General features: G+C 59.7%; 55 protein-coding genes and 2 pseudogenes. 42 read left to right on the forward strand and 15 right to left on the reverse strand.

All coding sequences use genetic code 11. The features are described 5' to 3' along the window. The first annotated feature begins 453 nt into the window (after positions 1-453). The 8 genes from AKG12_RS25230 (at position 454) to AKG12_RS25275 (ending at position 11392) form a co-directional block, all read left to right on the forward strand. Entirely contained in the window at positions 454-1569 is a 1116-nt protein-coding gene (locus tag AKG12_RS25230; protein ID WP_350640848.1) for a DUF3991 and toprim domain-containing protein, read from the forward strand. A gap of 128 nt (positions 1570-1697) precedes the next feature. Next, positions 1698-2303, forward strand: coding sequence for a DUF1419 domain-containing protein (locus AKG12_RS25235; protein ID WP_046802253.1), 606 nt, complete (start codon positions 1698-1700; stop codon positions 2301-2303). 11 nt (positions 2304-2314) lie between these two features. After that, a complete protein-coding gene (locus AKG12_RS25240) occupies positions 2315-3343 on the forward strand; it encodes a DUF1419 domain-containing protein (RefSeq protein ID WP_052760285.1) in 1029 nt (342 codons plus the stop codon). A 95-nt stretch (positions 3344-3438) separates the two neighbouring features. After that, positions 3439-3858, forward strand: a complete 420-nt coding sequence (locus tag AKG12_RS25245; RefSeq protein WP_046802252.1) for a hypothetical protein — start codon at positions 3439-3441, stop codon at positions 3856-3858. Beyond that, positions 3852-4511 carry a hypothetical protein gene (locus AKG12_RS25250; RefSeq protein ID WP_046802251.1) on the forward strand — a complete coding sequence of 220 codons (660 nt, stop codon included), beginning with the start codon at positions 3852-3854 and terminating at the stop codon, positions 4509-4511. Before AKG12_RS25245 ends, AKG12_RS25250 begins: the two co-directional genes overlap by 7 nt. Continuing rightward, positions 4508-5146 (forward strand): hypothetical protein, encoded by a 639-nt coding sequence (locus tag AKG12_RS29745; protein WP_082129064.1) that lies wholly within the window; start codon positions 4508-4510, stop codon positions 5144-5146. The genes AKG12_RS25250 and AKG12_RS29745 overlap by 4 nt, the downstream gene beginning before the upstream one ends. Before the next feature lie 632 nt (positions 5147-5778). Next, positions 5779-6180, forward strand: a complete 402-nt coding sequence (locus AKG12_RS25270; protein ID WP_046802248.1) for a DUF3085 domain-containing protein — start codon at positions 5779-5781, stop codon at positions 6178-6180. Positions 6181-6283: 103 nt separating this feature from the next. Then, the gene (locus AKG12_RS25275) at positions 6284-11392 is read left to right on the forward strand and encodes a helicase-like domain-containing protein (RefSeq protein ID WP_052820906.1); all 5109 of its coding nucleotides are present in this window, start codon (positions 6284-6286) and stop codon (positions 11390-11392) included. Positions 11393-11556: 164 nt separating this feature from the next. Here the strand turns inward: AKG12_RS25275 and AKG12_RS25280 are convergent, their stop codons facing one another. Further along, positions 11557-12297, reverse strand: coding sequence for an NYN domain-containing protein (locus tag AKG12_RS25280; protein ID WP_046802246.1), 741 nt, complete (start codon positions 12295-12297; stop codon positions 11557-11559). A gap of 634 nt (positions 12298-12931) precedes the next feature. Here AKG12_RS25280 and AKG12_RS25285 point away from each other — a divergent pair. From AKG12_RS25285 to AKG12_RS25335, 12 genes and pseudogenes are all read left to right on the forward strand, one after another. Next, positions 12932-14722 (forward strand): ParB/RepB/Spo0J family partition protein, encoded by a 1791-nt coding sequence (locus AKG12_RS25285; RefSeq protein ID WP_046802245.1) that lies wholly within the window; start codon positions 12932-12934, stop codon positions 14720-14722. A gap of 96 nt (positions 14723-14818) precedes the next feature. Continuing rightward, positions 14819-15292, forward strand: coding sequence for a UCP036055 family protein (locus AKG12_RS25290; protein ID WP_046802244.1), 474 nt, complete (start codon positions 14819-14821; stop codon positions 15290-15292). Between the two features lie 96 nt (positions 15293-15388). Then, entirely contained in the window at positions 15389-15862 is a 474-nt protein-coding gene (locus tag AKG12_RS25295) for a UCP036055 family protein (protein ID WP_046802243.1), read from the forward strand. Continuing rightward, entirely contained in the window at positions 15859-16749 is an 891-nt protein-coding gene (locus AKG12_RS25300; protein ID WP_046802242.1) for a DUF7007 domain-containing protein, read from the forward strand. Before AKG12_RS25295 ends, AKG12_RS25300 begins: the two co-directional genes overlap by 4 nt. After that, positions 16746-17081 (forward strand): hypothetical protein, encoded by a 336-nt coding sequence (locus AKG12_RS25305; RefSeq protein WP_046802241.1) that lies wholly within the window; start codon positions 16746-16748, stop codon positions 17079-17081. The genes AKG12_RS25300 and AKG12_RS25305 overlap by 4 nt, the downstream gene beginning before the upstream one ends. 409 nt (positions 17082-17490) lie before the next feature. Then, a complete protein-coding gene (locus tag AKG12_RS25310; protein WP_046802240.1) occupies positions 17491-18090 on the forward strand; it encodes a hypothetical protein in 600 nt (199 codons plus the stop codon). A 72-nt stretch (positions 18091-18162) separates the two neighbouring features. After that, positions 18163-18663: a ProQ/FINO family protein gene (locus AKG12_RS25315; protein WP_285277907.1), complete on the forward strand. Its 501-nt coding sequence runs from the start codon at positions 18163-18165 to the stop codon at positions 18661-18663. A 301-nt stretch (positions 18664-18964) separates the two neighbouring features. After that, a complete protein-coding gene (locus AKG12_RS25320) occupies positions 18965-19894 on the forward strand; it encodes an ArdC family protein (RefSeq protein ID WP_046802238.1) in 930 nt (309 codons plus the stop codon). Continuing rightward, entirely contained in the window at positions 19894-20421 is a 528-nt protein-coding gene (locus AKG12_RS30420) for a hypothetical protein (protein WP_097142062.1), read from the forward strand. The genes AKG12_RS25320 and AKG12_RS30420 overlap by 1 nt, the downstream gene beginning before the upstream one ends. Continuing rightward, positions 20402-21004: pseudogene (locus AKG12_RS25330) on the forward strand (hypothetical protein); the annotation flags it as partial. The gene AKG12_RS30420 and the pseudogene AKG12_RS25330, both read left to right, overlap by 20 nt. Further along, complete coding sequence (locus AKG12_RS29755; protein ID WP_197283354.1) at positions 20997-21338, forward strand: hypothetical protein; 342 nt, start codon at positions 20997-20999, stop codon at positions 21336-21338. The pseudogene AKG12_RS25330 and the gene AKG12_RS29755, both read left to right, overlap by 8 nt. A 561-nt stretch (positions 21339-21899) precedes the next feature. Further along, positions 21900-22214 (forward strand): DUF736 domain-containing protein, encoded by a 315-nt coding sequence (locus AKG12_RS25335; RefSeq protein ID WP_035226669.1) that lies wholly within the window; start codon positions 21900-21902, stop codon positions 22212-22214. Between the two features lie 109 nt (positions 22215-22323). Here the strand turns inward: AKG12_RS25335 and AKG12_RS25340 are convergent, their stop codons facing one another. Then, a complete protein-coding gene (locus AKG12_RS25340) occupies positions 22324-22602 on the reverse strand; it encodes an HU family DNA-binding protein (protein ID WP_046802236.1) in 279 nt (92 codons plus the stop codon). A 473-nt stretch (positions 22603-23075) separates the two neighbouring features. On the opposite strand from AKG12_RS25340, the gene AKG12_RS30815 reads away from it, so the two are divergent. Continuing rightward, a complete protein-coding gene (locus AKG12_RS30815; protein ID WP_011982966.1) occupies positions 23076-23246 on the forward strand; it encodes a hypothetical protein in 171 nt (56 codons plus the stop codon). 636 nt (positions 23247-23882) lie between these two features. On the opposite strand, the pseudogene AKG12_RS31125 reads toward AKG12_RS30815, so the two are convergent. Together AKG12_RS31125 and AKG12_RS29760 are read right to left on the reverse strand one after the other, a co-directional pair. Further along, positions 23883-24143 (reverse strand): annotated as a pseudogene (locus AKG12_RS31125) (WGR domain-containing protein); the annotation flags it as partial. A 9-nt stretch (positions 24144-24152) separates the two neighbouring features. Further along, positions 24153-24608 carry a thermonuclease family protein gene (locus tag AKG12_RS29760; RefSeq protein WP_170979867.1) on the reverse strand — a complete coding sequence of 152 codons (456 nt, stop codon included), beginning with the start codon at positions 24606-24608 and terminating at the stop codon, positions 24153-24155. 555 nt (positions 24609-25163) lie between these two features. Here AKG12_RS29760 and AKG12_RS25355 point away from each other — a divergent pair. From AKG12_RS25355 to AKG12_RS30425, 3 genes are all read left to right on the forward strand, one after another. Continuing rightward, on the forward strand, positions 25164-25598 hold the full coding sequence (locus AKG12_RS25355; RefSeq protein WP_052760284.1) for a DUF3846 domain-containing protein: 435 nt from the start codon (positions 25164-25166) through the stop codon (positions 25596-25598). 395 nt (positions 25599-25993) lie between these two features. Next, positions 25994-26317 carry a hypothetical protein gene (locus AKG12_RS25360; protein ID WP_046802235.1) on the forward strand — a complete coding sequence of 108 codons (324 nt, stop codon included), beginning with the start codon at positions 25994-25996 and terminating at the stop codon, positions 26315-26317. Positions 26318-27314: 997 nt separating this feature from the next. After that, positions 27315-27470, forward strand: a complete 156-nt coding sequence (locus AKG12_RS30425; protein WP_156316089.1) for a hypothetical protein — start codon at positions 27315-27317, stop codon at positions 27468-27470. 188 nt (positions 27471-27658) lie between these two features. On the opposite strand, the gene AKG12_RS25365 is transcribed toward AKG12_RS30425, so the two are convergent. Further along, positions 27659-28072, reverse strand: coding sequence for a winged helix-turn-helix transcriptional regulator (locus tag AKG12_RS25365; RefSeq protein WP_052820907.1), 414 nt, complete (start codon positions 28070-28072; stop codon positions 27659-27661). A 90-nt stretch (positions 28073-28162) separates the two neighbouring features. Here AKG12_RS25365 and AKG12_RS25370 point away from each other — a divergent pair, with 90 nt between their 5' ends. Continuing rightward, on the forward strand, positions 28163-28513 hold the full coding sequence (locus tag AKG12_RS25370; RefSeq protein WP_082179043.1) for an NmrA family NAD(P)-binding protein: 351 nt from the start codon (positions 28163-28165) through the stop codon (positions 28511-28513). Positions 28514-28531: 18 nt separating this feature from the next. Here the strand turns inward: AKG12_RS25370 and tnpC are convergent, their stop codons facing one another. The 3 genes from tnpC to AKG12_RS25385 all read right to left on the reverse strand — a co-directional run bounded on the left by tnpC (position 28532) and on the right by AKG12_RS25385 (position 30889). Next, positions 28532-30124 carry an IS66 family transposase gene (tnpC, locus tag AKG12_RS25375; RefSeq protein ID WP_052820909.1) on the reverse strand — a complete coding sequence of 531 codons (1593 nt, stop codon included), beginning with the start codon at positions 30122-30124 and terminating at the stop codon, positions 28532-28534. Positions 30125-30197: 73 nt separating this feature from the next. Further along, positions 30198-30542 (reverse strand): IS66 family insertion sequence element accessory protein TnpB, encoded by a 345-nt coding sequence (gene tnpB, locus AKG12_RS25380; protein ID WP_052820910.1) that lies wholly within the window; start codon positions 30540-30542, stop codon positions 30198-30200. Further along, the gene (locus AKG12_RS25385; protein ID WP_176526848.1) at positions 30539-30889 is read right to left on the reverse strand and encodes a transposase; all 351 of its coding nucleotides are present in this window, start codon (positions 30887-30889) and stop codon (positions 30539-30541) included. Before AKG12_RS25385 ends, tnpB begins: the two co-directional genes overlap by 4 nt. On the opposite strand from AKG12_RS25385, the gene AKG12_RS25390 reads away from it, so the two are divergent. Further along, positions 30797-31558: an NmrA family NAD(P)-binding protein gene (locus AKG12_RS25390; protein ID WP_237681279.1), complete on the forward strand. Its 762-nt coding sequence runs from the start codon at positions 30797-30799 to the stop codon at positions 31556-31558. The genes AKG12_RS25385 and AKG12_RS25390 overlap by 93 nt on opposite strands. A 182-nt stretch (positions 31559-31740) precedes the next feature. On the opposite strand, the gene AKG12_RS25395 is transcribed toward AKG12_RS25390, so the two are convergent. The 6 genes from AKG12_RS25395 to AKG12_RS25420 form a co-directional block, all read right to left on the reverse strand. Continuing rightward, positions 31741-32655, reverse strand: a complete 915-nt coding sequence (locus tag AKG12_RS25395; RefSeq protein ID WP_234905345.1) for a nucleotidyl transferase AbiEii/AbiGii toxin family protein — start codon at positions 32653-32655, stop codon at positions 31741-31743. Continuing rightward, positions 32645-33055, reverse strand: a complete 411-nt coding sequence (locus tag AKG12_RS25400) for a DUF6088 family protein (RefSeq protein ID WP_052820911.1) — start codon at positions 33053-33055, stop codon at positions 32645-32647. The genes AKG12_RS25395 and AKG12_RS25400 overlap by 11 nt, the downstream gene beginning before the upstream one ends. 404 nt (positions 33056-33459) lie before the next feature. Continuing rightward, complete coding sequence (locus tag AKG12_RS25405) at positions 33460-34581, reverse strand: SAVED domain-containing protein (protein ID WP_141402094.1); 1122 nt, start codon at positions 34579-34581, stop codon at positions 33460-33462. 11 nt (positions 34582-34592) lie between these two features. After that, positions 34593-35054 carry a Mov34/MPN/PAD-1 family protein gene (locus tag AKG12_RS25410; protein WP_197283355.1) on the reverse strand — a complete coding sequence of 154 codons (462 nt, stop codon included), beginning with the start codon at positions 35052-35054 and terminating at the stop codon, positions 34593-34595. Next, entirely contained in the window at positions 35051-36760 is a 1710-nt protein-coding gene (locus AKG12_RS25415) for a ThiF family adenylyltransferase (RefSeq protein WP_052820913.1), read from the reverse strand. The genes AKG12_RS25410 and AKG12_RS25415 overlap by 4 nt, the downstream gene beginning before the upstream one ends. Continuing rightward, positions 36757-37977, reverse strand: coding sequence for a nucleotidyltransferase domain-containing protein (locus tag AKG12_RS25420; RefSeq protein WP_052820949.1), 1221 nt, complete (start codon positions 37975-37977; stop codon positions 36757-36759). Before AKG12_RS25420 ends, AKG12_RS25415 begins: the two co-directional genes overlap by 4 nt. Before the next feature lie 205 nt (positions 37978-38182). Between AKG12_RS25420 and AKG12_RS25425 the strand changes: the two genes are divergently transcribed. The 16 genes from AKG12_RS25425 (at position 38183) to AKG12_RS25500 (ending at position 55910) form a co-directional block, all read left to right on the forward strand. Then, positions 38183-39247 carry a helix-turn-helix domain-containing protein gene (locus tag AKG12_RS25425; RefSeq protein WP_052820950.1) on the forward strand — a complete coding sequence of 355 codons (1065 nt, stop codon included), beginning with the start codon at positions 38183-38185 and terminating at the stop codon, positions 39245-39247. Between the two features lie 373 nt (positions 39248-39620). Continuing rightward, positions 39621-40493 (forward strand): hypothetical protein, encoded by an 873-nt coding sequence (locus AKG12_RS25430; protein WP_237681278.1) that lies wholly within the window; start codon positions 39621-39623, stop codon positions 40491-40493. 10 nt (positions 40494-40503) lie between these two features. Continuing rightward, the gene (locus AKG12_RS30430; protein ID WP_141402095.1) at positions 40504-40965 is read left to right on the forward strand and encodes a hypothetical protein; all 462 of its coding nucleotides are present in this window, start codon (positions 40504-40506) and stop codon (positions 40963-40965) included. Between the two features lie 135 nt (positions 40966-41100). Then, positions 41101-42240, forward strand: coding sequence for a lytic transglycosylase domain-containing protein (locus tag AKG12_RS25435; protein WP_052820952.1), 1140 nt, complete (start codon positions 41101-41103; stop codon positions 42238-42240). Then, positions 42237-42596, forward strand: coding sequence for a TrbC/VirB2 family protein (locus AKG12_RS25440; protein ID WP_052820914.1), 360 nt, complete (start codon positions 42237-42239; stop codon positions 42594-42596). Before AKG12_RS25435 ends, AKG12_RS25440 begins: the two co-directional genes overlap by 4 nt. 2 nt (positions 42597-42598) lie before the next feature. Beyond that, positions 42599-42925: a VirB3 family type IV secretion system protein gene (locus AKG12_RS25445; RefSeq protein ID WP_052820915.1), complete on the forward strand. Its 327-nt coding sequence runs from the start codon at positions 42599-42601 to the stop codon at positions 42923-42925. A gap of 3 nt (positions 42926-42928) precedes the next feature. Further along, positions 42929-45448, forward strand: coding sequence for a VirB4 family type IV secretion/conjugal transfer ATPase (locus tag AKG12_RS25450; protein WP_052820916.1), 2520 nt, complete (start codon positions 42929-42931; stop codon positions 45446-45448). Continuing rightward, positions 45426-46598 (forward strand): lytic transglycosylase domain-containing protein, encoded by a 1173-nt coding sequence (locus AKG12_RS25455; RefSeq protein WP_052820917.1) that lies wholly within the window; start codon positions 45426-45428, stop codon positions 46596-46598. Before AKG12_RS25450 ends, AKG12_RS25455 begins: the two co-directional genes overlap by 23 nt. Positions 46599-46623: 25 nt before the next feature. Then, positions 46624-47415: a hypothetical protein gene (locus AKG12_RS25460; RefSeq protein WP_052820918.1), complete on the forward strand. Its 792-nt coding sequence runs from the start codon at positions 46624-46626 to the stop codon at positions 47413-47415. Positions 47416-47626: 211 nt separating this feature from the next. Next, positions 47627-48703, forward strand: a complete 1077-nt coding sequence (locus AKG12_RS25470; RefSeq protein WP_285277932.1) for a TrbL/VirB6 family protein — start codon at positions 47627-47629, stop codon at positions 48701-48703. Between the two features lie 106 nt (positions 48704-48809). Continuing rightward, positions 48810-49544 carry a VirB8 family type IV secretion system protein gene (locus AKG12_RS25475; RefSeq protein WP_052820921.1) on the forward strand — a complete coding sequence of 245 codons (735 nt, stop codon included), beginning with the start codon at positions 48810-48812 and terminating at the stop codon, positions 49542-49544. Positions 49545-49561: 17 nt separating this feature from the next. Further along, positions 49562-50374 (forward strand): TrbG/VirB9 family P-type conjugative transfer protein, encoded by an 813-nt coding sequence (locus AKG12_RS25480; RefSeq protein ID WP_234905337.1) that lies wholly within the window; start codon positions 49562-49564, stop codon positions 50372-50374. 9 nt (positions 50375-50383) lie between these two features. Further along, entirely contained in the window at positions 50384-51718 is a 1335-nt protein-coding gene (virB10, locus tag AKG12_RS25485; protein ID WP_052820923.1) for a type IV secretion system protein VirB10, read from the forward strand. Further along, positions 51715-52764, forward strand: coding sequence for a P-type DNA transfer ATPase VirB11 (gene virB11 / locus AKG12_RS25490; protein ID WP_052820924.1), 1050 nt, complete (start codon positions 51715-51717; stop codon positions 52762-52764). Before virB10 ends, virB11 begins: the two co-directional genes overlap by 4 nt. Next, positions 52733-55495, forward strand: coding sequence for a type IV secretory system conjugative DNA transfer family protein (locus tag AKG12_RS25495; protein ID WP_052820925.1), 2763 nt, complete (start codon positions 52733-52735; stop codon positions 55493-55495). The genes virB11 and AKG12_RS25495 overlap by 32 nt, the downstream gene beginning before the upstream one ends. Positions 55496-55577: 82 nt before the next feature. Next, on the forward strand, positions 55578-55910 hold the full coding sequence (locus AKG12_RS25500) for a hypothetical protein (protein WP_052820926.1): 333 nt from the start codon (positions 55578-55580) through the stop codon (positions 55908-55910). A gap of 275 nt (positions 55911-56185) precedes the next feature. Here AKG12_RS25500 and AKG12_RS25505 read toward each other — a convergent pair whose 3' ends face one another. Then, the gene (locus AKG12_RS25505) at positions 56186-57532 is read right to left on the reverse strand and encodes a DUF8535 domain-containing protein (protein ID WP_052820927.1); all 1347 of its coding nucleotides are present in this window, start codon (positions 57530-57532) and stop codon (positions 56186-56188) included. Positions 57533-57671: the final 139 nt, after the last annotated feature.

Below are 57671 nucleotides of genomic sequence, written 5' to 3' on the forward strand. Positions count from 1 at the left end.
CAGTCGCAGCGATGGAATCAGAATTCGGCGACCAAGGGAATCCTCAACGCGATTCCGCGTTCAATGGACGTGCTCTAGCACCGAAGCGTGAGGGGAGGGGAGGCGACTAAGGACATGTAGCTGAGCCATGGGCTGTATTCACCTCAGCTTAGACGATCGGGCCACGAAAACTACACCATGCGGGATCAATCACCGCGCCCAGAACCAGGCAGTCCATTGTAGAGACCCTCGCCAAACTGCGTTGGATCGAGAACCAGGACTGACTTGGACTACAGATATTTTGGGCGGCTTTGACCGAGCTCCGGGCGCCTTGATCTTTCAACCCCTTTCCGCTGCGCGATCAAGCTTGCTCGTAGACGAATGAGGCCGGCTTAAGAGCCGGCCTGCCCCTTTGGGTGCCGCTTGCGAGCCGGCGGCGGCAAGGGAAGCTTCGCCGCGGCGGACAGGCGGCGCTTGTGGCTCACGATTTCCCAGCAACTGCCTCCGCGCCCTTGCCTCCGCATGCTCTTCGCGGTCGCTAGATGGGGTCCCGCGAAATGTACGGGAAGGTATTTCGAGTGGAAAAGAGGGCGGCTGGAAAAGGCCGGAAAAAGAATGGAAAAGAAAGAAATCGAGGAACTGCGCAACCGTGTGCCATGCTCTGCCGTGCTGGAAAAGGCGGGCTTTTCCATTGATCTGAAGGAAAGCACCAGACGAGCGGTAAAATATCGCCGTGGCAGCGAAATCATCATCACGATTCACGACGGCCATGGTTGGTTCGACCCGCTTTCCGAAGCCAAGGGTGATGTATTCTCGCTCGTCGCCCATCTGGATGGTGGAGGGTTCAAGGCAGCACGCGATCGCGTTGCCGAGCTGATCGGCTATGTCCCGCAAGAAGCCGCCAGACGCACGCTTAGTCGCGCCCGAGGACCAAACCTTGCAATTGCCGAACGATGGGACCGCCAACGCAGACCGTGGCCGGGCTCGCAGACATGGGACTATCTCGCGAGGAACAGATTGCTGCCTCCCCATACACTCACAGCTGCCATATCGCAGAACCTTCTTCGGGAAGGCCCCTTTGGCAGTATGTGGGCGGCCCACACGAATGATGTTGGCGTCATTGCCGGTTGGGAGGAGCGCGGCCCGCAATGGAGAGGATTTTCGACCGGCGGGACCAAAATCCTGTTTCGCCTCGGCGGGTCTGCGGCTTCCAGGCTCTGTGTCACTGAAGCGGCGATCGATGCCATGAGCCTTGCTGCCTTCGAGGGTCTGCGTGATGGTACCCTCTATCTCAGTACCGGCGGGGGGTGGTCTCCGGCAACAGATGCGGCGCTGCGCGTACTTACCGGTTCTTCCGGCGTCCAGTTGGTCGCGGCAACTGACAATGACACGCAGGGCGACACGTTCGCCGATCGGCTTCGAACCCTTGCCGAAGAAGCGGGCTGCGGCTGGCAGCGATTGCGGCCTCCTGCAGACGACTGGAACGAGGCTCTGCAAGAGGGGGAGGCGGAACGAAGAAAAAGAAGGGGGGAAAGGGAAGGCGTGCGGCATACGCGCCGGCCACATCAAGGGAAGCTTCGCCCGGCCTGAAGCCGGCCCTTGACCCTGCCGATCGCGATGCCGGCGGCTGGGGAGGGGTGGTGAAGGACTGAAGAGGATGGTGAGGTCGAGAGGACAGCGCCGCGCATCGGTCCGGAACAACTCACAGGGAGCCGAAAATGAATACCTCACCCGCAATCCGCAAGGTCTATCAGGGGGTCGCCGACCGCCACCAGATGTTCCGCATGTTCGACCGCCACGCCCAGCGACCTGATCGTTGGAATGGCGATGCAACATCGCTCTACAGCGGAGAATGGTTCGAGATCCGCGAGAACGAACACGATTACATGTTCGAGATCCTGCCACCCCTGTGGATCTGCGGGTCGATGTTCGCCATGCGCGAGTTTCTGACCGGATCGATCACCAGTGTCTTCTTCGCGCTGCGCATAGACGGAGCCATCCGCCACTTCCACGGCTATTGCGATCTCTCTGATACCTCTTCAGTCGAGAACATGCGGCTTGCCATCACCGAGCGCGAAACCCGGCCGGTGCGTGCCATGACCCGGGATGAGCGCCTGAACCATATCTGGAGTAGCACGGCCGATGATTATCGCGGCTATGCCGGCGACCGTTGGCCATATGCCTTACGCGGCAAGAAAACGATCATCCTCTATGGTGGCGCGGCAGGCACCACGCTCAAGCTGCTGGAAGACCTGACCGACGACGAGATCGCCGCGAAACTGCCCGTGCATCTGCGCCACCTTCCCGTTTTCATCGCAGCGTGAGGGGGCGTGACATGGCAGACTACCGCACCGAGACTGTCGTGACGCCGGACATCCCGGCAAGCGACATGACACCGCTCGAGCGTCTGATGCTCTCTCTTGTTTTCGATGAAGAGGCGTGGAGCGACGGGACCTTCTTCAGCACCTGGAACAGTCCTAACGAACTGATCTCGCCACGCGAAGACGAACTGCGCGTGGCGCTTGAAGGCTCTCCTGGATCGGAAAGCCGGTTCAACGAGTATATCGCCAACCTGCTTGCGGCATTCGATGCCAAAGACGAGGCCGAGCGTGGCTTCTATATCGAGATCGACCTGACCACCAGCCAGGGTGGTTGGCCCGAGATCCTGCAGGATATTGTGCGGCGCTCCAATACCATCGAGGAAATCGTGGTCTGGGCGGCGTTTACCTGCTCGAAGATGTGCGCAGACGGCTTTGGCGGCAGTGTCATGCGCATTACCGGCACGGCAATCCAGTATTCCTCGACGACGGACCGGATCCACACGGGGACGGCGTCTGCAACTGAAGTTCGAGCGCTGCTGTCGAGGCACGATACAGCACCCATGTCCCTGCGACGATTCACCGGTATCCTGCACGCTGGTGAGTGGTTCGAGCTGCAGGAGCCCGCGGCGCGCGCGATGGCCGGTTTGTTTCTCGCCAGTCTACGGCCCGGAGGTCTGACTGTTCTCCCCGGACGCCGTCCCGAACAGATCCGGTCCGTCCTCTTCAGCCTCGTGACCGGTGATGGCGAACGCTGGTTCCACGGTTTCGTCAGCGTCACCGATCCCGCCGTGACGCCTGAAACCATGCGGGCGGCGATTGTTGCGCGCGAATCCGGCAAACCTGTCCTCGACATCCGCCAGGAAAAGCTCGAACGCATCTGGAATGCTGCGGGTGCAGACCGCGGCTATGCCGACGAGATCTGGCCGCCCGGCAATGAAGGCTTCAGGACCATCGTTATTCGCAGGCCCGGCTTCCGGCCTGTTCTCAAATTGCTCGCGCATCTTTGTGCCGAGGAGGTGCAGCAGCTGTTGCCCGAGGACTGACTGACACCAGCAACGCGGCGGTCAACAAACTTCATTTCGATCAGCTGGCCCGGAGCATCGCTTCGGGCCTGTCCGTTTCCAAAAAGGAGAGTTCCATGGGCGACCTAGAAACCACCATTGTCATCGACCCGGCGATCCCACTTACCGATATCACCGAACTTGAACGGCTGGTTCTCTCCAGCGTGTTCGATGCAGGTGAGGTGGACAACGCGCTGTTGCTCTATACCGACAGTGGCGCTGCCCTGACGTTCAGCCTGGCCGCGGGCGATCTATCGGTGGCCTATGAAACGTCTCGCCGCTCACCGAAGAGCGAGCTGAACCGGATCGTTGCCGAATGCTGGCGCGACCAGATCGATGGTCGGGACCGGATCGAAATCGATCTGCGACCAAGCTCCTGGGAGTTCATTCTACAGGACATTGTCGCACGCTCCGAAACGCTTTCGGAAGTCCGCGTACTCGAATGGTCCCGCATCCATCGCAGAGACCCGACAGTTTCGCTGCCTGCATCATGCTGATCACCGCAACGGAATGCGCAGGCCGTTCCAGCGGTGATCTCTTCGAGGAACTGCGCGCAGCAAACGAGATACAAAGGCCGGCCGAGGGCCTGAGATACCTGCCCGGCATGCCTGATCTCTCAAAAGCCGATCCGGTTCTTGAGCGAATGCGCAGTGCGATCGACCGCCAGATGACAGGGCGTTTGCCGCACGACCAGTTCCTGCTCGATGCGGGCGGTCGCAACTCGCTGACCACGATCCGCCGGTTCATCGAGTCCTTCGCCACGCCTGCGCCGGCCATGGCCGACATCCATAGCCGACAACTCGATGCCGCCCTGTGCTGCTGGGAGGCCATGCAGGACTACCGTATCCTCTTCGAACACGACAAGCCGCTGGTGCGGAACATTCACGCTCTGATGTTGCTCTGGACTCATCTCGGTTCGATCGAACTGCGGCGCTGGGCGCGGCCGGCTGCCATCTGCGCGCTCCAGATCCATGACCATCTTGGACGGGAGCTGATCGATCGCCATGCACCGTTCGACTATGGATTTATCCCGGCGGTTCTCGAAGTGCTTGAATGGACAGAGAATGGTCCTGACTTCGCAACACCGCTCGAGGATGCCGCCGCCCGCGTGCTGAAGAAGCTGGAAATGCATGAGGGAGGACGTCGATGAGCGAGAATGCACCATCTTCCATCCCGCCGGCAATTGCAAAGGTTTCTGCCGATCCCGCGTGCAGCAAGCATTTCGTGCATGTCTATACCGTGGTCCGGGTGAAGGTTGAAGTCGATGCCACAAACCACCGGGCCGCTATGACCGCGGCCGACGAACGTCTGTTCGGTAACGGATTTGCCGTCAGCCTCAATCCCCGCGGTATCGGCGTGATCGAGGCCGGCTATGCCGAGGAAGTGGTCGGTTATCTCGTCGATGAAGCGGACGACCCGGACTATGAGAAAACCCGGAGCTACAGTCCAGACCACGAGCCGCAAATATTGGATGACGGACATCGGCGTCCGCCCTTCGTCTCGCTGGAAGACCGGCGCGTGACACTGACATTCGTGCCCCAGATCTGGCGCCATGATCAGGCGATCGAGGTTGATGTCTCTGAACCAAAAGACTGGACCGTGGCGCTGTCACTGCTCCTCGAACGATTTCCGACAGAGGCAGAGTGGGATGCCAATGCGCAGATCAGGGATGATCTGCGTCACGAAGGTGATGCTCCACAATGGATCCGGGACTGGCCCGGCCCCTTTGAAGTTCGACTGGACGACGACGTTGCGGACGTCTGGAGTGGCTCCGATGAACTATGAGCGTCTTCTGCGGCGCCTCAGGGGCAACCCTGATCTGTTTGGCGATGATGACGAACGGTCGCGCCGTGTGACACGCCTTATCATACGCTGCAAGGCGCGGCTGATGCCCGAATGGGGAGGCGCGCGCCAAGCGAGTACAGCTGGAGGCCGACCGTCGCTTCTGGTTCCGGACCCTGTGAAGGGGAAAGGAAGGGGAAGAAAAGAAGACCCCTGCCGCATGTGGCTCCAGCCCGTCAAGGGCGGGCTTCGCCGCTAAAGCGGCCCTTGACCGGCCATCGCCAATGCAGCGGTGAAAAGCTGGATTGGAAAGTCTGAAGAGGCGAGGACAGCGCCGAAATTTTCCAGTCCAAATCCCGAAACTGCGAATGCCATGCTCCGACGGATCGAGATCCGGCGGCATGGTCGTTCGTCCCAACCAATGGTGAAAGACATGCCCATGAAGTTCTTCCCCCCTTCATCGCGCCGACCGATTGCAGGACGGCCTGGCGGATCGGAAAGCCGCCTCATTCCGTCGGCCGCCAATGATGACGATCCGGATCCGACGCCGCCGTCACCTGCGGCAGTAGCCAAACCTGTGGCGGTGGCGAATGAGATTCCGCCGCTTCCCATCGCGGTTTGACGGAGGATTGACCATGTTGACCTTCCCGGTCCAATCCGTCCTCGACGTCATCGCACGTGGTCGCGCCGACGCCGAGGCCAATGGCGGCTTCCGCGATCCCTATTATGGCCTCGAACCCGGAAAGGGTGAAAAGCCCGGCCTCTGGCTCGTTGGAGATCATGGGGTGTATTTGATGTCCAACGGAAAGTTGCCCGAAAACGGCAAGCCATTGGTCGTCTATGCCGAAGAATGCCACCCCGAGCAAAACGACGACTGGTTCGAGGTCAAACGCCAGACCTTCGGGGGCGATGATGGTGTCGATTTCATCGATGCCGAGAGCCTCGAAGCAATGATCGCCGCCAGCGCTGGCGGAACGCATCTCTCTTTCACCTTCGAGGAAGCCGCGATGCAGATCTCGGTCATCCAACGCGGCTGACGCATCATCGTCCGCTGCAACCACAACTTTCCCCCCTTCCACGCGAGCGCCACGCCGGTTCATCCGGTCGATGACGCTCGCCTTTTTCAGGAGCATTCACCAGATGTCCAACGATCCCTTTTCCCTCGACATGTTCGGCAATACCGCGCTCTCCTCCGGGCTTGGTTTTGGCCTTGGCACGACTGAACAATTTGCCCCCGAACCGGCAGCGCATGAAAACATAGCTACCGCGCCTGAAGCGCATGTCGTCCCGTTACCGGTTGTTGAGGCCAAACCACCCTTGCCAGGCAAGATGGGCGATCGTTTCAACTTCTATCTTGATGACGATGATCGCGACCTTCCGAAAAGCTGGAACGAGCGCGCCAGGATCAATGTCGCCGCCATCCTCTCCGCCAACGAGATCGAGAAGCTCGACGTTCCGGTGACGCGCGAACACCAGAAGCGCTTGATCCGTTTTACCGGTTTCGGAGCCTCCGAACTGGCGAGCGGCATGTTCCGTCGCCCCGGCGAGGTCGAATTCAGGGATGGTTGGGACGATCTTGGCGGTTCGCTGGAAGGCGCGGTCTCCGAAACGGATTACGCCTCGCTGGCGCGTTGCACGCAGTATGCCCACTTCACACCGGAGTTCATCATCCGTGCGATGTGGGCGGGTCTTCAACGTCTGGGATGGCGCGGCGGCCGCGTTCTTGAACCCGGCATCGGTACTGGTCTTTTCCCTGCATTGATGCCGCAGGCCTTCCGCGCATCCAGCTATGTCACCGGCATCGAGCTTGATCCGGTCACCGCCCGGATTGTCCGTCTCCTCCAGCCGAAGGCTCGGATAATCAATGGTGATTTTGCGCGTACCGATCTCGGGGTGATCTATGATCTCGCCATCGGAACCCCGCCGTTCTCTGATCGAACTGTCCGCTCCGATCGTAACTATCGCGGTCTCGGTCTCAGATTGCATGACTATTTCATCGCAAGGTCGATCGATCTGCTGAAGCCAGGCGCTCTCGCCGCTTTCGTCACCTCCCACGGCACGATGGACAAGGCCGATACGTCGGCCCGTGAGCATATTGCGAAATCGGCCAACCTTGTCGCTGCCATTCGCCTGCCGGAACGCGCGTTCCGCGCCGCCGCTGGTACCGATGTCGTGGTCGACATCCTGTTCTTCCGCAAACGCAAGGCCGGTGAGCCCGAAGGCGATGTCACCTGGCTCGACGTTGACGAAATCCGGCCAGCCACCGCCGATGAAGGCGCGATCCGTGTCAATCGCTGGTTCGCCAGACATCCCGTCTTCGTACTCGGCGATCATGCCCTTACCTCTGGGCCGTTTGGCGAAACCTATACCTGCCAGCCCCGTCCCGGCGAAGACCTAGAGGGTCTGCTGAAGGCCGCCATCTCTCTGCTTCCCGAACATCTCTATGATGGCGAGCCGAGCATCATCGATCTCGATCTGGAAGAAGAGCTCGCCGAGATCGTCGACCTGAAGCCCGATAACGCTAAAGTCCGTGAAGGCAGCTTTTTCCTCGACGGCGAGCATAACCTCATGCAGTTGATTGACGGCTCGCCCGTGCCGATCGGCATACGCAAGGGTCGCAGCAGCGACGGTATTCCCGAAAAGCATGCCCGGATCATTCGCAAGCTCCTGCCGATCCGCGATTCCGTTCGCGAGGTGCTGAAGGCCCAGGAGCAAGATCGACCGTGGCGGGATCTTCAGGTCCGGCTGCGCATCGCCTGGGGTGCCTTTGTTCGGGAGTTCGGGCCGATCAATCATACCACTGTCTCAATTAGCGACGACGAACAGACCGGTGAGGTGCGTGAGAGCCATCGACAGCCGAACCTCGCGCCGTTCAGGGACGATCCCGATTGCTGGTTGGTCGCGTCAATTGAGGACTACGACCTCGACACCGACACGGCAAAGCCCGGTCCGATCTTCTCTGAACGGGTGATTGCGCCACCGGTCGCACCTGTGATCTCCAGTGCCGGCGATGCGTTGGCGGTTATTCTAAACGAGCGCGGCCGTGTCGATCTCGAACACATCGCCGAACTGCTGCACATGTCCGCCGAGGAGGTGATTGAAGAGCTCGGCTATGCAGTCTTCCAGAATCCCGCCGACGGCTCCTGGCAGACGTCCGACGCTTATCTCTCTGGTCCGGTTCGTACCAGACTGACAGAAGCGGAAGCCGCCGCGGCACTCGATCCAGCCTTCGAGCGCAATGTCCGTGCCTTGCAGGCGGTCCAGCCGGCCGATCTTCGGCCTTCCGACATTACCGCGCGCCTCGGCGCGCCCTGGATCCCCGCAGCCGACGTCGTGGATTTCGTGAAAGAGATGATGGGCGCTGAAATCCGGATTCACCATATGCCGGAGCTCGGGAGCTGGACTGTCGAGGCGCGTCAGCTTGGATATAGTGCGGCGGGCACGTCCGAATGGGGCACCAGCCGGCGCGATGCCGGCGAACTGCTGGCAGACGCATTGAACTCCCGTGTGCCGCAGATCTTCGATACTATCAAGGACGTCGGCGGCGAGCGTCGTATCCTGAATGTCGTCGACACTGAAGCAGCGCGCGACAAGCTGCAGAAGATCAAGGAAGCCTTCCAGAAATGGGTCTGGACCGATCCGGATCGCACCGACCGGTTAGCCAGAATCTATAACGACCGCTTCAACAACATCGCGCCCCGGATCTTTAACGGATCGCATCTGAAACTGCCCGGCGCCAGCGCGGCCTTCCATCTCTATTCGCACCAGAAGCGCGGCATATGGCGCATCATCGCCGCCGGCTCCACCTATCTTGCTCATGCCGTCGGTGCAGGAAAAACCATGACGATGGCCGCGGCCATCATGGAGCAGAAACGTCTCGGGCTGATCGCCAAGGCGATGCAGGTCGTGCCGGGCCATTGCCTTGCACAGGCCGCACGTGAGTTTCTGGCGCTCTATCCATCCGCAAACATCCTTGTTGCGGACGAGACGAACTTCACCAAGGACAAGCGGGCGAGGTTTCTCTCCCGTGCTGCAACCGCGACCTGGGATGCGATCATTATCACCCATTCGGCCTTCAAGTTCATCGGTGTTCCCTCGGCCTTCGAACAACAGATGATCCATGACGAGCTGGAACTTTATGAGGAGCTGCTGACCAGGGTGGATGACGAGGACCGCGTCTCGCGCAAGCGGTTGGAACGGTTGAAGGAGGGATTGCAGGAACGCCTGGAGGCGCTTTCGACACGCAAGGACGACCTCTTGACGATTTCCGAGATCGGCGTCGACCAGATCGTGGTTGATGAAGCCCAGGAATTCAGGAAACTTTCCTTCGCGACCAACATGTCGACGTTGAAAGGCATCGATCCGAACGGATCGCAACGCGCCTGGGATCTCTATGTGAAATCCCGTTACATCGAAACACGAAATCCGGGTCGAGCCCTCGTTCTGGCATCGGGGACGCCTATTACGAATACACTAGGAGAGATGTTCTCGATCCAGCGGCTGCTTGGACATGAGGCGCTTGCCGAACGTGGCCTGCATGAATTCGATGCCTGGGCGAGTTGCTTCGGCGATACGTCAACGGAACTGGAGATCCAGCCGTCCGGCAAGTACCGCCCTGTCAGCCGCTTTGCGAGCTTCGTGAATGTCCCGGAACTGATCGCGATGTTCCGGGCCTTCGCCGACGTGGTGATGCCCGACGATCTTCGTGAATATGTCAGGGTGCCGGCAATTTCCACCGGTCGCCGTCAGATCGTCACCGCCAAGCCGACGCCTGCTTTCAAGATGTACCAGCAGATCCTGGAAGCGCGCATCAAGGCGATCGAGTTGCGTGAAGGACCGGCGCAGCCTGGTGACGACATTCTCCTGTCGGTGATCACGGATGGTCGCCATGCGGCGATCGATCTTCGTCTGGTCATGCCGGCGAATGACAACGAGGAGCACAACAAACTCAACATGCTTGTGCGCAACGCTTTCCGGATCTGGCAGGAGACAGGTGAAAGCATTTATAGCCGCCCGGATGGCAAGGACTACGATCTGCCGGGCGGCGCCCAGATGATCTTTTCCGATCTGGGGACCATAAATGTCGAGAAGACACGCGGCTTCTCGGCCTACCGCTGGATACGTGATGAACTTATCCGGCTCGGCGTGCCGGCTTCCGAGATCGCCTATATGCAAGACTATAAGAAGTCGGAGGCCAAGCAACGGTTGTTTGGCGACGTGCGCGCCGGCCGCATCCGCTTCCTCCTCGGATCCTCCGAGACAATGGGAACAGGTGTCAATGCGCAGTTGCGTCTTAAAGCCTTGCATCATCTCGACGTGCCGTGGCTGCCCTCTCAGATCGAACAACGCGAGGGGCGGATCGTGCGTCAGGGCAATCAGCATGATGAGGTCGATATTTTCGCCTACGCGACGGAAGGCAGTCTCGATGTCTCGATGTGGCAGAACAATGAGCGCAAGGCGAGGTTCATCGCTGCCGCGTTGAGCGGCGATACCTCGATCCGCAGGCTTGAAGATCTCGGCGAAGGCCAGGCGAACCACTTTGCAATGGCCAAAGCGATCGCCAGCGGTGACGAGAGGCTGATGCAAAAGGCAGGTTTGGAGGCCGATATCGCACGGCTTGAACGATTGCGCGCCGCGCACGACGACGATCAATATGCTGTTCGACGCCAGATCCGTGACGCCGAGCGTGACATCGAAACCGCGACCCGCCGGATTGGTGAGATCGGTGAGGACTTGAAGCGGTTTATTCCGACCGCAGCGGATTCCTTCACCATGACAGTTCTCGGCGAGGTCCACGATGAACGCAAGAAGGCTGGTCGGGCTCTGATGCAAGAAATCCTGACGCTCGTACAGCTTCGCCAGCATGGGGAGGTTCATCTCGCATCGATCGGCGGGGTCGATCTGCTCTATGACGGCGAACGGTTTGGCAAGGCGGACGGTTATCGCTATGCGACGCTGCTGCAACGTACCGGTGCTGACTACGAGATCGACCTGGCCGTCACGGTAACGCCGCTTGGAGCCATTTCCCGCCTCGAACACGCACTCGACGGGTTCGAGGAGGAGCGCGATCGTTATCGCCATCGTCTTGAAACCGGACGTCGCCTGCTCGCGTCATATCGCACCCGTGAGGGGGGAAGCTTCGCCTTCGCCGATGAACTTGCGCAAAAACGCCGTCAGTTGGCGGATGTGGATGAGGCGTTGGCAGCGTCAATGCGTGAGGAAGCTGGAAGCGTGGACAAAGCGGCGTGATCGCCGCCACCATCTATCGTTCCCTGCTGACTTGCGGGGGACGATACATCTGTCAGGCCTACAGTATGGTGGACCAGGGAGAGGACGACCCTGTGGCGCCATAAACGTTGATTTCCCCGAAACTGTTCATCGTCTTTTGACCGACCCGTGCGCGCCGCGTGCCCTCAGCTCTTTTTCCCGGATGACTTCTGCTTGACCCGGATACGGAGCGGGCGGCCCTCTGCAAGGTCAATATCGAAGGCATTCGTTTTCCGGACGAGATCGCTCAGCTTCCGAAACCCATAGGTTCGCGGATCGAAATCGGACGCCAGATTTGCAAGTTGATTGCCGACCGCGCCGAGCGGCACCCATCCATCTTCGCTTTCCATCTGGGCGATGACCTTCCTGATGATGGGCGTGGCGGCGCTCGGAGGTTGAAGAGAAGCTGTCGCCTGCGTCGCATCGGCTCCGTTCGCCGGGGCTGCGGGCAACAGATTTTCGGTATAGATGAAACGCCGGCATGCCTGCCGGAAACTCTCAGGCGTCTTCTGTTCGCCGAAACCGAAAACGTCGACGCCTTGCTCTCGGATGCGCGAGGCAAGTCGGGTAAAATCGCTGTCCGACGACACAAGGCAAAAACCGTCGAAGCGGCCGCTGTGCAGGAGATCCATCGCGTCGATGACAAGCGTGATGTCGGAAGCGTTCTTGCCGGTCGTGTAGGCGAACTGTTGCTGGGGAATGATCGCGTGTCTCGCGAGAACGTCGATCCACGCCTTTGAACGGGCACTCGCGAAGTCGCCATAGATGCGTCGAACGCTCGCTTTGCCGACCTTGGCAATCTCTTCGAACAACCCGTCGACGATTTTCGCGGACGCGTTGTCAGCGTCGATGAGCACCGCAAGCCGCGGCGATCTGGGTTCTGCCATGCTTCAGGATCCTGATTGACCGGGAGCCAGCATCACCGAGCCGGTGTTGTCTTGCAACCGTCTTGTTCGTGATGCCTAACTGCGCCGATATCGCATCGGCCGTGGAAAGCTGGACAGGCAGCGCAGCATTTGCATGGCTGCATTGCACAATAATTGGTTTTCTTGTGGTTAAAAAATAGTCATATAGCGCATAGCTGATGCATTTGACGGTTACCTCCCAGTTCCGTCGCAGCAGCTGTTCCCCTCTGGAGGTTCAATATCTCCACACTTCATGGGCCTCGGTTTTCGACGGCCCATTTTTTTTGTCCTCATTACAGAGCTGCGAGCACTCCTGCCACAAGCACTGTGGGCGATGGCGTCTTCGCGTCAAATGAATGGGAAGGAAGAAAAGGGGGGAGAAGAAACCGGTCGCAGATCGGTCCTCCCGCCGACGCTCACGCTCAACCGCCGCCTGCCGCATCCCGGCAACTCGTTCTTCGCAGGGCCTTCGGTCCCGCTCATCCTTCGCTGCAGGGACGCTCGGCCGCAGTTGCGCCGGTCCGGCCGCCCCGCGGTCCGGAAGATGTCTTCGGAAAAAAGAAGACACGAACAGGAGTGGCAAAGGGCCACTCCGTATCCGGTCAAGGAGAAACCCATGTATCTTGTCACGCTCGATCCACGCGCGCTGAAAGACAATCCCGACAAGACCCGTCAGTCGAAATCTTCGCCACAGGCAGATGCCCTGCTTTTGGCTACCATCAAGGCCGTCGGGATCATCCAGCCGCCTGTCGTCGAACCAGAACAGGGCGGCGGTAACGGCTATATCATCGATATCGGTCATCGCCGCGTGCGCCAGGCGATCGCCGCTGGGCTTGAGGAGATTCAGGTTCTCGTCGCCGACGCGGCAAACGACAATGGCGCCATGCGCTCCATGGTGGAAAACATCGCGCGCGAGCCGCTCAATCCGGTTGATCAATGGCGCGGCATCGAACGGCTCGTGGCTCTCGGCTGGACAGAGGAAGCCATCGCTCTTGCCCTCACATTGCATGTGCGGCAGGTTCGCAAGCTCAGGCTTCTCGCCAATGTGTTGCCTGCGATGCTCGATCAGATGGCGCTTGGCGACATGCCGTCCGAGCAGCAGTTGCGGACCATCGCGTCCGCCAGCGTCGAAGAACAGAAGCAGGTGTGGAAGGCCAACAAGCCGAAGAAGGGCGAGCGGGCATCCTGGCACCAGATTGCCAGCGCGCTTACGAAGAAGCGCCTGTATGCCAAGGATGCCAGCTTCGGTGATGATCTCGCAACGGCTTACGGCATCGAATGGGTCGAAGACCTGTTCGCACCAGCTGACGAGGATACGCGCTACACGACCAATGTCGAAGGCTTCCTCGGTGCGCAGCACGAATGGATGACCGCCAACCTGCCCAAGCGCGGTGCCATCGTCGAGGTCAATTCCTGGGGACAGCCCGAGCTGCCCAGGAAGGCCGATCGCGTCTACGGCAAGCCGCAGAAATCGGACCATGCCGGCATGTATCTTGATCGCGACGGTAAAGTGCAGACGGTCCACTATCGTCTTCCCGAAGTGAAGAAGCCGAAGGCCGCCAGTGGTGCGACGGCGGGTGGTGCCGGCGATGTCGACGACGATACGATCGTCAGTGCAAAGCCACGTCCCGATGTCACGCAAAAGGGCCTCGACATGGTCGGGGACTTTCGCACGGACGCCCTGCATGAGGCACTCGGCCGCGCACCGATTGAGGACGACACTTTGCTGGCGTTGCTCGTCCTTGCCTTCGCAGGCACCAACGTTCGCGTCGATTCCGGCGCCGGGGACACTGTCTTTGGCCAGAAACGCTTTGCCCGCCATGTTGTCCGCCTGATCGATGAGAACGGCAAACTGTCCTTCGATCTCGACACCCTGCGGGTGGTTGCCCGCTCGACGCTTGTCGAGGTGCTGTCATGCCGGCGCGGCATGTCGAACAGCGGGGTCATTTCCCGGATCGCCGGCGATGCCATCGGGGCAGACGGCTATCTGCCGAACATGGGCACCGAAGACTTCCTGCTTTGCTTGTCGCGTCAGGCGCTGGAGGCATCCTGCAAGGAGGCTTCGGTTCTTCCGCGCCAGAAGGTGCGGGAAACCCGCGCTGCGCTGGTTGACCACTATCAGGACGGGCATTTCGTGCACCCGTCGGCTCTCTTCGCACCGGAAGCCGGCGACGTCGCAGACCTGATCAAGCGCGGCGAGGTCATCGACATCGATGATGACGGTCCGGGCAGCGACGAGGAGGAGTTTGAAGTCTCTGATGATGCCGAAACTGGCACTGAGGCTGCCGACGGTGAGCCGTCCGAAGCCAGCGATGATGAACCGGATCAGGGTCCGGCTGATACTGACGGATCGGACGCTGCCACGCCTGACGATGACGACAGCGCCTACGGCATCGCCGCCGAGTAGCCGCTTCACCTCACCCAGTTCCAGACCAACTTCCGCCGCCGGCTTATCACCGGCGGCGGTTTCGTTTCCAGCCTCTCAAACCACAGGAGAAATCGAATGTCTGCGTCTCTCGTTTTCAAACTCGTCCCCATCGGTTCCGTTGTTTCCTGGTCCGATGGCACACCACGTCCGCCGGAGCGTCACAAGAAAAAGCTTGCCGCGTGGAAGACCAGAAACAGCTCCGGCCGACTGATCCGCAAGCAGCCCACCCAGACCCGCGGTAGCTATACCGCGCCCGATTGCTTCACCATCCATGAAGGTGACCACGGCAGCAACGGCACCATCGTGCTTCGCGTCTATCGTACCTTCGACGTCGGAGCGTGCTCCCTGAGTTTTTCAGTGGTCGAACGTCCCGCGATCGGCTCGGTGCGGATCTTCGATCGTGCCGGCGAGGGCGCGGAGCTCGTTCATGTCGCTGCCAATCGCTCCGCAGCTGAAGAATGGCTCACCCGCCACCGGCATCCGCACGCCGTCCTGGAAGACGTCGAACGCACCCAAGAGAGCCCTTCTGCGGAGCAGGCTGCCGCGTAAGCTGCCCATCCTTCCCGCCTCGAAGAGGCCTTCCGCCGTCGGACCTTGTCCGGCGGCGCTCCTGTTTCGACCCTTGCAATGAAAAGGAGGACATTGATGTCCGCACTCATGATCTTCGACCGCGTGCCGGTCGGTTCCACTATCTGCTGGACGGATGGCAAGCCGCGTCCGCCGGAGAACCACATCCGCGCGCTTGCCGGATGGAAACGCGACAATGCCGAGGGACGGCTGGTGCGCAAACGCAGCCATTCTGTCATGGGTCAGTCACTCGTCCCGGCGAGCTTCAAGGTCGCCACGGACGGTATCGACGATCTCGGCGCCGTTATCGGCCCCGACTTCAGGACGTTTCCTGTCGACAGCACCTTCCACTTTATGATTGTCGATCGCCCCGCGGTCGGTTCCTTCCGCATTTTCGACGGCGCCGGTGCAGATGCCGAACTCCTCCATCTCGCCTCGAGCCGCGAACATGCCGACGTCTGGGTAAAGAACTGTGGTTTCGCCGTCACGACAATCGTCGAGGTGACCGCGGACGAAATCGCCGCCGATCGGATCGAAGGGAGGGCAGCATGAACGACCCCGTCACCACCGATCCCGCAATAATCCCAGAAGATTCAGGGGTAGAGTTCGCGCGCAGCGCGGAGGACTTTCCGGTCGCCCGTATCGGCGACATTACGCTTGCCATGCTGCCGTTCCCCAAGGGCGACGGCTTCCTCGCCAGTGCCTGGCGGATATCCAGGCCGCTTACCGAGATGAGGCGAGAGGACTTTTACGGGCATGAAGGCCGGTTGGCCGACGAGAACGCATTCCGTGACCGGGTGTTTGAGACGGCCCAGCATCGTCGCGAGCTTTCGACCCTCAACCGTGTGCAGACACGAATGGCCCGCAGCACGCCATGGGGCGCCTCGCAAATGGCGACGGTTTATGCCGAGGGCGTGACGTCGCACATGACGGCAGGCCACGGCGGCTTCCATCTGTCGGTGGAACGGAATGACCTGATCCACCCGGCGCTGCGTAAAGAAAGCCGGTGGTACGAAGAAGATGCCGAATGGGCGATCGTCGCACTGACGTTCCCGGATCTGTTCACCACCTATGAACGCCGTATCGCCGGCGATACGATCCGCAATACATGGCCTGACGCGTGGGAAACGATCCACGGCTGCATCCTTGACCCTGCCGAGTCCTGGGCCAAGGCGCGCAGGCTTTTCGACGAGGGGCATGCAGATGACTGGGTCGTGATTTCAGCGATCCTCTCCAGCCACCATGCCGGCATGACCGAAGTGATCGCCACACTCGGCGGCAGGCGAGACCTCGATGCCTTGGAGCGCCGGTATCTCGTGCCCAGTCCCGAATATGCGACGAGAAGTCCGTTCGGCTTCGTCATCGATATGGACCGACATCAGCCCTATGACGGCCCCTCCAGCTTCATCGGCTGGGACCCGGGGAGGACGGCCGCATGAAACCCATCAGCCCTCGCATGTTGTTGACCCGCATGGAGGCAGCACATCGCGAGACCCGGCATCATCTCGATCGCGTTCACCGGCAGATCGCCGGCCGCGCCGAACGCATCGCGATCACGCAGAAGGCGAAAGCCAGACACCTCGCCCGCAAACGGACAGGGTCACGAAGGAGCCGCAACGACGAGACGGTGTTCCGTGCGCATCTCGATCGCCTGCAATTCGAAAGGCGTCTGGAACTCGATGGCCTCACAGGCAAACTGGCTCGCCAGGAGCAGGCCATCGACACGCTGCGACGAAAACTCGGCGAAGAGGCCGGCCGCAGGGTTGCGTGAGCGGCTCACAGGGACGGTCTTGCGAAGGGGACGCGGGGTGCTGACTCGGTGATCGCCAACTGTGGTGAGGGCGCGTCATTGTCAGGCGGGTATCCCACCACGCCTTTCCGATGATGCCTTCGGCCCCTTGCCGCTCCGCCCCTCGGTTGTGTTGCGGCCTAATCCGGCGGCCGTTTGCTTCAAGGCCGCTATCGCGCCGCGGGGCGGCCGGAACAGCCTGCCTCTCATCACCAGCCCGCGTCCCGCGCAGGGCTACACCCCGCTTGGCCGCAGGCCGATGACGCTCGCCATGGCCGCCCCGGACCCTGAAGCAACCGTCATTCCGCCGGCTTTTCCAGACCGCACCCGAGGGACGGAGCGGCAAGGGGTCGCTTCGGGTCCCCGGAGGAAACCCGAGAAGGAAACCCTCATGGCCAAGTCCGCAACCCCCTCCCGTCAGTCCCCCCGCCCGTCGGCGCGCGTCGTCCAGCTCCGCAAGGGTGCAACCCTCGAAATGGTTCGGCTCACTTGCCCCGATACCGCGCAGGCGCTACTGATCGCCGAAAGCTTCGGGACCGCCGTCGTCGATAGCGACGGCATCCGCGACCTGCATGAGCGGCTGATCATCGAAACCGCAGACAGCCTTTCTGAGGGCCTGGGCGAGCGGGCGATGCAGATCCATCTCCAGCGTGTCGTCGGCGCCTATGTCGGGTCCGCTCATGGTGCGGGACAGTTTTACAGCCGCGCCGTCACCGAAGCTCGCGATGCGACGGCCAAGGCGGCCAATGACGCCCGCGATGAGGACCTCGATGGTCCGGTTGGTTACGACAGCGCCGCCCAGCGCAAACGCGAGTTTGCCGCGGACATGGCCATACAGTCCCACGCGCTGCGGATGGCGGCCGAAGGTGCCGTCGCAGCCTATGAACAGGTGGTCGGTGAAAGCTGGAAGCCGTTCGACCGCCCGGTCGAAAATCCCGGACAAAATCTCGACCGCAAGGCTGCGGCCGCGCAGTTGGCGGCTTTCGACTGATCCGCTTGATGGCGGGGCTTCGGCCCCGCTTTTTTTGTGCCTATAGCGGTGCCCGCCTCGGCCAGTTTCGCCGTGCAGCCGTTTAACCGTCGCAGTTTGTCACTATATCCCCTGGACGGCGTTATCGATGGGGATGACATGAATAACGAACAGGCGTCCGAAGTGAAACCCTGGACCACCTCGCAAGGCCCGGTTACTGCCAGTGCCAATGATCTCAAAAAAGCTGCTGCCATCAACGAATTGCTGATCGACGTTGCGGCGATCCTTCCGCGAAAGGAAACTGATCCGGTTTTGCCATTCGAGATCGGCATCTTCGAGCAATTCAGTGCCCGACTTCAGCCTGGAATCGCCAGGATCCGTCTTCGCCGCGCTGTCGCCGCCTACGCGGCGGCAAAAAATTACCTGCTGGCCTGCGCCCAGCCGGATGCCATGCGCCACGATATTGCCGGGCGCCCGACATCGCCGGTCAGTGCCGACGACAGAATGGCGGCGCAACGGCGCGTGACGGAAATCCGCCGCCAAAGAAAATTGCAAGCCGATATTGCCGGCATCAGCGGTACCCAACAGGGTTGAACCCATCCACCGCCGTCACGCTGACAGTGCTCGACCCTATTGTGGTCTTCGGTTGAAGGCAGTCGTGGGTGGCGCCGCCGCCGTGAACGCATCGATGAACAACAGGCTTTGAAAGGTCGCTGCAATGCGGCCCCGTCCTTGCTGTCGGTCCTGCAGGAGCCGGCGGCAAGCCGCAACGGCTGCGCCGTCCTCCACTGCGTTGCGGCCGTTCCGGTGCGGCCCGCCCCCTGACAGCTCCTGCCACGGTCCCTCCGCGACGGGGCCGCAATGGCGCGGCCTCCTGAATGGAGGGCAAAGAAAAATGAACAGGAAAGAAGAACACAGCGATCGAAGCGATATCTATTCCCGGATCACCAACCGGATCGTTGCCGATCTGGAAAAGGGCGTCCGGCCGTGGATGAAACCCTGGAGTTCCGCCAACGCGGCTGGTCGGGTTACCCGGCCGCTGCGCCATAACGGACAGCCCTATTCCGGCATGAACGTCCTCCTGTTGTGGTCGGAGGGTATCGCGCGAGGCTTTTCCTCGCAGACCTGGATGACGTTCAAACAGGCCTTGCAGCTTGACGCTGCGGTGCGCAAGGGCGAGGCCGGTTCCACCGTCGTCTTCGCCAGCCGCTTCACGAAGTCCGAGGACGATGGAAAAGGCGGCGAGGTCGATCGGGAAATCCCGTTCCTGAAGGCCTACCGTGTATTCAACGTCGAACAAATCGACGGTCTGCCCGAGCATTATTACCACCGCCCGGTCGCGCAGATCGACCCCGTCGAGCGCCTCGAACAGGCTGACCGGTTCTTTCGCCACACCGGTGCCCTTATCCGGCATGGCGGCAACCAGGCCTATTATTCGCCGGTCATGGACTACATCCAGATGCCACCCTTCGAGACGTTCAAGGATGCGGCCAGCTACTATGCAACCCTGAGTCATGAGGCAACCCATTGGACTGCAAGTCCGGAGAGGGTCGGACGCGACCTCAGCCGCTATGCCAAGGACAGATCGGAGCGCAGCCGCGAAGAGCTGATTGCCGAGCTGGGAAGCGTTTTCCTAGCCGCAGACCTGGGAATCTCCCCCGAGCTCGAACCACGGCCCGATCATGCAAGTTACCTCCACTCATGGTTGAAGGTGCTGGGCGAAGACAAGCGTGCAATCTTCCAGGCGGCGGCCCACGCGCAAGGCGCCACCGCCTATCTGCATGGCTTGCAGCCGAACGGCGCTGAACACAGGGAGGCTGCGTGATGGCCATCCCTTACATGAGATTGCCCATCCTCGCGTGCTCGGCGACCAAACGAGACGGTCCTCGATACATGCCGACCATCGACCGCTACGATGGCCCGCTCTGGCCGACGCTGCGCACGGTCGATCCGCGAAGGCAGAAGGCGCAAGTCGCAGTTCTTTCCGCCCATCTCGGCTTCGGGGCCGCAGAAATGCCGATCGAGATCTACGATGCCCGTATGACCGAAACGATGGTCGCTGCGATGAAGAGCGGCGATCTCGGAACACGCTGGTCGCGTCCCACTTCTCATGTCCGCGTCATGCCCTCCGGCGAACATCCGGGAATGCACATCGCCTCGTTCACCGAGCATCGGAAATTTGCCTTTTGCGATGTCGGGCTCACCGGCGGGTATCACTATCTCGACGTCATGCGGCACCTTGTCGATCTGTTTAGCAAAGCGGGCTATGTCACAGGCGATGCCCGGATCACGGAGATCAATCGATCCATCGGCTTGATGCGACGCGACCTGCGCCGCTGTGCCGATCCTTGATGAAGATGAGGACGGTGAAATCGTCACAGTCGCCACCCGTCAGACCAGGAGCGAGACAATCTCGATCGGCATGATCCGACGCCAATGCACCTCCGACTACAAGATCGTTCCGATCCGCAGGAAGGTACCCGAGCTTGCAGGGCTCACACGCCGGAGGTCTCCCGGCGAACCGGTTGTGGAACAATGGATCGGCATCTCGACAGATGAAGTCATCAGGATGAAACCAAGCCGGGAGGCATGGCAAGCCAATCGCTGGCCACTGATTGAACAGCGCATGAGCCGACGCGACTGCCTTGCGTGGCTGCGCCGCCATGACTATCCCGAGCCCCCGAAATCCGCCTGCATCGGGTGCCCCTTCCATGACGATGCACGCTGGCGCTTCATGCGCGATCACGACACCGATGCCTGGATCGATGCGGTCGACGTCGACCGCGCCATTCGCAGCGGATTGCGCGGCATTCGCGGCAAGGTCTTTCTCCATCGCTCCGCCGTGCCACTTGAAGAGGCGGACCTGTCGACGGCCGCAGACCACGGCCAGCTCGATCTGTGGCCGAATGAATGCGAGGGTATGTGCGGTGTCTGATCGATCCTCCAGCGCCGAAGTGCGCAACCCTCTTCTGAGACTGCCCGCGGCGCAAAAAATGCGATCCCTGTCACCGGAAGCGCGTGCGGTTCTGGCAGAGCTTCTGCGGGAGCTGTCGTTCGACGCGCGAGAGCGCGCCGAACGGAGCTGGCGACAGAACAAGGCGCCGATGGCGGTCTACTGGAAAGCCGTTGCCGTCTATGCCGGGCATCTCTATCGGATCGCGCGTCTGACAGGAGCCCGGTGCGAGCGGGCGAGCGCGACCCGTGCCTCAGAGGCAGAAGTCGGCGATGGCGCCCCCGGACATGACACCCCGCGTTCTGATCCGCGGTGAACCGGACAAGGCGGTCTTCATCCCTTTCGGCAGGGTTGCCGACGGCAGATATCCGGTGCCGCCGCTGACGCGTCACATGGATGAGGTGAGCTGTGCCGTGAGTCGGTGAAGTCCACCCGTGCGCTGCCTCAAACGCAGCGGGAGGGGCAGGCGGGAAATCCGACGTCCCGGAAAAAGTCGTCGCCAGACGAAAGCGCCAGCATGCGGCCGATCCCGAAAGTCCGTGCCACCGAAAGAGTCCGTTCGAAGCCGGGGACCGCCGAGACCCCGCGCCCTGCCAGGTTCCTACGCCCTTGACACCGGTGCACCCACGCAGACCTCGATGGAACTGGTGTGACCGCAAGGCGCCTGCGGCTCGATCGGCCGACCGCAACGACCGGTCCGGACTATTTTCCGCCGCCCGGCGAGCCGGGCTTTGCATCGCGAAACAAAATAGCCCGCTCCAGCCGCCCTCCACTGCGTTCCGGCCCCTGAAGGGGTGCAGTGCCGATCGCTCCCGGTCCTTACACCGTCATCGAGGCAGCGATGGGCGCAGCCCGATCACACGAAAGGAACCAAGTCATGGCAGTCATCGGCGAATTCACCACCAACGGCAACACCATCGTCGGCAACGTTCGCACTCTAACCGTCGCAATGAAGGCCCGCCTCAATCCCATCGAGCGCGTCTCCCGCGACGCCCCGGATTTCCGCGTCACCTCTGGCGCCGCCGAAGTGGGAGCCGGCTGGAACTCGGTTTCGGCCAACGGCGAGCCCTACATCTCCTTGAAGCTCGACGATCCGAGCTTCAACGCCCCGATCAACGCCGCCCTGTGGCCGGCCGAAAAAGAAGGCGACTACGTCCTCGTCTGGTCCCGCCCGAACCGCGAGGCCGCATGACGGGGTCCACAAATGGCCCCGCCGCGAGGCGGGGTCGTTCGCAAGACGCGACAAAGCCGGATCCGGGCAGTGCGCAGGGATCCGGCTTTGCCATTGTCATGGGGATGCCTCAGGCGTTGAGTGCGTCCTTCACGGCCTTGCCCGGCGTAAACGTCAGCTTCTTCGCGGCAGCGATCTTGATCGTTGCGCCGGTTGCCGGGTTGCGGCCCTCGCGCTCCGGCGTTTCCTTCAGCTTGAATTTGCCAAAGCTCGGAATGGACGTCTCCGCACCGGCCAGCGCCGCCTCGGAAATCTGCCGGAAGACGCTCTCCACAATCGCCTTGGCCTGCGCCTTGCTCAGGTTCTGCTCGGACGCGATCTTGTCTGCAATTTCGTTGGTCGTGGTCATAATATAATGGCTCCTCGTGTTTCACACCTTCCGGTATGAAGTTGAAGATTTGGCAACGATAGGGGCGATATATCCGCATTCGCCCGAAAAGACGCGAAAACCACAGGAATTATGCGTCTTCGGGCGTCCCTGAGGCCCGGTGGGCCATCTACCCCCGTCCAATGGTACAAGGCCGACGAACAGGTTCGGTCTCTCCCGATACGATGAAGATGCAGGCGGGTATCGAACCCACTTGCTTCTTTCCAGTGCCATACGGAGAGGTGGGGTCTGCTCAGATCGTCCCATTGTGCCGTTCGGAAATGACGGCCTCAAGGACGCATGGTTCCCCCAATTTTCAGCCCCGTCCCGAAGGGCCGGGTCAGAAAATCGGCTCCCCCATACGCCGGCTCCGCCGGTCGCGTGCCGCGATCCTTGACCCCGCCATCCCCTCACGCCGCGGGTCCTCGTCTTTCACAAACGTCAAGGAGACGACGATGACCTATGCCCTCGAAATCCAGGTTGAAGAGTTGCGCGCCGAGATGCGGGCCGTAGTCGATGCCGCAGAGCGCCGTCAGATCAAGGCCGAGCTCGAACTCGCTCAGGCCGAACTGGCCGCCGCGCTTGCCGAACAGGACGGCAGCCATTCCTCGGAGCCTCCGTTTTGACGGAGGCTTTCTGCCGCAGTTGCCGGCCCAGCCCGCCGGATCGACCGGCGGCCAGGGCCCGACGCTTCGCTTCGCCACCGACCACACCAACACCGCAGCCTGCATCCCACCGGAAGAGATCGGGGACGTAGCCGCGTCCTTCCTTTCGATCCCCTGTCATCGGCATCGGGGATGTTGCAGCCCGGTGGTCGTACCGCAACCTGCCGCCAACAGAATTTTCCTTAGCCTGCGGCTCCTCGCGCCGCAAAATTCCGTCGCCGGCAGGTCCTCCGCATGCGCTGTGGCCCTTTCGGGTGCAGCACGCCTTTCCGGGCCGCGGCCTATCCCCGCAATGACACGTTATCGAAAGGAGTAAACATCATGCGCCAACTCGCCCAATTCCTCACCGCCACCGGTCGCCGGCTGCGCGCACTCGGCAAAGTCGCCGGCCATTTCTTCCGCAAAGGCAAACTCGGCCTCAAGCTCGCAATCAAGATCCCGTTCTTCGTCGAGATCGAGATCGCCTTCGAGACGGACTGGGACCGGCGCCGATAAGGCGCCTGTCGAGGCCCGCTCGCGCGGGCCTCGTTCCACCTGTCGTCCCGCCGGGCGATAGCCGCGTGTCCGCTTCTGGCGAGCGAGATCGAGAAACAGCAGCACCGCCTCCTCTTCACGCTGGAAGATATGCGCTTTTGACTGGCCGCGCGCGCCGATGCGTCCCCAGCGGCGCGTCAGCCGGGTCTCTCCAAACAGGGTTTCCGAGATATCCATGGCATAGTAACGCGCCATGTTCATCGAGGCGTCCTTGCGTTCGATATAAAGCTGATAGGGCTGCGCAATCATGACGACAGAATCGTCGATTGCCGATTCCGCGTCCAACCAGAGATTTGAATCGGTCAGGCCCGACCGATTCATCATGGTGATGGATCAACCGCACCAGGGATGGCGCGCGCCGTCCCAACGCCGCGCTAGACCTTCCGAAATGAGGATCTCGCCGATGGACTGCCCATCGCGGACAACCCTGCGCAACTTCCGGCCATACCTGTCCTCGTCCCGATCACCCGCCTCAAGCGAAAATGCTCCGCCATTGAGAAGGTCGAGCAAACGTATCTTCGCCGTCTCGCCCTTGATCCTTTCCGCCTCGCACCGCGGCGGGCTGAGCTCCGGTGTGTCGATATCCGCAATCCTGATCTTCTGATCACCAAGCCAGAACGTGTCGCCGTCGACCACGCAGTCGCGGTGAAGCCCATCCGGACAGATGCCGAAGCGAACCAAAATCGAACCGCTTGCCCGTGCGGTTATCGGCGGTCCGAGATCAGCGGTGATGTCCTGCGTCGCAACAAGATATCCACCAAGCGCCACCAAAGCGATGATGGTCGCCAATACAATGCTGCTGGGTCGGATACGGCTGGGTTTCCACCTCGGCCGTTTCGGCGGTCTCCTTTCAGCCGTGGCGGCTGGTTTCCGCTTTTCAGTTCGTTTGCTTCGCTCTTCATCGAGCTTGACGATTTTGTTCAATGCCTGCCGGTCCTCGCAATCTGTTTTCGTTTCCCGCCTTATCCAAATATCAACGGAATGAAAGGGCATTCAGGGCGACCCGCTTCGCGGACGGCTCTATTCGCTGCGCGAACGGAGCCCGCAGGCGGTCTCCGCCGATCCCGGTGACGATCCTCTCGCTCGGCTGCGCCGATGGAAATCGCCTCTGGCGATTCATCCCGGTCTGGTCGGGAAAAGAGGGCGCCGCCCTCTCTCCCCAGCAAGGTCCAAGCGCCGGTCTCCCCGTCCTTCCGCGCCTGCTTGTGCAGGACGGGTGATCCCCCTCCGGCGCCTGCGCCTTGCCCCCCTCTCACCCGCCGCTCCGCGCGCGCTCGGGAAGCAGGAGCGGGGCCTGCTTCCTGACCAAAGGCCCATCGCTTCGCGAACCGAAGGAGCTTCAAAATGACCCTCAATGCCTATCTTGTCGAAGTCGAAACCCGCAGCATCCGCATGGTGGCGATCGATCCGGCAAACAGCCTTGCCGACATTCGCCGTCATATCGGATGCAACCTCATCGACATGGTGAGGATCGACCGGAACCATTGCATCATCGTTGACGACAACGGACTGATGGACGAGATCCCATGCTTCACCGAGGTTGCCGATTATGCAAGTCCACTGGCCGGGAAGCTCCTGATCATCGGCACCGACCAGTTTGGCGAAACCGTATCACCGAAACGGCCTATCGAGGATTTTGCCGCCATCCTGACAATCCGGTTCCCGGTTCTATCACCGACTTTCGAAGCAATCAGCGGACCGCACGTCTTCGGCAGCCGCGTCAGCGGTTTTACCGCCACGTTGAAGGCCGCCAATCCGGACGTGATCGCCACGGCGTGACGGCGGCAGAAGGGGGCGGGCAATCCCGTCCCCGTTCACTCTATCCTAGGCGCCATGGAGCTTCGGGTGTTGCGGCCCTGTCGTCGCAGCTTCGCCGGGTGGTCGGGATCGACCGGCCCGCCCGACGGAAAGAGGGCCTGGCCCTCTCACACTCTCCCTCCACACGGACACGGCGCCTTCGGCGCCATGGGCTCTTCTTCTCTGACTTCCCATTTTGCACCCGCCACTCCGGCGTCAAGGACTGCGCGGTTCCCCCAATTTTCAGCCGTCGTCTATGGCGCCATCAGAAAATCGGCTCCCCCGCTTGCCGCCTCCGGCGGTCGCGTGCCGCGATCCCTGACCCCTCGCGGCTATCGTGCGGCCTCCTTCCGTCAGAAAACGAAAGGAGACTTCTTATGACACAGCGCAAGATCAAATACAACGATGGTGGAAGCCCGGAATACTGGCGGCAGCGTACCGAGGGGTTCCGTCTCATCCGCGCGGCTGAACGGGCACTGGTCCGTGTCAAAAACGCGCCGCAATACATCGCCGGCGGCTGGGACGAAGACTATGGCGACTATGAGCCGGTCGAAAATCTCGGCCCCTATGACGATATGGATGAGGCAATCCGAGCCATCGAGGCCAATGAGACGGCCGTCGATATCCTCGTTGCCCAACGCCGGACCCATTTCGGCGACTGGCCTGTCGCCGCCGTGATCCGCGAACTGGGGACCGACTGACATGCAGACGAGAGGCGGCACGGTCGCCTCTCGTCTTTTCCGCGTAGTCCTGACCGCTTGCCGGCATCGAGCCTGCGCGCGGTCTTGAGGGGAGAGACTTGCCGCCTCTCCCCCCAAACACCCCTCTCCCTGTGGCGCGGGGCAAGCCCCGCCCGGCCTTTCGGGCCGGTAAACGGACGCTGCCGCGACTTCCCCAAACAATACGGAGAGGATGATCGTCCTGCGCTGCGCCCTCATGCTTCGGGCATCCGCTCCAGACGATCATCCTCTCCTGCGGTGTGCTCGCCGCCCCATCGTTCGCATGTCATCGATGTCCGTTCCCCTTCGGTCACGGGCATCCCGACTGCTCCCGAGGGCGGCTCGCTTCAGCATCTCACCATCATGTCCGGCCCTCGCGCTGTTCCTCCTCCGCGGATCACAGGCGATACACCTGTGATCGCTGTTGCATCGTCTGACGACTCGCAACAGCATTGGCGGGTCGGGCACGTGGGCCGGACATGATGGTGAGAGATGGCAGGATAGGCTAACGGTATACCGCTAGCCGTTTCGCCCGAGGGGCGATGGTCGCCAGGGCGACCGGGCGTCTCCGTGATCTGCAAACTTTTGCCAGAATTGGACAAGAACGACGGGTGTGAGCGATCGATGTACGTCCGGAAGTGAGGAGGGCGGTTGCGCCTGTTTTGAGGGGTTCCCGGAGCCTTCATCCGGCTGGAGATATCCCGGTGATCGGCGATTGTGCGGTTAAGTGAATAAGCGAATAAGTGGGCAGGTGGTTCAGCGAATCCGCGGCTGAGCGATGGTGTGAATGAGTGCTTTGCCGAGTGAGTGCATCGGCAAATAAGCGATTGAGTGGCTCGGTGCTTGGCTGAATAGGTAAATCAGCAGATCGGCAAAGAAGCGTATCGGCGAAATGACGCAACGCCTATTCGCCGAATAGGTAAAGCAGTGAACCGGTGTATGCGCGACCAGGCGAATCCGTGATTGGGCAAGTCGGTGAATGAGCGAATCGGTGTTTACGCCAACCGGAGAATCGGTCGATCAGCAAAGAAGAGAAGCGGTGAAACACCGGTTGCGCGAAGAGGTGAAACCGTCAACAGGTTGTTCTGTCATTGAGCAAACCGGCGAAAGCTCCAATCGGCAAATAGGTCAATGAGCGAACTGTCGTTTTGATACGACAGGCCCAAACATCCCCGTCGGCACGATCAACAACAACAGATCACAAAATAGGGCTTGCGACCTTGAATGCAGCCGTTGAACGAGGAACCGATAACGCGGAAAGCGGGCGTGGCGAAACGGTTACCTGGAGCGATCTCTTCACCTCAGCTCTTTTCGGGGGCTGATCTATGACTCTGCCCGGTCGTAAGCGCGCCGGCGCGCCTTGATGGAGTCCAGATTGTCGTGGACCCAGAAGTTAAATCCCTCGAGGGCGCGCAAAGCTCCATGGGCGATCTCTGTCAGTTCGTATTCGACGCGTGGTGGCACTTCGGGAAAATAGTGACGCACAACAAAGCCGTCGCGCTCGAGATTGCGCAGCGTGAGCGTCAGCATGCGCTGGGTGATCTCACCGACCTCTTTTCTCAAGGTCGAAAAGCGAAGCCGATGACCTTCCGCGAGAGAAAGACGCCAAAGAACCGGCACAGTCCATTTGTCGCTCAGCAGGCTGCAGACCCCGTTTGACGGGATCGGCCTGAACTGTCTGTCGTTTTCTGATCCGCGCGATGGGCCGGCATCGATCTGTTCTTCCAAGGGTGTCATCCTTGTGCCTGATGCTGAAAAATGTGCCGTCTTCCGGCAGAATTACATTCGTATATATAGACGGTCCTTGTTTTAACGCGAGGGCTTCAAGTGACCAATAGCAAGCAACCCATTCTGGTTTTCGGCGCTACCGGAAGACAGGGAGGATCTGTCGCCAATGCTTTGCTGAAGGCGGGATGGCCCGTTCGCGCGCTCGTTCAGGATTCCAGCAAAGCTGCATCTGTGCAATTGCGGAATGCGGGCGTCGAGCTAGTGCAGGGTTCATTTGAAGAGACCAATGTTATCCGCTCAGCGATGAAAGACGCCTATGGCGTCTTTAGCGTGTTGCCAGCCAACCTGGCCGCCGAGGACGAAATTCGTTATGGTATATCGATTGCAGATATAGCTGCCGAAGCCGACATCAATCATTTTGTTTATACGTCAGGCGCGAGTGTTGGGTAAGCGACAAGCCGAGGCCGTTCAGGCTGTGTAATTCCACGGCATGAGTGCGTCGATTTCGCTGCTGGGCCAGCCGTTGGCTATGCGCTCGAGGGTCTGGGTGAGCCATGCCTGCGGATCGACGTTGTTCATCTTCGCCGTCTGCAGGAGCGTGGCGATTGTCGCCCAGGTCTTGCCCCCGCCGTCGCTGCCGGCGAATAGACTGTTCTTTCTGGTAATTGCCTGGGGCCTGATAGCGCGCTCAACGATGTTGGAATCGAGCTCAATGCGGCCGTCGGCGAGGAAGCGTTCGAAGATAGAGCGACGTGAGGTAGCATAGCGGATCGCCTCTGCGAGCTTCGATTTGCCAGAGATCCGCGGTAGGGTCCTCTGCCAGAGGGCGAAGAGCTCAGTGACAACAGCGTCAGATGTCTTCTGGCGCGCCGCGACACGAGCGTCAGGGCTTTGCCCACGCACCGTCTCTTCGACCTGCCAGAGCTTTGCCATGAGCTCCACCGTTTCGGTGGCGATCTTTGAGCTTTCGGAGGCGTGGAGCTCGTAGAACTTGCGCCTGCTGTGGGACCAGCAGCCGGCCAGCATCACACCGTCATTGCCGCCGTCAGATCGGGCAAGCTTGTTGTAGGCACCATACCCGTCAACTTGGAGAATACCGCGATAGCCATTCAGGTGCCGGGCGACACGATCGCCAGCGCGGCTATCTTCGAAGCGATAGGCGACCATCGGCGGACCACTGCCGCCGAAGGGTCTGTCATCTCTGGCATAGGCCCATAGCCAGGCCGTCTTTGCCGATCCGGATCCGGGCGCGAGCGTGGGCAACGTCGTCTCGTCAGCGAAGATCCGCTCAGCCTTCTTGATCTCGGCGAGGATATAGTCGGCCAGGATATCGAGCTCGAAGCCGAGCTTCCCCATCCATTGAGCCATCAGCTTCCGGTCAAGCTCAACCTTGTCGCGGGCATAGATTGCCTCCTGCCGATAGAGCGGAAGGCCGTCTGCATACTTCGAGACCGCGATCTGGGCGAGAAGCGCTTCCGTCGGAATGCCACCCTCGATGATGTGCGCGGGTGCGGCTGCCTGAATGACGCCGTCTTCGTTTTTGAAGGCATACTTCGGCCGGCGGGTGACGATGACCCGGAACTTCGCTGGCACGACATCCAGCCGTTCCGAGACGTCTTCCCCGATCAGCACCTTCTGCTTGCCGGCGTGTTCGGGCAGTTCATCTGGCTCGATCACCACCTCGACCCGCTCCAGGTGAGGTGCGAAGCCTTTGCGCGGCCGCGGCTGACGTTTGCCATCCGGATGGGCTGTGCCCTTGGTGACCTGGGCTCGGATCGCAGCGATGCCGGTCTCGATCTCCTCGAAGACAAAAGCCTGCTGCTCGTCGTCGACGGTTGGGGAGCCAAGCTTCTCCGATCGCCGGCCGAAGCGGGCCCGATCGAAGGCTCTCAGGATCTGGGTCAGTCGCTCGATGCGTTCATCGGCATCGGCGTTTCTGGCCTTCAGGTCTGCGACCTCGCTCTCAAGAGCATCGGTGCGCGCTGCCTTCTCGGCCATGGCAAGGACCATGGCTTTCAGGGTCTCGACATCATCAGGGAGCAGCAGATCGGGCGGCGTCATGAGGCCTACCAGAGCATATTGTGCTCAGGTTTTCCTGCCCTTTCAGACGGTTGATTCACTTCGCCGCAGGCATCTACCCCACGATCTCCGGCGGCTTCACCGCCACAGAGCGAACCCGTCTCCAATCCATGCCATCAACGAGCGCCATGAGCTGGGCATGGTTGAGCTGCACCCGGTTATGGCCGATCCGCGGCCAGCAGAACCGCGCCTTCTCCAGCCGTTTGGAATAGAGGCAGACGCCTGATCCATCCCACCAGACGATCTTGACCCGGTCCGCCCGCTTCGCCCGGAAGAGATAAAGCGAGCCGTTGAACGGATCACTGCCAGCATCGCGCACCAGCGACAGCAGGCTGTCCGGCCCCTTGCGGAAGTCGATGGGATGGCTGGCGAGGAAGACCTTTACACCTGCGGGGATCATGCCGCCCGCACCGCGCGGATCACACGCTGCAGATGCGCCTCGTCGACATGCTGGCCTGCCCGCACGACGATACCGCCAATGATGATTTCGACGACGGGGTCGGGGTCGGATACAACGCTCTGTGGATCCACTGTCGCTGCTGCTTGCCCAGGCTCATCATTTCCCAGGAGTTCTCTGCGCCAGCGATAGAGCTGAGACGGAAGGATCCCGATCTGACGCGCAACTGCTGAGACGTTCACGCCGGGCTGACAGGCTTGCTCGACCGCTGTCGCCTTGAACTCGTCAGACCAGAAACGCCGCAACTGTCGCGGCGAGCCGTCAAGACGATCGGGCACCGCCTCGATCATACGCATCAATCCAAGGCTAGCCGCAGGTCTAGACATAGATCCTCACATTCAGAGAAGTCGTATGTCCGAAATACCCTGCCCAGCATCAGCAGCGCCAGATGGGGTCTCCTTGCCGCTTACAGTGTTGGGAATGAACTGACAGGTGTTCCGCGCTTCGACGCCAAGCCCCGTATCGAAGCCCATGTTCGACAACTCGACATGACGACCACCATCATCCGGCCGATGATTTTCATGGAAATGCTCTTACGACCCGGTTTCGGTCTGGATGAGGGCCGTTTGGTTTCCCTGATCCGACCGGATCATTCCATTCAGCTAATCGCCGTGGAAGACATCGGCCGGTTCGTTGCTGCCGTGCTTGCCGACAAGTCCCGCTTTGGCGGCGCAACACTTAAGATCGCCAGCGACCGCCTGACCGGGCGCGAGCTTGAGGTTCTACTCAGTGAAGCATCCGGTCGCCCGATACGCTACGAACGGTTTCCCGACGGCGTACTGGCTGCAAACGCTGATCTCGCGCATATGGCGGAGAGTCTGGAAGGCGGGCCGCTCGCCGAGCAGGTCGATCTGGAACTCATGCGCGAAATAAACCCCGACCTGCTCACTTTCAGGTCCTGGCTTGCGGGCAGTGGGGGCAGGTCGCTCGATGCAGCTTTGTCGGCATCAGCCTCCTGAGACTAGGCAAGCTTCAAGAATTGCAAGCGAGCATCAACGGGACAGGCTTGTCAGGCAGCCTGCGGCCCTATTGCCGCCATTTTAGGTCGGGGGACCCGGTAGCAACACCGGCCTTACAAGGCGCCTGTCGATGAGCTCTGCGTTTCCGGTCAATGTTCCAGTCTGCATCGGCGAAACCGACCTTACGCTTCGCGGACTTTCTGCGCAAAGCGTTCTACAACGGTGAAGGCCTCCGCGAAACTTGGCCGCGCGCCGTATACCATGTCGCCCATGAGCTTTTCGTAGTGCGCGGCGAATTCGGCATGTGTCGCCATGATCTCAAACGTCTTGAGCGTCTCAGCGCGAGGATCTGACTTGTAGTCCGGGTATTTGTCCGCCCGGTCACCTTTTGCCTCGGCCACCATCGTATCCAGTGCAATTGCAGCTGCTGTATCTAGGTCGTACTTACCGTCCATGCGTGAAATGTCATAGACATGACGGACCAGCGTGTGGTCTAGCGGCTCGTGCCCGGCAAAAGCAAAGCCTGCCCGGCGCCCGAGCGCGACGAACTTGTCGGCAGCCGTTTCCACCAGACGAACGCATTTAACATCGTTGGCCTCGGCCGGCCGACCGGTGGCTTCCCCGACGAATGAGGTGACCGAACACAACTCCGGGGCGGTGCAGATCGGAAAAGCCGCAATTTCGATCTTGATCTCCGGGCGTAGGACACCCTCGCCCTTGGCGATCGGATCGTAGGGCAGGTCGTATCGTACATAAGAGCCGTTCTGGAGTACCCGCACGTGCCCTTCAACCGTGAAGCCGGCGTCTTCCAGACGTTTGCTGACCGCGCGTCTCATACGCTTGAGGGACCCGCGCTCACCGGCATTTTCCCCTACGATGCGCAAGTCTATGTCTTCTGACATGCGTTCGAGCAGACGATATGCCCGGCCAAGCGCCGTCCCGCCACCGAAAGCCAACGTCAATCCGTCGACCTCTACGTCGTGGATCGCCGCGAGGGCACGCACGACGAACCAATCCTTTTCGACGAGGGCCGTCGAGGGCAGGGCGAAGTGGTCCTGCACCTCGAGCAGCGTCTGCAGGTCCGGCTTATCGCTCAACGCGAAGCTCCGTACGGCCGTCGGATAGCCGGCGGCTGAAGCGTTTCCCGACCTTGACGGTAAGATTAACCGGGACCTGGGTGGACTGCCCCAGATTATAGGCCTGGGTGCTGTCACCTTGCTCCCAAGGGACCCCAAGTTTGTTCAGGGCCTGGAGGGCAGCACCGTGAAACCCGTTTGAACTGGAGACCATAACGCGCCCCGACAGCCGTGACCGTACGGCCCGGGCATAGACACCATAGCCCAAGCGTATGAGCGCGCCATCCTTCACCAACGCCCTCAGGGCCCGAAGAACCTGATCGCCGCCGCTCAGGTCAGCAAAGTCGCGCGGAATGAAGACGTCGGTCTTCTTCGTCCGGCTAACTCTCGTCCTGATCCGTTGCTTCAATGTCTGATCCATGATCGGTTTCCCGTTACAAAAACCCGACACTGAATATATGCAAAAACCCGACACATGGCAACCTTGTCCCAATACGTGATACACTGACCAGGCCCCACCAATGCAGCGATGCGGGGCTGTTCCAGCTAGCATCGGTTGCGATACAACACCGTTCAAAGAACAAAAGTTTCAAGCGGTCACGCTGGCGATTGCTGAACGCACGGATGATGGGCAAGCCGGTCCATCCCCATCACCTCTTGCAGCAGGACCGCGAGACTGTTGATCCCCACGCGGAATAGACCGGCTCCTATCGAGGTCGGCCTTGAGGTCAGCGCCCGGTCCGAAGATGAGCCAAAACTTCTCAAGTGTCAGGACACCATACGCTCAGGTGTTCGCCATATCCCAGCTGTCCTCGAGGCTCGCCCTTACGTCCGTTCCGGAAATCGCGCAGCGCCTTCATCCGTCTGAATCACACGGGCAACATTTACCCCGGCAACAGGCATCTCGATCCCCCACGGGTATCGCCTTTCCTGGGAACGTTCAAACTGATAGACCGCGACCCTCGGTAGATTTCGCTTGTCATAGCGACGAGCAAGATTGAACACGACACTGTTCTGGGCTGCCAGAACCAGATGGACTTGCTCCACGCCTATTGCATCGAGCTGTTTCAAGACGCCGAGGAACTGATCGGCTAGCTCTGACTGCCTCGCCTGAGACCAATGAGATGATTGCAGGTCAGGCAATGTCATTCTGACAATCGGGCAGTTAAACGTCGTCGCGAGATCTTCGGTTTTCACCATATACGAAGCTGAGATCGCGAGAACGACTTCCCGCTGTGCCCCGGCCTGTTCCATACCGGTAATTTCAAAACGTGATGCATCGTCTTGACCGTCAAGCAGGCGCCAACGGCTTGCAACCCGATCCCAATCCATGACGACAATATCGCCTTCGTCGTCCAGAAGCAGACCGGTCAAAAAGGTCAATGGGACGGCCGTAAGGCCGCCGTAGACTGTCGTAAGGTCGCTACGTTCGTTGCCCTTCTGCGCCTGATGGACCCAGGTTTTCATTGCGGCAACAGGTGGAAGGAGATCTTCCGGCTCGACGATTACGCCATCCTTACGCTGCCGCAGATCGAGCATGTAGTCGATACGCGTGCCCGTTATGCTTTCGGGTACGGCGGATTTGAGCGATGATCCATCGTCATCGCGCAAACCTCTCCCTTCGATGACAAAGACCTTTTTCCGCGCAAGACGCTTTTGCTCGTTCGCATAACGTATCCAGGCCCACATGGCCGATCCCAACATGAGGGCAATGCAGACGACCGTGATGATCCAGAGAATACTATCGGGCACAGCACCTGCCGTTCCGAACTCTATCGATCCGGACTCCCCTCCGATGGTACCGGAATATTTGAAGACCCAGTTTGCCCCGTGGATTGCAACCAAGACCGCAACGGCTCCGCGGAAAATCCAGCTTTCAGCATGACGGGCTCGCACGAACCACGAGACCAACGATCGAACGACAAAATCCAATGTATTCCAGTTCATCGCGATGCCCTTCAATTTGCGCGCAGGTCGATCATTTCAGGCGGGAGTGCACGCCGGTGCAGGCTCGCTGATGCATTGAAACGGCCCCAAAACCCAAGCTTCACAATCAGGAGCACGGCAAAACCGATACCTCTTTCACCGTCAACCAGTTCCTGCATGGAGCGCACGTCAGTGAGGCTTGGTCGAACCGGGAAACTTGGATGGGAATGCCATTCGCCCAAGTAGTTGAATGCTTGATAATTGTGACCTGTTCGGTCGAAGAACGCATCCAGCGCATGGCGGTGATGATCAGCATCACGCACAAAGTGGGCATCGGCTCCTGACGCTTCGTCCACCGAGAAGTCTAGAACGGAGAAATGCCCGCTTGCAATCTCCTGTCCCATGAGAATGCCGCCGATTTCACGCGATCCGGCTCGCCTCAACGGTAACTTCATGCGATCACGGATCTGTCTGGAGAGTGTCACCCTGATCACGCATTCACCTTCGGAAACAGCGATGTAAGGAGCTCTTTGAGCTCTTCGGACGAAGCCAGTTCCTGCGCACCACCCCAGTCACCTTCCTGCCGAAGATCGATTGGCCAGGTATCAAAGGGCGCATGGAAAATCCATTCGGCCACCAGTCCGATCGCGTAGGCAGAGCAAGGAAAGACGCTTTGCTCGCGCGTGAGAAAATCCAGAATGAACCTGGACGCATGGTTGGCAATTACGCTGACATCAGCGTCATCGGCGATCAACGGTTGGGCGTTATCTCGCTCGATGCCATAGTCCGTCTCGGTTGCGGCGATCCACGGCACGTTATGACTATCGCACCATGCGCGGATTTGGCTGCGCGCTTCGGTAGGGATCGGATCAAACCCCGGGCGGACCCTAGCAATGATGCCGCCGATCCCACCCGCAAAGACCTGACACCAGACCATGGGTTTGCTATGACGACGGGCAACAGCTGCAACGAGGTTGAACGCTCGGGGGTCTGCCGTCGCGTCGACCAATAGGTCGGCTTGGACCAACTCCTCCATAACGGACTCTGTCGATCCCGCACTCTCCTGCTGACCGAGTGCAATCCGCCGAACGGAGATGTCTGCGTTTGCCACCAGATTCTGCAGGCGGGCTCCAAGGGCATCGACTTTGTGTTGACCGATTGCCTGCGCATCAAGATCATTCCTGACAAGGTTTGCCTGGAAAAAGACATCGTCATCGACCAGCGTGAAATTGCGTACGCCAGATCGCGCGAGCGTGCCTGCGATTTTTGAACCCACAGAACCGCAGCCAACGATTGCTATCCGCTTTTGCGCCAAGCTGTCGTAACCTGCAGGCAGCCTTCCAGAGACGCTTGGGGCGACAATTATCTTATAGCCAAAGACACTCTGTTTGCCCTCATAGGGGTAAAGATTTAGCGCGACCCAATGGTTTTCATCTCCAAGCAACACAAAACCATCGAATGGGTTCTTGGGAAGTTTTGCCAGCAGGTCGGGAAACTCTACCGGCATCACGTCGGCGAAATCTTTGGGGCTTAGGCGGAAGCGGTCAACGTTTCGCGTTGTCCGGATAACGAACCCATTTGCGATCGAGGAGTGCGAGGGTTGCGGCGCATTCTGGGCCCACAATATCCCTTCTTCACCTACGCTCATGAGCGATGCGACCCATGTTGGCTTGGCGAGCCGATCCCAGACGGTGATGGCTGTCGGAACATCGACGGGCAAAGCTGCAAGAACCGTCGCGGCGCTGTCGTCAAGAATGAAGCGCGTAAATTCGCCACGGGTCTCCCTGCCGATTGATGCCTGATGCGCTGAGCGGACGATGCCGGGCTCGTTTTCGCCTGGCCGCTCTCCTGACAGAAGACGATGGGCGCTTTCAACCATCATTGCGCCGGTGATCGAAGGAGCCCAGTTGTCCGGCCTGAACTCGAGGCAAAGCTCACCGCCGGGGCCGTACTGATGCCAGGAAAGGCGCCGTTCATCGCGGGGCTGCACCATTGGTGGTGTGTCGGGAAAGGTGGACGGATATATCATGGAAAGACCAAACGTCTCTGCGCCATGTTGCACGTCGAAATCCACGATCAGATGAAGATCATCTCCCAGCCGCCAGGAGATACCCGACAACCAGCCATCGCGTTCAGACAATTGCGCGATCGCAGTTCGCTCGGCTTTCGCACGGGCAACGTCGGTAAGCCACCAGCTCATGCAAATCCCTTCGGCGTAGTGGGAACCCGAGCGGCATTTCCAAAAGACGGAATCGCTGCGACCGGCGCGATGGGAGCCACCGACGCCGCCCTCAGGAGCCCGCCGCCGCCGCCGATGCGGCGCGTGGCCCGATCCGACAATGCTGCGCCCATACGGGCCGACACCGCCTCGTTCATACCCTGCAACGTCGCGGCACGGGCAGCGCGACCGAAGTCTTCCCGTGCTTGGTTGAGCCATCGGAAGAAGGCCTCGGCCTTGCGCGGGTTCTTTTCCCACTTGTCAGCAAAATTTTCGAAAGGGTCGGTCGGGTTTGGAATGATGAATTTGGACCCGTCATGCTGGATATATCGATCCATTCCGTTGAGGATGGAGAAGAGAGCGCCGGCAATGGTGTCTTCCTGAACGTAGGCGTGACCAGACAGGGTCGTGATGATGACGGAAATAGGTTTCAAGTCGGCCTCTTGGGCGAACATATTGTCGCGATGCCGCTTCAAAATCATCACCGCGGCTTGCAGCGGTGTGCGTACGCGGAAGTCCGGAAGTTGCTCGACGCTCGCCGTCACGCCTCGCTGGCGCAACGATTCCACCAGCTCCCGCTTCCGCCGCGCGAGGACCACGGCCATTCGTGACTTGAACCATTCACCGTACCCCTTAGGATTGGAGCGCGGCCAATCATACGTCTTCTGCCTGTAGGTCGGGACTTCCCGGTCGGTGATGGCGATGGCAGTATCTGCCCAACGTACGTCGAAATGGGCACGCTCCAGGAGAAGTCGCTGCTCCATCCCGTTAGGAAGGGCAGGCACGATATCCATGTGGAATTGCGCACCGTCGGCATAGGAAAGCACCCAGCAGCGTCTACCCTCTTCCACAGGCTTCGTCATGCCTTTGGCATCATGATAGGCTTTGATTTCATAACCTAGGAGCTGTTTCAGGTCGAACTGGGTAAGGTCACCTTTCGCAAGCTTCTTGAGCTCGCAAACCGAGTCGACGTCATACTCCTCGGAATCGTTTATCGGCCGGATTGCGGTTCCGAGTCGAAACGATCCCTGCACGTAAGCGGTCGGATCAAAATTGCGAACCGTGCTTTCAGGCCGATGAAACCAGTCGCCTAGAGACTTGTAGCTTCTTTCCGCCTGCTCATACCGGGACTCCGGAATGGCCAGTTCCTCCGCCATCGCCTGAAGAAATCTCTCAACCTGATCGTCAGTACCCGCCATATCCAGCTCCATTTGTCGTCTTGTCCGCCTGCAACTCGCCATAGCGGCGGCAGTCGCGGCGCCCTATGGTCCGGTTTACAAAGGTGCGCCAAACGCCGCAGCGCTCGGGATATGGGAGTGCATTTTTCACCCTGCAAGGGAACTTAGTTTACAAAAATAAGTTGTACACATAGTTATGGAAACCGACTGTTACAAGGAGGCCATTATGATCGGAAACAAGCTTAAGGTTGCCCGATCGGCATCGGGATTCTCGTTGCGCGCTCTTGCGGATGCTATGGACCGGATCGTTTCTGCGCAAGCCATTGGAAAATATGAACGAAACGAGGACATGCCAAGTTCTGGAATTCTGATGGCGTTGGCCAAGGCCCTCGCCGTCTCGGAAGAATACCTTCTCAGGGACGATGAGCTTTCGCTCGAGGGTGTAGATTTCCGAAAAAAATTGGGAACGTCCTCCAAGGAAGTAGCAACGCTGGAGGCCCGTGCCATCCACATGCTGGAGCGCTATCTTGCCGTTGAAGACCTGCTTCACTTGCGGAGCGTAGAGTGGGAGCAGCCACGGAGCGCGCCGCATCCAGTCACCGACGTTCGCGATGCCGAGGATGCAGCCCGATCCGTCCGCGACGATTGGGGTCTCGGCAACGATCCGATTCCACAGCTTGCAGAGTTGCTTGAAGAGCGAGGAATAAAGGTTTTATCACTCGATCTCGACAATGTGGATGGGCTCGCCGCCAAGGTTCGACGTAAGGAGCGCGAAGCTGCGCGAGTGATTGTCGTCAAGCGCAGCACTTGGTCCGAGCGCAAAAGATTCAACCTTGCACATGAATTGGGGCACATGGTCATTGCGCCGTGCGACGGGGTTGACGAGGAAAAAGCCGCACATCGCTTCGCTGGCGCCTTTCTAATGCCGGCCGATGTTTTGCGTGCAGAGGTTGGCGCGCATCGATCGTCGATCAGCATTGGAGAGCTGGTTGCGCTGAAGAAACGTTTCGGTGTGAGCGTCCAGGCGCTTGCATACCGTTGTCAGGATCTCGGCATTATCAGCCAGGCCGCTTGCACACGACTCTTCAAGGTCTTTTCAGAAAGAGGATGGCGCGATGCGCCCTATGAGGAGCCGGAAAGCTTGGCTCCTGAAGTAGAAGAACCAAGGCGCTTCGAGCGCCTGTGCTTCCGCGCCCTAGCTGAGGGGGTAATCGGTGAATCGCGGGCTGCTGAACTGCTCGGTATTTCCGTTCGCGAACTCGACCGGAGGCTGGACCAGGTGGCGGCTTGAACGGTGGCCGTTCTTGTTTCCGATGCGTTAGTTCTGTTCGACCTGAAATGACCCAGTGTTCTGGAAGGAATGTTTCTGCTGCTATTTGAATGTGCTGTCCAGCTTGGGCTTGAGGTCGAGACATTGACGTCCGGCGAACTCCGTCGGGCGAGCCGCGTTGGCCGGTAATATGCGCAGCTGTCGAGGATGTGTCCGAACGGTAGTTTTCCAGCGCCAAGGCTGTCGGCGCAACCACCCGCGAATCTCAGGGGGGACACGACCGGATTGCTTTGGCCGGTTCCACCACCAAACCTGACTTCCCCATCTTGAGCGTTTCGACTATGACTGCTACAAACTTGTATTGAAGTGCAAGTCGCGTCGCTGTGCTCTCACTATGTTCGATGACATTTCTTTCTTGCTGCAAGGCGATGAGCGCCGGCTATGCACTGATATCCGCAAGTCCCACCAGCAAAATAGCAAGACGGGTTTCCCACTGACAAGCCACCGATCTCTACTGACGAAGGAATGGTACCGTGTACCGGTCAGCATTGATTGCCCGCACTGCGGTGCTGAGACGCGGACCGCAGGTATCGTGGCTGGCCCATCCAGTCTGGTGAGCACCGCAGAGTTATCGGCTGAGAGTGATGTCAAGCAAGCCTGGACGCGGTTTGGCGCGTTCGCATTCGTCGAGTCGCTTGGCGGCCGCACCGAAAACATCGAACGCTTGGTTCTCGGTCGTTTTCACAACACGTTCTCTGTCCGGAACGATCAGTTGGTGCAGATCTGCGAGCACTGCGAGGAAGGTCTCGCGCCAAATCTCGTCCGTTCGGGTGTTATGAACGGCTTTGTGCGCCTCGGGCAACGGCGGCTGCTGGTAAACGAACGTTTGCTGCTGTTCTCGTCTGTGGTGGCTCTTACGGAGTTTGCTTGCGGGACCTGGATCGAGGAGTGCGACGTTCCTCTTCCAGACTACGCGATGATGCTCACCTGCGACACGGAAACCCAGGACGGCGAAACCGGTACCGTCGAACTGTGGCACAGCATTGCCCGCAACGACTATGCGATCGTCGTCAAGGGCCATGATGGACGTGAACTGTTTCGCGATGGCCTGAATGATGACCTCAAAGAGGTAACCACGACCATTGGAACGCTTGGGTTGGTCCTGACCAAATTGCATCTGGCGCAGCCTTCGTCGCCCTATTGCGGGCTCGCACGGGATCTCTTTCTCGAAGCCCTCGAACATGCCGGATATCAGCAGGAAACTTAGGAGGTGAGCCGTGCAAATCTTGAAGGCGCTGTTTTGGCCTATGGCCGTCGCAATTCCCTTGGCCGCATGCGGGCGGCTTGAGCAGCCGCCCCGGCCGCTGCCGCCAGCGCCGTATGCCTATCTCAGCCTCACAGCCTGCAGGAACTATCCCAGAAATATCACCGAGTGCCAGCTGGAGTATGGCACGTCGTTCGGGCGCCATCGTCTTGGGCCGGTGCAGCAGGTCTCACGTGGCTTCGCGCCGAATCTTGATGGTTCTCGTTATCAGGTTTCTTCTTGCTGGCCGGTATCCAGGATCCAGCGGGAACTGCCAAATTTTACGTGCCGAATCTATCAAGGACAGTCAGGTGCCGACGCCGGTTTCGTGCTGGTCAAAGGGGGAACCGCTGTTCGTTTGGCTCAAATTCTTGGCGATCGAGACCAGATCGAGTATCGATGGAAGCCGGATCGGTGGTCGCGGCTAAAGGATTGATTTTGTGTAGTATTTCTGAAGGCGATATCGGCCTTTGGGATAAAACTTGTACTCCAGTTATATTTTTCAGTTGATTTCCGGCGCGGATTGCAGTCCATAACTTGTATTGAAGTACAAGTTATGGACTGGTTCGGAATGGATGACAGCCTGCTTTCTTCTGTGATTAGACCGCGATCCAGAGTGTTACGAAGGGCAGTCTGGCCTGCGGTGACGTCTGTGCTCCTGGCTACATGTCTTGCCGCAACGTCCGCCGAGAGCGACCCACTCAAGATCGGCGAGAACCATGACCATACCGATTGGTCGTTCCGGTTCGCGGGTGAAACCTCAAGTGAGCCCGATGCGCTGTCAGCACTCGCCGTCGACGCTGACCCACACCCACCGCCAAGCATCGACCTTACCAGTTTCAATGAGCGTTTTGGGGGACAGGCCAATACCAACGCAATTCCCGCAATTCTTTCATTTGTTGCAGAAGCAGCGATTGAAGCCGACGACAGTAACACAGAGCTACCGGGAGAAGCGGCCGGCAGCATGAGAGCACGGCGCGACCGCGCCGTGCTCTCGCCCATCAGCGTTTTCTCGTCTGACGCAGGCACCGTCCATCGGTCTACCAATCCAGCCGTCGAAGCACGCACGTCTTCCGATCGGACAGTGACGCAAGCCCGTCCCGACCTGCTTTCCGGCGTACCTGAAGACTACGCAGCCCTTGCGTTGACAATCGCAGCCGAGGAGGACGTCGATCCGAACTGGGTTCTGTCGATCATGCGGGCGGAAAACGCAAGGTTCGATCCCGGCCTTGTCAGTTCGGCCGGCGCCATCGGTTTGATGCAGGTCATGCCGAAGATCGGCGAGGCCTTTGGCGTCCATGACCTCACCGACCCCGAACCGAACATTCGCGCGGGCACGCGTTTCCTGCGGGTGCTCATCGACAAGTATAGCAACCCTGTGCTGATCGCCTCCGCATACAATGCTGGAGAACCCCGCGTTGACGCGCATCAATCCCTGCCGCTGATCCGCGAAACCGCGGACTATGTGACACGTGTTGTCGGCTACTACACCGGCAAGTCGGCAAGCTCCCAGCCTCCGACACCTGCTCCGACACCTGACTCTCAATCCAATCAGCACCGCCGATCAGGCCCGGCCGACCGGGCAAGGTCCCCGATGCTTGTTTTCTCAGCTGCAAGCCCGCTCGCTTCGGACAGCCGCTACCCGCAGCCGCTGAAAGCGGCGCAACTCGGCGGTCCGGTCAAAATCGTCAAGGAAGAGGTACTTCAATGAACATAGTGGTCATGGCAATTCTTGTTGGCAGCGTAACCTGCCGCTCCCTGGTCAAACGCAAGTGGGCCGGCCATGCCGCGATGGTGCTGCTTGCCGCCTCGGTGCTGTTCGTCAGTCAATACGAGCCGGCGGCAGCGCAGAGCCTCGATGCCCTGGAGAATGCTGCCGACAGACTGGTACAGTTCTTCACTGGCGCATTCGGTCGCTCCGTCGGCGCGATCGCGTTCATCGGTATGTTCCTGGCAGCGGCCTTTGGCTTCTGGTCCTGGGGCGCGCTTCTGCGGGTCGGTGGAAGCCTCGCCGGCATGTTCGCTGCCGCTGAGCCTGTCGACTTCTTAGCTGGGGCGGGATCGTAATCATGGCGAACTCCGGCAACAAGACGTCAGGCGGTGACGACTATATCGAATCCTATCCCGTCATCCTGGCCCTCACGCGGCCGCCGACGGTGATGGGGATCCCTTACACCTACTTCCTGGCGGAATGCTTCGTCTCGCTGATGGTGTTCATGGTGCTGGGCTCCATCCTCTGGTTTCCCGTCTCCTTCGTCATCCTGCACGGGATTCTTTATGTGCTGACGGTCAAACTCGATCTCTGGTTCTTCGACATCCTCGGCCGTCTCAGCATGTGCGGCATAAATCCCCTCGGCCGCAGACTTGGCGGGGGTATCCGGACCTACGGAGCCTGACCGATGAGCACGATGGCAAGATCGCTGAAGGGAAGTTTGTCGAAGGGTTGGGAGATCTTCGCCGATCGCAGTATCTCGACCCATGTTCCCTTCTACGTTCCGATCGAAAACGGCATTATCCGGCTGAAGAACGATTGCCTGGTCTCGACCCTGCGTCTCACAGGTTTTTCGTTCGAAACGGCCGACATTGAAACGATCAACATGCTGCAGCGGCAGCGAAACTCGGCTTTCCGCGCCATTTCCTCGATTGGCAATTTTGCGCTCTACACCCATGTTGTCAGGCGCAAGGTCGCACCGTCCTTGCCGGCAACCTTTACCGACCCCTTTATCCAGCGTCTGGACGATGTCTATCAGGCGAGCATCTCGCGCAACGAGATGTTCGTCAACGACACCTACATCTCGCTCGTCGTGCGCCCGCTGTTCAAACAAGGATCCGCGCTTTCCCGCATCATGGGCATCGGTGGCGATGTCGTTCGCAAGGAGCAGTTTCGCTCGATGCGAGACAAATTGGTTGAAGCCACCAAGGCGCTCGAGAAGTCGCTTGCCGCTTACGGTCCCAAAGTCCTGCGCGACGTACAGCGCATCCAGGTGGATCTTGGCAACGGCAAGACGATCTACCGCGACTTTTCCGAAAACATGGAGGTCGAGGAGGGGACTCAAAAAATCTGGTTTTCGGAACAATGCGAGTTCTTCTACACGCTGCTGAATGGCGGCCGTGTCCGACCGATCCGGCTCGGCAACCTCCCCATAGACGCGATGCTGCCAGCGCGCCGCACATCGATCGGCAACCGAACCATCCATCTTCAGGGCGATACGCCTGGCGATGACCGCTATGCCGCGGTGGTGTCCTTGAAGGAATATCCGCCCGAGACGGGCGCCGGCATGCTCGATTACATTCTCAAGCTCCCATTCGAGATGGTGCTTGCCCAATCCATGTCTTTCATTGACGACATGGCCGCGAGAAGCAGGATCGAGCGCCTCGACCGGCAGCTGTCGAAGGCAGACGAGGGTGGTTCCAGCGTGCACGCCAATCTCGATCTTGCGCGTGATGAACTGGCGAGGAAACGCGTTGCCTTCGCCGAGCATCATCTCACCGTCATGCCAGTGGCGAGATCGGCGGCCCAACTCGACGATGGTGTCGCCCTGATTGGCAACGAACTTGGTGCGCTGGGTGCCTCCTATGTCCGCGAAGATCTGAACGCGGAACCGGCCTATTGGGCGCAGCTCCCTGGCAATCAGGCCTATATCGCCCGACGTGCCGTAATCTCGACGCTCAATTGCGCGGGCCTGAGCAGCTTTCACGCCTATCCCTACGGCAAGCCGGACGGCAATCATTGGGGTCCAGCGATCACCATTTTCGAAACGACGTCAGGCACGCCGTTCTTCTTCAACTTTCACCAGGGCGATGTCGGGCACACAACGGTGTTCGGACCGACGGGTTCCGGCAAGACCGTGATCATGGCCTTCCTGATCCTTCAGGCCTACCGCGTCAGCCCGCGCCTGAAAACGATCGTCTTCGACAAGGACCGCGGTCTCGACATCATGGTACGGGCGGCCGGCGGAACCTATATGACGCTCGAACCTGGCGAGCCGTCCGGTTGGAACCCATTGCTCCTCGACGATACCGAGGAGAACCGCGTTTTCCTCTATCGTCTCTTAAGCTTCATGTTGAAGCCGGCGAAGGAAGGCGAGAGCCTGACGCCACAGGAAGAGATCATCATCCGCACCGCGATCAAGTCGGTCTTGAAGACAAAGGACCGATCCTATCGCCGCCTGTCGTCACTCCGCGCCCTGCTGGCGGGCAGTGAGCGGACCGAGGGAAGCCTGATCGCGCGGCTCGACAAGTGGGTTGATCACGGACCCTATGCGTGGCTCTTCGACAATGCCGACGACAATCTCGATATCTCCCGGCCGATGATTGGCTTCGACATGACGTCGATCCTCGACGATCCCCCGGTGCGAACCGCAGCACTCCTTTACATGTTCCATCGGCTCGATGAGGTCTATGACGGCAAGGCACCGATCATCAATCTCATGGACGAAGCCTGGAAGCTGCTCGACGACGACGAGTTCAAGCGCACCATGAAGGATTACTTCAAGACCATTCGTAAACGGAATGGCCTCGTTATCTTCGGCACCCAGTCGGCCGACGACGTGGTGCAGTCGAGCGTCAGCCGGACGATCATCGAACAGACATCGACCAACATCTTCTTCGCCAATCCGAAAGCCGACGAAAACTCCTACATGGAGCATTTCGGGCTTTCGAGGGCTGAGTTCGATTGGGTCAAGAATGGCGACCCGGCCTCCCGCTTCATGCTGATCAAGCAGGCGAAGAGCAGCGTGATCGCCCGTGTCGACATGTCCCATATGCCAGAATTCATCAGGGTGCTGTCCGGCCGCGAGGAGACCGTCCGCGAGGTCGAGATGCTGCTCGACGAATATGGCAACGATCCGAAGAACTGGCTGTCGAAATTCTGCGACTGGGAGGGGGATGCGTCAGATGACCAACGCAAGATTTCCTGAACTGGCGACCGTCGGCGCTATCGTGCTCTCCACTTTACTCACATCCGCACCCGTCTTTGCGCAAGTGCCGGTAATCGATAACGCCCGCCGGAAGATCCAGCAGGCGACGGAGAACTGGTACAAGACCTATCAGTCGGACACGCAAGCGTTGAAGGGTGCGTCAGGCGGCACGACAGACAGCGTAGCGCCCGGGCAGGGATCCGGTGCGCCGGCGGATTGCTCGGCCGATGGCATGGCCGGTGAGACCACGCCTGCCAGCCCGTCGAAGCGCACGCATAGCCAGCAGGAAGTTGCCCGTATGGTGACGGACGAGGCGATCCGCCAGGGGGTCGATCCCAATTTCGCGCTGGCGATCGCCGAGCAGGAGTCACGCTTCCGCCAATCGGCGCGCTCGCCGGTTGGCGCGACCGGCGTCATGCAACTCATGCCCGGGACCGCGGCGGGTCTCGGCGTCAACCCTTACGACCTGCGCGACAATATCCGCGGCGGCGTCAAATACATCAAGCAATTGCAGGGCATGTTCGGCAATCGCTATGACCTGATCGCCGCCGGATACAATGCCGGGCCTTACCGTCAGTCCCTCCAGAACGGACGGATACCCAATATTCCCGAGACACAGGATTACGTCAAAAAAGTCTCGGCCTACTACAGCCGGAACAAGGCTGAGAACGGCGACCGGACCCCGTCGGGCGATGATGTCGAGACGGAAACCGTCAGTGATGCGCGCGGATGCGGGGAGCAGCTGAAAAAGGCCGTCGACCGCAATACTCAGGCGCAGGTCGAACGTGGTTCAGTCTGGAACGAGCTCCTGGGAAAATCGCTTGCGGCAAACCAGCAATATTTGCAGCGTCTGCAGGCTGGGCTCCAGTCTTCTTCTGCGGCCTTGCGCGGCTCGGGAGGCGGCAACGCCAAGGACCACGATGGTTCGCTCGTCATGGCTGAAGTCCAGTGCCCCTCGACCATCATTGATACCGGCAGCACCCGATGCTTTGCGGTGCCAACAACCGCCACCACAGATCAGATTCAGCGTTGGCTCGAGGACCTTCAGGAGCAGGCACGCGCCAGTGGCGATGTCGCGACCTTTTCGGTGTTGGAGGACCCGGCGCTCGGGCTCGTGACAGTTGTCGACGCCAGGCCAACTGCAAATTGAACAGGAAGAGAGAGAGGACAGGCAGATGAAGAAAATCGTTGTTGCCGCAGCGCTCAGTATCACCAGTATGTCGCACGCCTTTGCGCAGGTCCCGGTCAAAGACGCGGCCAATATCGCGATAAGCCAGGAGATCGAAAAGCTCTCGAAGCAGATCCAGGGCGACACGTCGATCGTCAAGGACAATACGATCAAGACGCTTCAGGCGATCACTGGCGACCGGTCACAGGATGCAAGCCAGTTTGCCAGGCTCGCCACCGGCAATGGGTTCAGTATGGGCCAGGCGCCTGATTTCAACAGCATCCTGTCGGGAAACGAAGCGTTGTTCGGCGGCATCAGCGGTGAATTCCAGAACACCGCCGCCAAGCTGATCAATGGGCTCAATCTGGTGAAAATGGTTGTCGATACCGTCAAGGGAGGCGAGCTTTCTGGCGCCAATCAGGCCTATTCGCAAGGCATCAACGCGCTGACGACGCTGACTGCCCTGACCGACGCAATGAACAGCGCCACCAAGGACCGGCAGAACGCCTTCATGCAGGCGACGGAGCAGATCGGCACGGCACAGGATCTGAAGGGCGCGCTCGAACAGAACACGCAGATGGTGCTGCAGGGCAACCAGACCGCCAACGAGGCCGTCGGCTCGCTCAACAACCAGGTGATGCTGCTGAACCAGCAGTATAAGGCGGCCCTTGCAACCTCATCCCAGAACCTCAAGACGTTCGCAACGCTTCCCGACAGCGTGATGCGCGATGGCGGTGGTGGCGCGGGCGAGGCTTCGATTCGCGAGCAGCTGCAGGCATTCGAGGAGCAGAACCAGTGAGGTTTCTCCCGGCGCCGGTCCTCGCCCTTATCATCTTATCCGGATGCGCGGGCAAGTTCGAACAGCTGGCGAAATGCTCGGCTGATGAGAACCCCATACCGTCTCTCGCCTACGAGGCAGGGCAGAAGCCGACGGCACCGGAGCAAGCGCTCGCGGACATCGTCAACAACGATTGCGGTCCGATGCGACCCGTCAACTCCTTTCAGGGGGGATGATGGATCCGGTCAGCTATGCGGTCAATTTTTATGGCGACGCACTCTCATACTTCGACAAGATCAACGAGGCATCCCTAGAGAAAGCCTGGGGATTGTTCGCCGAGAACGGTAATCTCGTCTCGTCTATACTGGCGCTATTTCTCATTCTCTACTTTCTTTGGGGCGCGCTCGGCCTGTCGAGCGTATCTCTTCAGGATATGGCGATCACGGCCTCGAAACTCGCGCTTGCCTATGCGCTGGTCATGTCCTGGGCGACCTTCTACGACAATATCGGCCAGTTCGTGCTGACGTCACCGCAGGATCTTGGGGCTGCCATTTCTTCGGCGATGGGAGGGCAATCCGCCGGCTCCGAACTTGCCAGCCAAGTCGCCAGCATGTCGCGCAAGGTCTACGACTTCGCCATGCAGCTCTTCAATTCCTATGAATCCGGATGGCTGCCGAACGTCACCGGTGCAGTGGTGGTCTTCATCGTACTGGTCTTTGGCCTGCTGCCGATGCTGCTCATTCTGACCGGCGTGACGCTGTTCGCCAAGATGATCACCGCAGTCATGCTGGCTATCGGCCCGATCGCCATCCTTTCCTATTTCTTCGGTATCACGCGTTTCGTCTTCGATGCGTGGGTGAGAGGTATCGCCTACGGCATGTTCATGCTGCTTTTCACCTATGTCATGGCCGGGCTGTCGTTCGGCTTTCTGATCGGCATGATGGACACGATCAGTGGCGACATGGCGACCAAGGAAAATGCGCTCGCGATCGTGCTGGCGATGGTGCTCTACCTGGCGCTGATCTCCTATTTCATTTTTCAGGTTCCTGATTTCGCGAGAACATTTGCCTACGGCACGATGACGTCAGGTACTCCCGGCGGAGGCGGAGCCAGCACGATATATGGCGCGGCTCGCGCGAGACTCGGTTCCAGCACTTCCAGAAGCGGGCAGGCCGCCGCATTGGCCCTTGGCATGATGGCAGGGCCAAAAGGCGCGTTGACCGCGGCGGCACTTGCCGGCCGCGGCACGATGGCGGGTGCCGGAGCGCTCGGCCGCATGCTGACCATGCGCCGGCGCAGCGGTGAATGAGGCGAGAAATGCGCGGGTCGAATCCAGCTTTTCCATATGGAAGCCGGGTCTGACCGACGACGTAGCTCGCAAACCTTAACGACGATCATGATTTTGGGGATTGAACTTGGCATTGTTCAGAAAGCAATTGCGTACCACACCGACGGACCAGGTCGCCGGTCCGCAGGACATATACGATCAGCACCTTTCCTGGGGTGAGAAAAACCGATCACTTCGTACCTTGATCGGTGTCATCCTGCTGGGGTTTGCCGTGGCCGGCTGGGCCGTCGCAGGTGTGCTGTCGTTTTCGGTGGCGCAGCTCTTTCCGCTTGTTCGCACCGAGGTCGTTCCGCTGATCGTCGATCGGAACACGGGTTACATGGAGACGGTAACCACGCTCGATAAAGACCGTGCGACGGTTTCGGAAAACCAGGCCGTGCGCGCAGCATTCGCCGGCAATTACGTCATTCGCCGCGAGACCTACGATCCCCGCTATCTATCGGATAATTTCGACATGATTGCGCTGTGGTCAGAACCGGGCTCACAGGCCTTCAAGGATTACGAGGCCTGGATGAACCCCTCCAATCCGAGGGGACCGGTTAAGATCCTCGGCGCAACCGGAGAAATCCGCCCGGAAATCCTCTCGGTCAATCCGCTTAATCCATCGACCATGGCTGTTCGCTTCGAAACAAGGGAACGTCGCCGTGGTGGCGATGTCATCACGCGCTGGTCGGCGACGATACGCTACCGCCAGATCAACCTTTCCGCCAGTAACCGGGTCCGTCTCTATAATCCTCTTGGCTTTGTCGTGACCGAGTATGCAAGAGTTCCTGAGACCATGCCGTCAGGGATCGCGCCATGATGCGGCGGACGGTTGCAATGTCCTTGTTCATGCTGCTGAGTCCACTGGTTGCGCATGCTGAACTGGTTGCCAGGCCGGGTCGCCTCGACCCGAGAATCCGCTCACTTCCCTATTCGGCCGAGCAGGTCTTCCTCGTGACGGGCACCTACGGGCTGGTGACGACGATCCTCTTCGGCGCGGATGAGGACATAACGCAGGTTGTCGCGGGTGACACCGTCTCCTGGCAGATCCTCACCTCGGCCGACCGGCGCTCGCTCACCCTGAAACCGATGGAGAAGGATGCGGCCACCAACCTGTCGGTGGTCACGACGAAGCGGACCTACTCCTTTGACCTGCGTGTCAACGACAGCAAGGCAATGCAGAACCAGACTTTCAAGCTGCGGTTCACCTATCCGGAGGACGCGGGCCTGAAAGGCACGGCGGAGCTCTGGAAACAGGCTGAGGCAGCCCAGCGCAATCCGAACATCAAGAACATCCGCCGCGACAAGGTCAATTACGACTACGGGTTCAAGGGCAGTGACGGCGCCAAACCGCTCTGGGTCTTCGATGATGGATTGAAGACCTTCATGAAATTCACCGGCGACGTCCCGGCAATCTTCATCGTCGATGGCAGGCGCCGCGAGAGCCTGGTGAATTATCGCCGCGAGGCCGACTACATCGTTATCGACAAGGTCTCGCGGCAATGGACGCTGCGCTTTGGGACCGAAGCCGAGACCTGCCTTTTCAATCTGAGGACTACGCCTGCCGATATACCGGTGCCGATCGAGGGCGCGGTATCGCCGAAGCGAATTAGCGGCGGGACATCCAACCAACAATCGCAATCAAGATAGGAGGCGCTCATGTCGGATCCCAACTACCATTCCATCGACGCTGATGCATCCATCGGCGGACAGGTCAGGCGCGGTGGTATAGGCCTCATGCGCCCGTTTGCAGTCGTCGCCAGCATCGCCGGCGTCGGTGTCGTCCTGTATTTCCTTCTGGCGGGTGGGGAGGCGGAGCCGCCGATCGACACGACCCCTCGCGAGGAATTCCGGCCGGTCCAGACACCGAGAAATGAAGGGTTCCGGACGCCGTCACCGCCACCGCTGCCCACGGTCGAAGTCCCCGTAGCACCACCTCCGCCTCCGCCACCACCGGCGCCGCGGGTGCCGGCCGCAGCTCCTGTCGCACCGCCCGCGGACATCGATTGCTCCCGGGGCAAAAATCCCGACGACCCGAAATGCATTGAGCTGGAGCGGAAGGCGAAGTTGCTGGAGCGCGTCCGCTCCTCCGCCATGGTCTTCGACCAATCCGACCAGACGAGAAGTGCTTCGGCGACGTCGTCCGACGCTGCTGGCGCAGGTCCGTTTGGGGCGAGTAGCACGGCCAGTGCATCAAATACCGTTACTGGAGATGGCGGCGGGGCTGTCGATGGCGATCGTGCCTTCCTGAAGGCGATGGGCGGACAGGGGGTGGAGGTGTCGGCCGCCACAGAAAATCGCCGTACCGATGCCTGGATACCGCAGGGCACGATGATCCGCGGTACGCTCGAAACAGCCATCAACTCCGATCTCGCCGGGAGGGTGAAGGGGATTGTGCGTGAGGACGTCTATTCCTTCGATGGCCGTCGTATTCTTATCCCCGCCGGATCCTCGCTGATCGGTGATTACAAGTCCGGCGTCCAGAGGGGGCAGGAGCGGATCCTGATTGTCTGGACGCGGATGATCCGCGGCGACGGCGTCTCGGTGCAGCTCGGTTCCTATGGGACGGACCGTCTTGGCCGTTCGGGCATGACCGGCATGGTCGACAGAAAGAATTGGGAGCGGTTCGGACCGCCGGCGCTGATGACGCTGATCGGCGGCGCGACACAGTACATCGCGCAGCTTGGCCAGAAGGAAGACAGCTACATCACCATCGTTAACGACAACGGCACGGTCACCCGCATCCCGCAGGATAATGGGGAAAGTTCTCAGGACCGCGCCCGCTCGATAGCCGCAGAAACCATTGCATCGGGTATCCAGCAAATGGCAGCAACGGCGTTTGAGGATTCCCGCAACATCCGTCCGACCATTCACATTCCGCAGGGCTCCGATATCAATGTCTTTGTGACGCGCGATCTCGATTTTGCCGGCCTCTATCCTGACCCGGTGCGCGAAGAGTTCGAGCGGTTGCGCAAAGTGAGATACGGCAAATGAATGCCCGCCCCCAGATTTCCGCCGAACAGCACTTTCTGACCGAGGCGCTCGAGCCGATCCGGCTGTTCCTCGACGACCCCGCTGTCGTCGAAATCTCTTGCCAGCGCAGCAACGAAGTCTGGCTGGAGAAGATCGGCCAGCTCCGGATGGTGCGCCATGAAATCTCCGGACTGGACCAGGATGTCATCCGCCACATGGCGTCTCGCGCCGCTTCCTTCACAAAGCAGACGATCAATGCGGAGAATCCACTTTTGTCGGCGACACTGACAGGCGGCGAGCGCGTTCAGTTTGTTCTGAGCCCGACCTCGGCAACCGGTCACGCTTTCTCGATCCGCAAGCAGTTCATCCGACGGTTCGACCTCAACGACTATGAGGAAGCGGGCGCCTTCCGTTTCACCAAGGTCACCGGTGACGATTATCTCGATGATGTTGATATCGAGCTCTCGCGATTGTTGCGGATCGGAAAGGCGCGGGATTTTCTGGAGCTGGCAGCCGCCAATCATCGCAGCATGCTGATCTCGGGTGGCACCTCCACCGGTAAGACGACCTTTCTCAACACGATGCTGACGGCAATCCCCAACCACGAGCGTTTCATCCTCATGCAGGACACGGCCGAGCTCGAACCCCGCCAGGAAAACGTCGTCTCGTTGCTGGTCTCGAAGGGCGGACAAGGGGCGGCAAGGGTGACAATGGGCGACCTGCTGGCGACGGCGCTTCGTCTCCGTCCCGACCGCATCTTCATGGGGGAGCTGCGCGGCGACGAGGCGTTCGATTTTTTGAATGCGATCAACACCGGTCACCCTGGCTCGATGTCAACGATCCACGCCAACTCGCCGCACCATGCCTTCAACCGCCTCTCGACGCTGGTGCTCAATAGCAATGTCCGCATGGAGCGCGATGATATCATTCGCTATATCCGCTCGATCATCCCGATCGTAGTCCAGTTGAAGAAGAGCGACGCCGCCGGCGGGCGCGGTGTCAGCGAGATCTATTTTGCCGACGAGGTTGATGAACATGGCCAGCGTATTCACAGACGGAGAGATTGATCGCCCGAAATGGACGGGGCTCCAGAAACTGTCTTTTCTCACACTGCCTGTCGCGCTGGTTGGCGTAGTCTGCATTTGGCTGGCCTTCTTCACCTTGATCTACGACGCCTATGTCGTTTCCTTCGGTTCAATGTCGTATTTCGACTATGTGGGCTATGTGCGGTTCGCTGATGCCGCTCGCTACACCTGGTCGATCATCCTTACGCGCAACACGGTTGGTTTGTCGCTTCTGGCATTCACGCTTGCATCACCCTTCCTGTTCTTCCTGATGTGCATCTGGATGCTCAAGGGCGGCAGGGCGCTGTCGCGCAAAATCCTTTATCTCTTGCATGTCCGCTCGATGTTCAGCCTGATTGCACTGACCGCGCTGATCTTTGCCGCCGCCTGGGCTGGCGCTTTTATCTACGGCTTTGCCTTTTATCTCGTTGCCACGAAGGCTGGCGAACATGCCGAAATCGCCAGCTACTACGGCAGCCATCTTGCCGCAATGTATCAGGCGCCGTTCGGAACGACGGATACAGCCGGGGTCTATCAGCGGCCATCCCGGCAGACGGTCCAGGCTACACTCGTGGGGCTCGCCGCCGCCGGCGCGCTGGTGGGCTTTCCGATTGGTGCAGCAATCCAGAAACGCCAGCGGATGATCATGGGCAGGGCCCGTCTTGCCACCCTCAAGGATGCGGCAGACTTTCGCTTGCGCGACAAACACGGGATCGTGCTTGGGCTCAAGCAAGGACTTCTTCTGCGCAACGATGGTGACCAGCATGTGATGCTGATCGGCTCCCCCGGACAGGGAAAGTCGCGTGGCTTTGTTATCCCCTCCATGATGAGTTTCGAGGGCTCGCAGGTGGTGCTCGACATGAGCGGTGAGCTGTTCGAGGAGACCTCCGGTTTTCTGAAGGACAAAGGATTTGAGACTTTTCTGCTGGCGCCAGGATCGAAATTTACCGACGGTTACAACCCGCTCGACCTGATCAGTACGGACCCACACCAGCGCATCACCGACCTTCAGAAATTGACGCAGATGCTGCTGCCGGAGCGGCTTCGCTCCGATTCTTCCGATTTCTGGGAGGAGAGCGCCCGGATTCTGCTCACCGCCATGCTTGGCTTCGTGCTCGAATGCCCCGACACCCGCAAGTCGCTAAGCGAGCTCTACCGTATCCTTAACTCGATGTCTGACGAGCGTACGGCAATTGTTCAGCTGCTGGAGAACTACGAAACGGTCCTTTCCGATCAGACCCGTATGCAGCTCACCAAATTTGCCGGCCGGCACGAAAAGCTGGGTGAGGGGATTGCGGCCGAAATCGTCGCCAAGCTCAACTTCCTGCAGAACCCGCTCGTGGAGGCGTTGACATCAATCACCACCATTCCGGTCGATACCATACGGAAGCGCAAGCTGGTGATCTATATCCAGGCCGACTGGAATGCCATCCAGATCTATGAGCGGCTGATCTCGATGTTCATCCAGCAAATGGCCGACAAGCTTGTTCAAATGGGTCCTTTGCCCGATGGCGAGCACGAAGTGATGATGATGCTTGACGAGTTTGGCAATGGAGGCCGCATTGACACGGTGCTGACGCTCGCCCCCTTGATCCGCAAGAACGGGGTGCGGTTCGTCTTTATCCTTCAGGACGGCGCCCAGCTGGAGCGATTGTACCAGCGGTCCGGACAGAAGATTCTGATGGGAGCATCGACGATCAAGGTCTTCATGAACTTCCAGAACCAGGACGATGCAATGGCGGTCTCGCTCGCGGCCGGAAAGACGACGGAATGGGTCGAACAATCGTCCTATTCCCATCGCCATGGCCGTCGTCAGCGATCAATCTCGAAGGTGCCGATGTCAGTCGATCTCCTTCCGGTGAACACGTTGATGATGATGAAACCGGAAGAGGCGATCCTGCAGGTCACCGGCATGCCGCTGATGCGGATCATGAAACTGGACGCCGGCGGCGAGCGTATGTTCGCGAAAGTCCGCAAGTTCAAGATGGTGTCGAAACCCTGTCTGAAGCCTGTTGAGTGGACGATCACCGACAGTGACTGTCTCGAGTCCGTCACGCCAGCTGTACCGGATATAGCCGCGCCCAGCGATCAGGCCAGCTTGAAATTCGGAACTGACATCGATCTGGCTGCCATCGAGCGGGTCCGGAAGCCGCAAGATCTGCGCTACATCGTGAAGGACGGCGTTCGTCACGTTTATATTTCCTCTCTTGACGAGCTGCGTCGCCGGCTGAACCTCGATGAGACTCGCGCCGCAGGCCTGGTCGAAGAAGAATTTGGTAATGAGCCGCAGCCGGGACGTAAACCCGCGCATGGTGCGGCTGGCCGGAAAGAGAAACGCGGTGAGCCGAAGGAAGCCCCCGTTGAAGACGCCGATAGCATTGATCTCGATGTCGATGAAGAAAAGCTTGGCCAATCTTTCTACCCAGGATCTCCGACAAGGCGGCAGAATTATCCGGATGGCGCATCCGGTTCACCTATTCTCCGACGCCAGGAAGTAAGAGAAGCATTCGGAGGCGAACTTCAGGCTTTGAATGACGTCATCTTCCGGCAGGCTGCGGAAAATGTAGTTGAGCCACAAGCGCTGAACGCGGACGTTGAGCTCCTCATAGACACCCTCTCGGGCAAGCTGACGGAGGACAGTTCGAGGGCATGGCTACGTGAATTCGCAGACACGGCGCGCGATCCTTTGCGCGAAGATGGGGCGCCGCCCGATAGCAGGCCGGGGAACGACTAATCGCCTGGCCTCAGACCAATCGTAGTTCACAGGGCCAGACCAAGTCAGGTCGCGGTGCCCGAGCATCAGGAGAACAACAACCATGGCCAAAATCGAGCGCCTCTCGACGCTTTATATCGCCGATAAACGTCATCTCGAACGGATCGTTTCCGCGGCACGGGCCGACCCGGGCTTCTGGCTGATGGTGAAGGAGCGCGAAATGGAACTGAGAACGATGCGCGCCGAGCTCAGGCGCCTCGCTGCTGACGACAGCGAAATCGACCATCTGTCTCCGAAGAGGCTTAAGCCAACACTTTCTGATCTCGCGGACGAGCTTGTAACGCGTATGTTCGGGAGTTGCCCTCGAGACATGCTGGTGCCGGTTCAGAATGCCCTGCTGGCTGCGGCAAAGCGCGAACTGGATGAGTATCCGTAGAGCCGACCAGTTCGTTTCGGACTGACCTACAGGCATTGATAGCGGTTGGACGAACTCGTGGCGCACAGGCTTGGACATTACTTACAAGGGATAGTTTCCCAGTGCGAATCCGCCCAGGGCCTTACCAGCTGATTTCCACGAACCTGAGATCAGTTTATAACATGAAATGGAATGTATTAAACTACGGCTATAGCCTGATATAGTCACGATGAAAATCAGCCCATAGCCTGTTTTTCGGTTGGTTGTGCATGCCCTGATACGCTTACTATTGCGCTTCATACGTGCCGGACATTGTCGATGACCCAACCTTGCAGGCGCTTCGCTGTCGCTTGCGCATTTGCCTCCGTTAGATCCTCGGGAACGATACTGAATATCGGTCCGAGCTGCTTCATGCGCGGAACGGTTTTTTCCTTGGCCTCGCGATACTCATCAGTTTCCATGCCGAAGGCCTCGACGATCAAAGTTGCGGGCGTATGGTCCTTGTAGGTTGCCTCCACTATGAAATCCGGCCGGCACGGGCCGAGCGGTGTTTCGGTCGCAAAAAGCGGCTTGGTGATCTTGACGCGGAGATCAGGAACGCCTTCCAACAGGGACCCCTGAAGCCAGAACAGGAGATGGCACACATCTCTTTCAAAACCGGATTCCACCGGATATAACGTGTCGCCATTGTAGACCGGTTGGGCATAGGCCTGGACAGCCCTGGCTGGTCCCTCGTCATCGTCGCCGAAGTCCACGTTCAGCAAAGTAAGGAATGGGCCGCGACGAGCCGGGTCGCCGCGCAGCGGCTGTCGCACTTTCCCGATCACGTCGATTGGTCGCGAGGACGATGCCGGCAAGATTGTCTGAACGGATATGGATTTCGCAAACAGCAGCATGAAGCCCGTGCGACGAAGCGTTCCGGGCCAGTCTGGACGCGATGTTTCGAGCAGGCGTTGCCAGCGGCTGTCAGCCTCCTGGTAGTCAGCCGCCCACGTCGACAGAAGAGCGTTGAATGACCATGTTCTCAAGACTCGAAGTTCTTTGGCGGCGGCGCGCAGCTTTGACAACTGATTTCGCAGTGTGAGACCGTACTCATCCTGCAGGGGAGAAACGACGTTCACGCCAGCGTCGTCGAGCAACCGCCACAGGATGCCGCCGAGCCTCGACGGTCTGTCGTTTCGCTCGGTCGAGCGGTTGATGTCGTGGTCGGCGACGTCAGCAAGACGGTCGGGGATGGCCGGCAATGCGTCGATATAACTCCGATCGGACTTTCGCAGAGGCCGAATGTGGTAGCTACGATCGATGAGCGCCGGCGTGGCGTCCTTATCCACGTGAAATGGGCAACTGATTGTGTGGTTTGGCCGCTCCTTATGGCGAACAGGGTCTTCGTCTTTCGACGTCAGTCGCCGCAGCGTATAGGTGTGCTGTTGCCGGATCGGGGCGAGGAGGGGCTGGAGCCGACCGGTGAGGCAATCGCACTCGATCCAGCCGTTCATCACCTTGGCTTGCCGGATCACAGCGAGGGCGATTGACTTCTCAGCATTGGAAGCAGCGTTACCATACCACGCCCGAAGTGCAGCCGCCTCTTCCTCGGTAAGCTCTGCCAGGCCGTGAGCGGGGCCGTTTCTGACAACTATGCGCATGAATTTTGCGAAACAGGAGGATGCAGACCTTCCTCCGGCCCTGCGGTCCGAGCAGCCCCGCTTGCATGGGCGGATCGCGCCGGTGTACGAAGCGTAAAGGGGTTGTGAAATGCCCAATTTGAACTATGGACAACAATTG

The sequence above is a fragment of the Agrobacterium sp. SUL3 genome (genome assembly GCF_001263295.1).
GTDB classification, from domain to species: domain Bacteria; phylum Pseudomonadota; class Alphaproteobacteria; order Rhizobiales; family Rhizobiaceae; genus Agrobacterium; species Agrobacterium tomkonis.

Excerpts from the sequence above, each read along its gene's own strand:
- AKG12_RS25235 (WP_046802253.1), top strand. The coding sequence starts at position 1,698 with ATGAATACCTCACCCGCAATCCGCAAGGTCTATCAGGGGGTCGCCGAC.
- AKG12_RS25240 (WP_052760285.1), top strand. The coding sequence starts at position 2,315 with ATGGCAGACTACCGCACCGAGACTGTCGTGACGCCGGACATCCCGGCA.
- AKG12_RS25245 (WP_046802252.1), top strand. The coding sequence starts at position 3,439 with ATGGGCGACCTAGAAACCACCATTGTCATCGACCCGGCGATCCCACTT.
- AKG12_RS25250 (WP_046802251.1), top strand. The coding sequence starts at position 3,852 with ATGCTGATCACCGCAACGGAATGCGCAGGCCGTTCCAGCGGTGATCTC.
- AKG12_RS29745 (WP_082129064.1), top strand. The coding sequence starts at position 4,508 with ATGAGCGAGAATGCACCATCTTCCATCCCGCCGGCAATTGCAAAGGTT.
- AKG12_RS25270 (WP_046802248.1), top strand. The coding sequence starts at position 5,779 with ATGTTGACCTTCCCGGTCCAATCCGTCCTCGACGTCATCGCACGTGGT.
- AKG12_RS25275 (WP_052820906.1), top strand. The coding sequence starts at position 6,284 with ATGTCCAACGATCCCTTTTCCCTCGACATGTTCGGCAATACCGCGCTC.
- AKG12_RS25280 (WP_046802246.1), bottom strand. The coding sequence starts at position 12,297 with ATGGCAGAACCCAGATCGCCGCGGCTTGCGGTGCTCATCGACGCTGAC.
- AKG12_RS25285 (WP_046802245.1), top strand. The coding sequence starts at position 12,932 with ATGTATCTTGTCACGCTCGATCCACGCGCGCTGAAAGACAATCCCGAC.
- AKG12_RS25290 (WP_046802244.1), top strand. The coding sequence starts at position 14,819 with ATGTCTGCGTCTCTCGTTTTCAAACTCGTCCCCATCGGTTCCGTTGTT.
- AKG12_RS25295 (WP_046802243.1), top strand. The coding sequence starts at position 15,389 with ATGTCCGCACTCATGATCTTCGACCGCGTGCCGGTCGGTTCCACTATC.
- AKG12_RS25300 (WP_046802242.1), top strand. The coding sequence starts at position 15,859 with ATGAACGACCCCGTCACCACCGATCCCGCAATAATCCCAGAAGATTCA.
- AKG12_RS25305 (WP_046802241.1), top strand. The coding sequence starts at position 16,746 with ATGAAACCCATCAGCCCTCGCATGTTGTTGACCCGCATGGAGGCAGCA.
- AKG12_RS25310 (WP_046802240.1), top strand. The coding sequence starts at position 17,491 with ATGGCCAAGTCCGCAACCCCCTCCCGTCAGTCCCCCCGCCCGTCGGCG.
- AKG12_RS25320 (WP_046802238.1), top strand. The coding sequence starts at position 18,965 with ATGAACAGGAAAGAAGAACACAGCGATCGAAGCGATATCTATTCCCGG.
- AKG12_RS30420 (WP_097142062.1), top strand. The coding sequence starts at position 19,894 with ATGGCCATCCCTTACATGAGATTGCCCATCCTCGCGTGCTCGGCGACC.
- AKG12_RS25335 (WP_035226669.1), top strand. The coding sequence starts at position 21,900 with ATGGCAGTCATCGGCGAATTCACCACCAACGGCAACACCATCGTCGGC.
- AKG12_RS25340 (WP_046802236.1), bottom strand. The coding sequence starts at position 22,602 with ATGACCACGACCAACGAAATTGCAGACAAGATCGCGTCCGAGCAGAAC.
- AKG12_RS30815 (WP_011982966.1), top strand. The coding sequence starts at position 23,076 with ATGACCTATGCCCTCGAAATCCAGGTTGAAGAGTTGCGCGCCGAGATG.
- AKG12_RS25355 (WP_052760284.1), top strand. The coding sequence starts at position 25,164 with ATGACCCTCAATGCCTATCTTGTCGAAGTCGAAACCCGCAGCATCCGC.
- AKG12_RS25360 (WP_046802235.1), top strand. The coding sequence starts at position 25,994 with ATGACACAGCGCAAGATCAAATACAACGATGGTGGAAGCCCGGAATAC.
- AKG12_RS30425 (WP_156316089.1), top strand. The coding sequence starts at position 27,315 with ATGAGCGAATCGGTGTTTACGCCAACCGGAGAATCGGTCGATCAGCAA.
- AKG12_RS25365 (WP_052820907.1), bottom strand. The coding sequence starts at position 28,072 with ATGACACCCTTGGAAGAACAGATCGATGCCGGCCCATCGCGCGGATCA.
- tnpC (WP_052820909.1), bottom strand. The coding sequence starts at position 30,124 with ATGACGCCGCCCGATCTGCTGCTCCCTGATGATGTCGAGACCCTGAAA.
- tnpB (WP_052820910.1), bottom strand. The coding sequence starts at position 30,542 with ATGATCCCCGCAGGTGTAAAGGTCTTCCTCGCCAGCCATCCCATCGAC.
- AKG12_RS25385 (WP_176526848.1), bottom strand. The coding sequence starts at position 30,889 with ATGATCGAGGCGGTGCCCGATCGTCTTGACGGCTCGCCGCGACAGTTG.
- AKG12_RS25400 (WP_052820911.1), bottom strand. The coding sequence starts at position 33,055 with ATGGATCAGACATTGAAGCAACGGATCAGGACGAGAGTTAGCCGGACG.
- AKG12_RS25405 (WP_141402094.1), bottom strand. The coding sequence starts at position 34,581 with ATGAACTGGAATACATTGGATTTTGTCGTTCGATCGTTGGTCTCGTGG.
- AKG12_RS25415 (WP_052820913.1), bottom strand. The coding sequence starts at position 36,760 with ATGAGCTGGTGGCTTACCGACGTTGCCCGTGCGAAAGCCGAGCGAACT.
- AKG12_RS25420 (WP_052820949.1), bottom strand. The coding sequence starts at position 37,977 with ATGGCGGGTACTGACGATCAGGTTGAGAGATTTCTTCAGGCGATGGCG.
- AKG12_RS25425 (WP_052820950.1), top strand. The coding sequence starts at position 38,183 with ATGATCGGAAACAAGCTTAAGGTTGCCCGATCGGCATCGGGATTCTCG.
- AKG12_RS25430 (WP_237681278.1), top strand. The coding sequence starts at position 39,621 with ATGTTCGATGACATTTCTTTCTTGCTGCAAGGCGATGAGCGCCGGCTA.
- AKG12_RS25435 (WP_052820952.1), top strand. The coding sequence starts at position 41,101 with ATGGATGACAGCCTGCTTTCTTCTGTGATTAGACCGCGATCCAGAGTG.
- AKG12_RS25440 (WP_052820914.1), top strand. The coding sequence starts at position 42,237 with ATGAACATAGTGGTCATGGCAATTCTTGTTGGCAGCGTAACCTGCCGC.
- AKG12_RS25445 (WP_052820915.1), top strand. The coding sequence starts at position 42,599 with ATGGCGAACTCCGGCAACAAGACGTCAGGCGGTGACGACTATATCGAA.
- AKG12_RS25450 (WP_052820916.1), top strand. The coding sequence starts at position 42,929 with ATGAGCACGATGGCAAGATCGCTGAAGGGAAGTTTGTCGAAGGGTTGG.
- AKG12_RS25455 (WP_052820917.1), top strand. The coding sequence starts at position 45,426 with ATGACCAACGCAAGATTTCCTGAACTGGCGACCGTCGGCGCTATCGTG.
- AKG12_RS25460 (WP_052820918.1), top strand. The coding sequence starts at position 46,624 with ATGAAGAAAATCGTTGTTGCCGCAGCGCTCAGTATCACCAGTATGTCG.
- AKG12_RS25470 (WP_285277932.1), top strand. The coding sequence starts at position 47,627 with ATGATGGATCCGGTCAGCTATGCGGTCAATTTTTATGGCGACGCACTC.
- AKG12_RS25480 (WP_234905337.1), top strand. The coding sequence starts at position 49,562 with ATGTCCTTGTTCATGCTGCTGAGTCCACTGGTTGCGCATGCTGAACTG.
- virB10 (WP_052820923.1), top strand. The coding sequence starts at position 50,384 with ATGTCGGATCCCAACTACCATTCCATCGACGCTGATGCATCCATCGGC.
- virB11 (WP_052820924.1), top strand. The coding sequence starts at position 51,715 with ATGAATGCCCGCCCCCAGATTTCCGCCGAACAGCACTTTCTGACCGAG.
- AKG12_RS25495 (WP_052820925.1), top strand. The coding sequence starts at position 52,733 with ATGGCCAGCGTATTCACAGACGGAGAGATTGATCGCCCGAAATGGACG.
- AKG12_RS25500 (WP_052820926.1), top strand. The coding sequence starts at position 55,578 with ATGGCCAAAATCGAGCGCCTCTCGACGCTTTATATCGCCGATAAACGT.
- AKG12_RS25505 (WP_052820927.1), bottom strand. The coding sequence starts at position 57,532 with ATGCGCATAGTTGTCAGAAACGGCCCCGCTCACGGCCTGGCAGAGCTT.